The following is a 57,091-nucleotide window of genomic DNA, read 5'->3' on the forward strand; positions in this document are numbered from 1 at the left end:
GGAGACATCACGATCGCGCAGAAATACGGGCTTCCGAACGTCACTTTCGTCGGCGTTCCCGCCGGAACGATTCTGCCGGTGCGGGCTACCCGCGTTCTCGTAACCGGGACGACGGCGACCAACCTGGTGGGGCTGACCTGATGGGGTTCGGTCTTGGTCTCGGCCTCGGCCTTTCCGGTCTCTCCCATGGCCGGGGTGGGGTGCCTGCAAACGCCATCGCAGTCGATAGCGAGCCGCTGATGCTCGACGGCGAATATCTCGTGCTGGAGGACTTGGCGTGACCATCAACATCAAGAACCCCGGCTCAAAGGCGAGAGCGCTCCGCAACGCCATGCTGCGGCGTCTCCGACTACATATCCCGCAGAAGGTGGCGACGCGACCGATCTACTCGGGCGTGACCGTGACGCAGGGGTCGTCATCGACGCTTGCGCGTCTTTGGCCGACAGCGTGGGGTAATGCCGGTGCGCCGACAGCCGGTCCAACGGCTTATTTCGCATGGGCTGGGGCTCGACCTACAGAGCAGAAGAACGGCATGGTTCCGGTCGACAACCACATCTCGACGGCGACGGCTGGAACCTACACGGCAAAGGGTCAGCAGCGGGCGATCTTCCGACATACCGGGTCCGCACTTGAACTCCGCTTTATCGGGGGCGGCGGCCTGTTCTACGTTAAGGTCGACGACCAGTATGTGCAGGCAACGCCATACAACGTGAGCGACGGCGCAGTTCTCAAGCTTGATTTCGGGTCGATGGGGTCGCGACGTATCGACATCATCATGGACAACACGGCGCGCTTCGTCGGTGCCCATGGAGCGGCGACAGATACTGTCGCACCCGCCCCTATTCGCGGGCCGAAGGTGATGATCTTCGGCGACAGTTTTTCTTCGCCGCTTGGTTATGCGCTCTGGCTGAGTGACGTATTCGGCTGGGATGACATCTCCACCTCTAACATCGGCGGCACCAGCTATTCCGTCACGAATTCCAGCCTTTCCTTCAGCCAGCGAGCATCGTCGGACATCGTACCATTCGCGCCCGACATCCTGTTCGTGCTGGGTGGTACGAATGCCTTCTCGGCCACACCAGCGACGGAAGCGGCTGCCGCAACAAGCTTCTGGCAGGCGGTCGCGGCCTCCCTCCCGGACACGATCCTGCTGTCGGCGATCAATGCGCAGCACGGCTGGAGCCACAGTTCGATGACCGCCAACGCGATAGCGGTGATGAAGGCGACGCGCTCGGCGATCAAGGCAGCAGGGGTGATCTTCTGCGACCTCCTCGAAATGCCGGAACCCTATCCGTCGCTCTACGTCTCCGGGTCGGTTGGCTTAGCCGCTTCTGTCGGCGGCACGTCCATCTTCGTGAACGGCATTCGTCCGCGCCCCTATGATGTGCTGGAGATTAATCCTGGCGGGGCCAACTGCGAGCGGGTCGTCATCGCGTCCGATGCGGTCAACACCCATCCCATCATAGGGGCGCTCAAATACGCACATTCGGTTGGAGAGACTGTGCAACAGGTTGGCCCCAGCTGGCTGGTCGGGTCTGGCGTTATCGGTGCAACCACGGGCGTCGGCAACTGTGATGTTCTGATCGACAACACCAATCACCCGGTCGTGCCCGATGGGACTCGGGCACTCGGCTATACCTTGGCCGACATGATCTATCGGCAGGTGTGGGAGCGCGACACGCCGCTCGCCTGACCCCGCCCATCTCGCGGGCGGGACCACAACCCTCGCCCCATCCGCACCACCGCGCCGCTGCCACCTCACGGGGTGGCAGCGCTTTCGTCGTTTCAGACTTCGGCGGACGCCTGTCGCGCGACATCCCGGATCTGTCCCATTGTCAAATCGCGTCCGACCCCTCGCACGTCGAAGAGGCCAGGAACACCGCCATCCGCCGGCGTCACGATGTAGCCTGCGCCAGCTAGGAACGAGACCGGATCCGGCTCGGTTGGCTGCGTCCGCGGCAGTGTGAAGGTCTTTTCGTTCATAGCGTGGTTTCCTATTCAATCCTCACCGCCCCGGCAGCGCATACCCATCCGGCACCGGCTGAACGATCATCGTCGTCCGCCTGTCACTGCAGCGCGAGCATTCGAAGCCCGGCAGTTGCCAGTTGATATAGCGCTGGCCTGATCCGAACCGCTCGATCGCCTCGGCCAGCGTCAGCGCGATCCGGCCGCTGCAGCCGGCGCAATACCAGGTCAGCGACATGCCGTAGTCGCGCAGGTCGCCGAGGGTTTCGATGGTGGCGCTGGTCATCGGGTCTTATCAGCCAATAAATCTTCTGCACTCAGGATTGAGCGTCTGCCAGCGAGAAGAGCTTCGGCGTCTGCGATCATATCCCAAAGTGCGTGTTGCGGCCCGACAGGCGAAGCAACCTTTCGCCATTCATGGATCTTGACCTGCAGCGCAGCCCGTTGCTCGTCGTTGATAATTTCGGTTCTGGACATGGTTCCAGCTTTCATCCGATTGGCGATGAAGGACAGAGTGTAGCGGTGGACCGCCGGTTTGCAAGAACGCGTGGTGAACACGCTCCGGGACAATTCCGGGATATAGTCCGGACAATCCTGTTCCGTTCTGTTGCGCTTTGACCGGTTCGTCGGCCTTGACTCGGCGGGCAAAGCCCGGCAGATCGCTGATGGCGAACGGGTCACCCCGTGCGGAGCGTAGCGCAGCCTGGTAGCGCATCTGGTTTGGGACCAGAGGGTCGCAGGTTCGAATCCTGCCGCTCCGACCAGGGGTCCTTCGCGATGGGCAGCGACGGAGAGGCCGGACATGGTTGCACGCATCTTTCAGCCGTCTCGAACCGCGATGCAGTCGGGAAAGGCGAAGACGCGGCTTTGGATGCTCGAATACGAGCCCGCCGCGCCGAAGCAGGTCGAGCCGCTGATGGGCTACACCTCCTCCCGCGACATGCGCTCGCAGGTGCGTCTGACCTTCGACACCAAGGAGCAGGCGATCGAATATGCCGAGCGCAACGGCATCGATTTCCGCCTGGAAGAGCCGCATCCGCCCAAGCGGGTGCGGGTCGCCTATGCCGACAATTTCAAATATGATCGCCGTCAGCCTTGGACCCATTGAGGTCCGTCGTCCCTGGCTCTGCTAGGAACTCGCGACACGAATGCCACCGCTGCGGCGCGTCGCTTCCAGAGACTCCGCCCGGCCGGCGCATCAAGGGCCGGGCGCGAACGGCCCCGTAGCTCAGTGGATAGAGCACCGGCCTTCTAAGCCGATGGTCGCAGGTTCGAATCCTGCCGGGGTCGCCAATTATTTCAGTCACTTATTTCTGTTTTAATCCACGTCCATGTCGCATGTAATTTGCAGAGAGTTCCCTTTATTTACTGAGGCTTCCGGGTAGGCTCGGCAGTTCCATGCAACATGGACTATTATGTTAGAGGTTCGCACTCTTGACGATCGGCTCCAGTCTATAGGAAGGAAGGGTGTGGCTCCGAAGAAATCCTTGCTCGAACAGATGGGTGCAAACCCTGCAGGCGACTGGACCATTTCAGACGTTAGGACGCTATGCGCCCAAGTTGGCATGTCCCTTGAGGAACCCGCTCATGGGAGCCATTTCAAAGTCTACAGCCCTGAGCTAGCCGGACCACTTACCATTCCGGCTAAGCGTCCGATCAAGCCTGTGTACATCCGTCAGCTGGTCAGCAAGAGTAAAGCGCATGTCCGAGCTGCAACAAAAGGAAGGAGCGATTGATGGATTATCCGATCGTTATCCGCCCTCTGTCCGACGAGGAGGGAGGCGGCTATCTAGCGACGTTTCCCGACTTGGCGGGATGCGTGTCCGACGGCGAGACCGCGGAAGAGGCTCTCGCGAATGCGAAGGAGGCATTCGCTGAGTGGATGGAAACAAACAAGCGCCACGCGCGGCAAGTACCCGCACCCGGCAGCGCCTTCAAGGCGGCGGCGAAACAAAAGCGCGCTGCCATTAAGGCGATCAAGGATCTTGCCGAATCTTTTCAGGACGTCGATGGGCGAATGGAGAAAGTCGAAGGAGACCTTGCCGATCTTAGAGAGCAAGTAGAGCACGCGGCGGCGTGGCTTCGCTTTTCCGAGATCACCGGGGCGGGTTCTGATGATACGCGCGATGATGCTCCCAGCGTCAACGTTTGCTGAGAGAATCTCAATACCCTAAGCGGATTACGCCCACGCTTCTTCCACATTGATGATTTGATCAAAGGCCGAGGCGTCAGGACGATAGCCTCGGCCGAGGGCAGGGGCAGGTCTCGCGTTCAGCGGCTTTCCGCTGTCGGTGGCCCGATTCGTCATCCGCGCCGCAGCATTAGACTAGCCATTCCTCGCGCGACAGCCGTCGCATTGTGAATGCGGAAAGGGGCCTGCGCCCTCTCAGCCTCCCCAGGGCCTTGGCCTGACGTCCTTCCACGCCGCCACGCGGCGGAACACCAGCCGATGGTCGCAGGTTTGAATCCTGCCGGGGTCGCCATCTTTCGCTTTTTCCGGCCCGGGGATATCGATCCGGCCCGGAGACATCGGGTGCCGGATCGTCCGCAAACATGGCGGCGCCGCCATACTGGCCGGCCGGCCCGATCAGAAGCCGAGCGCCATGCCGTCCTTGCGGCTTTCGGAGCCGCCTTCGAGGCATGAGGCGTGAAGCCGGATCGCCTGGCTGCCGCCGATCGGGCTCGTTGCGACCGACAGGGCGTGGCCCTTGGCGGCGAGGGTGGCGCGGGTCGCTTCGGCGAAGCCGGGCTCGATCTGCAGTTCGCCGCCGAAGGCGAAGCTTCGCGGCTCGTCCATCGCCTCTTGCAGCGACAGGCCCCGGTCGAGGACGTTGACGAGAAGATTGGCGTGCCCGGCTGCCTGATAGTGGCCGCCCATGACGCCGAAGGGCATGATCGCGCGGCCGTCCTTCGCCACCATGCCCGGGATGATCGTGTGCATCGGCCGCTTGTTCGGGCCGATCGCGTTGGGATGGCCGGGGATCAAGCGGAATGAGGCGCCGCGGCTCTGGAACAGGATGCCGGTGCGCGGATCGAGACGGGTCGAGCCGAAGCCGTGAAACAGCGAGTTGATCAGCGACAGGGCATTGCCCGCCTCGTCCACCACGCAGAGATAGATCGTGTCCTGATGCGCCGGCTCGTCCCAAAGGGCCGGCCGTCCGGCGCGGGCCGGGTCGATCCGCGCCCGCATCGCGGCGATCGCCGCTTCGCTGAGAAGCGTGTCGGCAAGGCCGGGGCAGACCTCGGGGTCGGCGATCAGGGCGTCGCGGTGGCGATAGGCGATCTTGGTCGCCTCGGCGTGGATGTGGCAGCGCTCGGCCTCGTCCATGGCCGCGAGATCGAAGCCTTCGAGGATCTTCAGGATGATCAGGGCGGCGAGGCCCTGGCCGTTGGGCGGGCATTCGTAGACGTCGAAGCCGCGATAGTTGGCGGAAATCGGCGAGACCCAGTGCGCCGCGTCCTTGCCGGCGGCGAAGTCCTCCGCCGTGTGCAGGCCGCCGAGGCTCTTCAGATGGGCGGCCATGCTCTCGCCGGTCGCGCCCTCGTAGAAGCCGGCCGAGCCGCTCTCGGCGATCTCCGCCAGACGGTCGGCGAGGAGCGGCTGGGCGTGGCGGCTGCCGGGCAGGGGCGCCGCGCCATCCGCCATGAACACCGCGCGGGCATGTTCGTCGCCCGAGATCAGGGCGGCGTTGTTCGCCCAGTCCATGGCGACGCGCGGCGTCACCACATAGCCGTCGCGGGCATAGCCGATCGCCCGTTCGAAGACTTTCGAAAGCGGCATCGAGCCGTGATCGTCCGAGAGCCGGCACCAGGCCGAGACGGCCCCGGGGATGGTCACCGCATGCGGGCTCGTCTGGGGAATCTCGCTTGAAAGGCCGGCCTCGCGCAGGGCTTCGATCGAGGCCGCGGCCGGTGCACGGCCCGAGCCGTTGAGCGCCTTCGGCAGCTCGCCTGCGGGCGCATAGAGCGCGAAGCAGTCGCCGCCGATGCCGGTCATCAGCGGGTCGACGACGCATTGGACGGCAAGGGCTGCCAGCCCCGCATCGACGGCGTTGCCGCCGGCCTGGAGCACTTCGAGCCCGGCTGCCGTCGACAGCGGGTGGGAGGTGGCGATCATCGCGCGGCCGGCATAGGTGGACGGGCGGCGGCCGGAAAAGAAGTCGAACATGGCGTCTCTGGTCGTTCAGTTGCAGGAAGCCGGCGCGGGGCCGGGACTGTTTCGTCGTTTCGGTGCGGCGAAGGATCGGATCGGTCGCGGCGATCGGCGGCCTTGCGCGTGAATTTTCCGGCATCCCGATAGCCGCCGCCCCGTTGCTGCGACGCTCAGGCGGAGACTCCGGCGCCTCCGGCCGGCGATCCGGCGGCGGGGGCCGAAGCCGTGATCTGAGGCAAGGCGGGATGGTCCTCCGCGTCAAGGGGATGGCGGCAGGCGACGGTCCGGCCGGGCGCGATCGGCGCGAGGATCGGCTCGGCGGTGAGGCAGTCCTCCTCGACGCGGGGGCAGCGGCTGGCGAAGCGGCAGCCCGTCGGCAGATCGAGAGGGCTCGGGATCTCGCCCTCCAGCGGATCGGTGATCGGTGCGAAGAATTCCGGGGCGGCGTGACGGAGGGCGCGGGAATAGGGGTGGGCCGGCGCCGACAGCACGGCGTCCGTCGGCCCGGTCTCGACGATGCGGCCGAGATACATGATGGCGATCTCCTCGCACAGATAGCTCGCGACGCCGAGATCGTGAGTGATGAACAGGAGGGTCAGGCCCATCTCGCGCTTCAGGCGTCGCAGCAGGTTGAGAAGCTGCGCCTGGGTGGAGACGTCGAGGCCGGACACCGCCTCGTCGGCGATCAGCACCGTCGGCTCGGCGGCGAGCGCCCGGGCGATGGCGACGCGGCGCACCTGGCCGCCGGAGAGAGCGGCGGGATAGCGCTCGGCGATCTCGGCGGGCAGGCCGACCCGGGAAAGCAGCGCGGCGACGCGCTCGCCCACCGCCTCCCGGCCGCAGAGGCCGAAATGCAGGAGCGGCTCGGCGATCAGCGCGGTCACCGTCATGCGCGGATCGAGCGAGGCGCGGGCGTCCTGATAGATCATCGCCACCGAGCGGGCGAAATCCCGGCTCTGCGCCCGCACCTCGTTCACCGGCTGGCCGAAATACAGCGCCTTGCCGTCGCTCGGCTCGGCAAGCCCGAGGAGGACGCGCAAGAGCGTCGACTTGCCGGAGCCGCTTTCGCCGACGAGCGCGATCGAGGCGCCGCGTCGGACGGTCAGACGCACGCCGTCGAGGGCGGCGAGCGAGCGCTTCTCGCGCTTCAGGAATCCCGCCGGCCGGCTGACGGCGAAGCGCTTTTCCACGTCGAGGAGTTCGAAGACGGGGCGGTCGGACGCCGCGATGCCGTTCGATCCGGCGCCCGGCGCGGCGGCCGGGACTGCGTCGCCAAGGAGGGGCTCGGTCATGGTCGCGGTTCCGGGTTGAAGCAGGCGATCAGCCTGTCGCCGTCGGCCGCAAGGGCCGGGCGTTCGGCAAGGCAGCGGGAGAGGGCGTTGGGACAGCGGGTGGCGAAGCGGCAGCCCTTCGGCATGTCCCCGTAGCTCGGAACGCCGCCTTCCGGCGGGTCGAGCGTCTCGGTGCCGATTTCGAGGACGCAGGACTTGAGCAGCCGCGTATAGGGGTGGCGGGGACGTTCGAGGATGCCGCGCGAGGGACCGGCCTCCATGACCTGGCCGGCATAGAGGACGACGATTTTGTCGCAGGACTGGCTGGCGAGAGCGAGATCGTGGAGCACGAAGACGCAGCTCGCGCCGCGCGCCCGGATCTCGGTCAGGATCAGGCGGATGATCTGCGCCTGGATGGTGACGTCGAGCGCCGAAGTCGGCTCGTCGGCGAGGAGAAGCTCGGGATTGCAGGCAAGCGCGATCGCCACCATCACCCGTTGCTGCATGCCGCCGGAGAGTTCGTGGGGATAGGCGGACAGCCGCGCCTCGGCGTCGTTGATGCCGACGCCTTCGAGCAGTTCCAGCGCCCTTTCGCGGGCCTTTGCCCGTCCCAATCCCAACTGACGGCGGAGAACGGAGACGAGCTGGCCGCCGACCGTGTAGCAGGGGTCGAGCGCTGCGCCGGCATCCTGGAACACCATGGCGATGCGCCGGCCGCGCAGCCTGCCCCAGCCGCGTTCGTCGAGAGAGGCGAGGTCGTCCACCTCGTCGAAGCGCATGCGCCCGGCGATCTTCGCCTCGCTCTTTCCGATCAGGCCCATCAGGGCGAAGGCGATGGTGGATTTGCCGGCGCCGCTCTCCCCGACGAGGGCCAGCGTCTCGCCGCGGCCGAGCGTCAGGGAAACGCCGTCGAGAATGCGGCTCCGGCCGCGTTCGAGGGTGAGCCCCTCGATGGCGAGAAGCGGAGCGGCATCGCCCGCCGCGACGAGATCGGGAGCGTTCATTGGGCGCGCTTCAGCTTGGGATCGAACTCTTCCCGGACGGCGTCGCCGACGATGGCCAGCGCCACCAGGAGGATGGCCAGCGCCATGCCGGGCATGCCCGACATCCAGGGCGCGAAGCTGACGAAGCCGCGCCCCTCCGCGATCATCAGGCCCCAGTCGGGCGTCGGCGGGGTGACGCCGATGCCGAGGAAGGAGAGCGAGGAGGACACGAGGATCGCCTCGGAAATCCGGACGGTGATCTGGACGAGCAGCGGGAAGAAGACGTTGGGCAGGATGTGACGGCGGATCACCGTCAGGCGCGGGATGCTCATCAGATGAGCCGCCTCGATGAAGAGCTGCGTCTTGACCTGCAGGACGTCGGAGCGGACGGTGCGCGAGAACGGCCCGACGAGCGAGATGCCGACGGCGAGGATCACCTTGTCGACCCCTTGGCCGAGAATGGCGATGATGGCGATGGCGAGGATCAGCGAGGGAAGTGCCAGGATGGAATCGATGAGGCGCATCAGCGCCCATTCGAGCCAGCCGGTGGAAAGCCCCGCCGCGAGGCCGAGAACCAGCCCGCCGCCGGCGCCGATCAGCACGGCGACGATGCCGATGGTGAGGGCATAGCGCGCGCCGAAGATGATGCGGCTCAAAATGTCCTTGCCGAAGCTGTCGGTGCCGAGGAGATGGTCGGGGCCGGGCGGCGCCATCATCGCCTCGATCGACTGCGCGGTCGGATCGTAGGGTGCGATGAACGGCGCGAAGACGGCGCAGAGCACGAAGCCCAGCGCGACGAGAAGGGCGAGGCTGAAGAACGGACGGCGCAGGAAGAGGCTTTTCCGCCGCGGCTTCTTCGCTCTCGCCGCGGCCTTTCCGGCCGGAACGGTGGAGGGATCGAGGGACGCTTCGCCCACGGCCATCAGCGCGGCCTCAGTCTCGGATCGAGGATCGGATAGGAGAGATCGACGAGCAGATTGACGAGGATGAACAGCACCGCCGTCAGCATCACGCCGGCCTGGACGAGCATGTACTCCCGCCCGAGCACGGCATTCGTCAGCATCTGGCCGATGCCCGGCATCGAGAACACCGTCTCTGTCAGGACGGCGCCCTGCAGGATGCCGCCGAGCTGCAGTCCTATGACGGTGACGACGGGCATCATGATGTTGCGCACGCCATGCACCCAGACGACGCGCCAGCCCGGCTCGCCCCGCGCCTTCGCGGCGGTGATGTAGGGCTGATCGAGAACCTCCACGAGAGCGGCCCGCGTCACCCGCACGATCATGCCGATGAAGAAGGTCGAGAGCGTGATCGAGGGAAGGACGAGGTGGTAGAGCCCGGTCCAGAAATCCTCCCAGGGCGGCACGAAGCCCATCACCGGGAAGGCGCCGAACTTCACCCCCAGGAACCAGATCAGCAGGATGCCGAGGAAGAAGGAGGGAAAGGCGGTCCCGGTCAGGGCGAAGACGGCGGCGCCGGCATCCCAGGCCGTATCCTTCTTCACCGCCGACAGGACCCCGACCGGCACGCCGACCAGGATGGCGAGGCCGAGCGAGCAGGCCGTCAGCGTCAGGGTGACGGGCAGCGCCTCCCGGACGACGAGGTTGAAGATGTCGGCGCGGGCGACGTAGGACGTGCCCCAGTCGCCGGTGACGAAATTGCCGAGCCATTCGGCATATTGAACGATCATCGGCTGATCGAGGCCGAGGGCGTGGTTGAGCGAATCGTAGCTCGCCTGATCGAACTCGGAGCCGAGCATCAGCAGGACGGGATCGCCCGGCGCGAGCTTCAGAAGAGAGAAGCTCGCGATCGAGACGATCAGGAGAACGACCAGGGTCTGGGCGATCTTGCCTGCGGCCCGGGAGAGCATCAGCCGATGCTCACCGTATGCAGGTTGACGAGGTCGCAGGGGACGTACTGGAAGCCCTCGACCTTCTTGGCGAAGGCCTTGTAGACCGGGATGTGGGCGAGCATGGCGACCGGCGCTTCGTCCATCAGATGGTCTTCGGCCTCACGATAGAGTTCGGCGCGCTTGGCCTGGTCGATTGTCGCGCCGGCCTCGATGCAGAGGCGGTCGAACTCGGCGTTCTCCCAACCCCAGTAGTTCCACGACCCACCCGACTTGAACTCCGGATAGAGCGTCTCTTCCGGGTCGAGATCGGCCCACCAGCGGAAATCCAGAATCTCGAAGTCGCCGTCCTTCATGCGCTTCACCCAGGCGGCCGGCTCGAGCAGTTCGAGCTTCACCTTGATGCCGATCTCGGCCAGCATCGGGGCGAGGGTCTGGGCGACGCGGGTGCCGCCGGGGCCGTCCTCGGTCATGATGTACGTGACCTCGATGTCGCCTTGCGTCTTCGCCTTGGCGCGGAATTCCTTGGCCTTGGCGAGGTCGAAGCGCTGGCCGCGGTCGCTCTCGGCGATGTTTGGATCGTAGAAGCCGGTCATCGGGGGCGAGATCGGCGTGAAGGCCTGCTGGGCGAGGCCGAAATAGCCCTGCTTGACCACGGCGTCGCGGTCGATGGCGAAGGCGACGGCACGGCGCAGATCGACGTCGTCGAAGGGCGCCTTGCGGGTGTTCATGCCGACATAGGTGTAGTTGCCTTCCACCCCGCCATAGAGATTGACCGTCGGCACCTGCTTGACCTGGTTGACGAGCTGCAGCGGGCAGTCGTTCATGCCCTCGATCTGGCCGGAGACGAGGGCGGCGACGGCCGTGCTCGGCTCGTTGATCAGCATGAAGGACGCCTTGGCGAGCTTCGGCATGCCGGCCTCGAAATAGTCCGGATTGGCTTCGAGCTCGATCGCGTCGTTGTCTTTCCAGCTGACGAATTTGAACGGGCCGGTGCCGACCGGATTGCGGCCGTAGTCCATGCCGTATTTCTCCACGGCCGCCGGGCTGACGATGGTGCCCGCGCGGCCGGTGGAGCCGGTGAGCGCGACGGGCAGGAAGGCGTAGGGCTTGGAGAATTTCAGGCGAAGGGTGAGGGGATCGACGATCTCGATCTCGTCGAGCAGTTCGAGCTTCCAGGCATGGGGCGACTTCGGCTCCCCGGACTTCACCCGCATCAGCGAGAATTTCACCGCCTCGGCGTCGCAGGCCGTGCCGTCGTGGAATTTCACCCCCTCATGGAGTTTGAAGAGGTGGGTCGTGTCGTCTTCCATGTCCCATGTCGCGGCGAGATCGGGTTCGAACTTCACCGCCTCGCCGTCGAAGGTCACTTTCAGAAGGCCGTTGTGGATGTTGTTGATCACCTGCACGGCCGAGAGAAAGAAGGTGAAATGCGGGTCGAGCGTGTCGATGTGCGACAGCGAGGCGATACGGATGTGGCCGGCCTGATCGGCCCGGGCGAGGTCCGGGGTGAGGCCGAGCCCGGCGGCGGCCAGTGCGCCCGCGCCGACGCCGACACCCTTCAGGAAGCTTCGCCGTCCGATCCGGCTGGACAAACGCGCCGCCAGAACGGCCTTGTGGTCGATCTTTTCACCGGTGTCACGGGTCATGCAAATACTCCAGGATGAAGAGGTGCCGCGCGTCGAAGGACCGGGAGGCCGACGAATTCTCGCCGCCCGCTCACGAATACAAGCGATGCTTCGGAAGTGCCGTTGAATCTTCCTTGTCGACTTTGCCGGTGCTATGTGTACAAATGCAAGCCTAAATTTTTAGCATGAGTGGAAATTATGCAGGCAGGTGGACGTTGCGCCGATGACATCCATGCGGCCATCATCGAACGGATCATCGCCGGAGAGCTGGGGCCGGGCGATGCACTGAACGAATTGCCGCTCGCAGAGGAATTCGGCGTCTCGCGCACGCCGGTCCGGGAGGCCCTGCAGCGCCTGAGCGCCGTCGGCCTGGTCGAGCGTGGCCCCCGCCGCGCCTTCGTGGTGAAGCGTCTGGATCCGATCGCGATGCAGGATCTCTTCGAGGCGGTGGGCGAGCTTGCCGCGCTGGTGGCGGGTATGGCGGCGCTGCGCATGAACGAGGTCGAGCGGCAGGCTCTCGCCGCCGTCACCGCCGCCGGAGAGACGGAGGGCGTCGACTATGCCGAAGCCAATGCGCGGTTTCACGAGCTGATCCAGCAGGGGGCTCACAATCGCGTGCTCGCGTCGACGATCGGCGATCTGAGCCTGCGGACCTTGCCCTGGCGCGGCGCGCAGTTCCGGGCCCGTGCCTCGAGGATCGTGGAATCGCAGCGCGAGCACCGGGCAATCCTCGACGCCATCCTCTCCCGCGACGCCGCCGAGGCGGCTTCCCTGATGCGGGCGCATATCGGGGCGTCATTCGTCGGCATCGTCGACATGGTCCGCCGGCGCGTCGAGACGTCCTCGCCATGGAGCGAATCGGCGTCGAGCCTGCCGGCGACGGGTCGACGAAAAGGATCGGCGCGCGAGAGCGGACACCACCCGCCGCTACCGTTCGTGCCGCGCCGCGATGTCTCCTGAGGCAAATCCGGGTAGGACGGGAAGGTGACGTCCCCGCTTCGTCTCGCGCGCGATCACCGGGGTCTTCGCAGGATCTTGGCGGCGATGGAGACGCGAAGGCCTGCCGATCACTCGGGATCGAGTTCGGAATCCCAGTAGAGATAGTCGAGCCAGCTCTCGTGGAGATAGTTCGGCGGGAACAGCCGGCCGTTGTTGTGCAGGTCGTGTACCGTCGGCTGATAGGGCGTCTGGTGCGGGATCATGCCCGCGGCCTTCGGCATCAGCCCGCCCTTCTTCAGATTGCAGGGAGAGCAAGCGGCGACGACGTTTTCCCAAGTGGTCAGGCCGCCCTTCGAGCGGGGCACGACGTGGTCGAAGGTCAGTTCGTGCGGCGAGCCGCAATACTGGCACTGGAAACGGTCGCGGAGAAAGACGTTGAAGCGGGTGAAGGCGGGGTGGCGGGCGGGCTTGACGTAACTCTTCAGGCACACGACGGAGGGCAGGCGCATCGAGAAGGTGGGACTTCGGACCGCCCGGTCGTATTCGGCGAGGATGGTCACTCGATCCAGGAACACCGCCTTGATGGCGTCCTGCCAGGACCAGAGGGAAAGCGGATAGTAGCTCAGCGGCCGAAAATCGGCGTTGAGGACGAGGGCTGGGGATAAGTCCGGACTTACCGCAATCGTCACCGCATTCTCCTTAGGCACATGCCGTCATCGGTTACCTGCGTCGTGCCGACTATCGTGCTCCATCATGTCGCCTTTGTGAAGCCTGAGACCAGTCATGACAGGGGCTTGGGGGAATTTTGGCCAGAGCGTGACGGCTTGCGGTCCGCTTTTGCGTTCTGTTGCAGGGGCGTCGCCGCTCTTGCCGCCTCCTGCGCGGGCACGACGTCGCGCCTGTGGATGACGGCGTAATAGGCCCAGAACAGTCGGGCGGCGACCGAGCGGTGCGGTCGCCAGGCCTCGGCGATCGCGCCGAGTCGTTTTGTCGTCGGCCGGCTCTCGTGGTCGAGCGCGTGGGCGACGGCCACCTGCAGGGCGAGGTCGCCGGCGGGAAAGACGTCCGGGTGGCCGGTGCAGAACAGCAGCCAGCATTCGGCCGTCCACGGACCGATGCCGCGCACGGCGACGAGTTCGGCGATCGCCTCGGGCGCGTCCGTCGTCTCCAGGCGGGCGAGATCGAGCCGTCCCTGGGCGATGGCCGCCGCGACGGCCTCGACCGTCTGCTGCTTGGGGCGCGACAGGCCGGCGGCGCGCAGCGTCGTCTCGCCCGCGGCGAGGATCGCGTGGGGATCCGCGAGATCGACGGCGGCGTCGAGCCGGCCGAAGATCGCATCGGCGCTCGCCTTCGACACCTGCTGGGCGACGACGATGGCGAGAAGGCCCTTCAGACCCGAGCGGACCCGGCGCAGGGGAACCGGACCGGCCGTCTCGGCGATTCGAACGAGCCTCTCGTCGGCTGCCGTCAGCGCGGCGAGCGCTTCGGCGATATCGGCTTCGGTGCGGATCACGACTTTCCGGCTTTCGTCATCTTCCCCTCGCATTCCGATTCTAGCACGTCGCTCGCCAGCCATCGCAACGCGCTGCGGCAGGATCCGCTCTTCCGTCCGAACATTCTTGAAAAGCAAAAGCATCGATGGGCGAATCGCGCGCCGGCGACGTCGGCGGCTCCCGTCCGTGGAAGGGATTTGGCGACCATGTTTCCCAGTGATTCGGTCCTGCGCTTCGCCCCCAGTCCGAACGGCGAACTGCATCTCGGCCATGCCTATTCGGCGCTTCTCAATCGCGGGATGGCCCGCGCCATCGGGGGCAAATTCCTCCTGCGCCACGAGGACATCGACACGGCCCGCTGCACCCCGGCCTACGAGCGGCAGGTGGAGGAGGACCTCGCCTTTCTCGGCGTCGACTGGGACGAACGACCGCGCCGCCAGTCCGAGCACATGCACGACTATGCCGCCGCCCTGGAGGCGCTGGCGGCGGAGGACCTCGTCTACCCGGCCTTCATGTCGCGGGGCGAGATCAAGGCCCATGTCGAACGCTTCGAGGAAGAGGAGGGCCGGCCCTGGCCGCGCGATCCCGACGGCGCGCCGCTCTATCCGGGGCTCGACCGCCACGCCTCGACCAAGGAGCGCGAACGGCGGATGAGCGAGGGCGCGCGCTTCGCCTGGCGGCTCGACGTCGAGCGGGCGATCGAGATGATCCCGGCACTGACCTGGGACGAGCACGGCGCCTCGCCGATCGGCGAAAGCGGCACCATCGTCGCCCGGCCGCTCGAATGGGGCGACGTCGTCCTCGGGCGGATGGACATCCCGACCAGCTACCACCTCTCGGTGGTCGTCGACGACGCGATCCAGGGCGTCACCGACGTGGTGCGGGGGCGCGACCTGTTCTACGCGACCAGCGTCCAGCGGCTCCTGCAGGCGCTGCTCGGCCTTCCCCAGCCGCGCTACCACCACCACGAGCTGATTCTGGGAACCGACGGCCGGAAGCTATCCAAAAGCGCGCGCGACACCTCGCTGCGCTCGCTGCGGGAGGCGGGAATGACCGCCGAGGACGTCCGCCGGATGGTCGGGCTGCCGGGACGGCCGGCGGACCCGAGCGAAACGGCCCTCAGGTCCCGAGGATCTTGAGCCAGACGCTGAGCGTGACCACCGACGCGACGGTGGAGATCAGGATGGTCGTCGCCGCCAGCTTTTCGCCGGACTTGAAATAGGTGGCGAAGAGATAGGCGTTGATGCCGGCGGGGGCCGCCGCAGTCAGCACCGCCCCCTTCAGCCACAGCGGCGGCAGGCCGGCCTCGCGGGCGATGAGCCAGACGACGAGCGGCATGACGATCAGCGACAGCCCCGTCATGAGCGAGGCGGCGAGGAGATCGCCCCGAAGCCCGTAGCGCGTCAGCGACATGCCGAGCGAAAACAGCGCCAGGCCGCCCGCCGTGCCGCCGAGAAGCCGCGTCACCTCGTCGATCGACCCTTCGAGGGGCAGGCCCGAGACGCGCCAGACGAGGCCGACGGCGATGCCGACGACGATCGGGTTGGTGACGAGGTTCACCGCCATCCGCCGCGCCATCCGGCCGAGCGGCACGGGCACCCGGACGAGTTCGGCGCCGTCCCGGGCGTCGAGGGCGGCGGCTCGTTCGACGAGCAGGGTCGAGGCGATCATCATCACCGGCAGATGGATCGAGATGATGAGCAACAGCGGCTCGAGGCCCGCGTCGCCATAGGCTCGCTGCAGCATCGGGATGGCGACGAAGACGGTGTTGGCGAAGCTCGCCGTGATGCCGGCGATCACCCCCGTCCGATGGTCGGCCCTGAGGAATTTGCGCATCACGACGGTACCGACCGTCCAGACGAGGGCGACGCCGCCGAAATAGCTGATCCAGAGAAGCATCGGATTGGCGCTGCCGACGCTCATCGTCGCGAGGGTTCTGAACAGAAGGACCGGTACGGCGACGACGAAGACGAAGCGGGCCAGGCTCTCGCCGACGGCTTCCGACAACAGCCCGAAACGCGCCGCGGCATAGCCGAGGGCGATCAGGCTGAAGATCGGGACGATGACGTCGAAGATGGTCTGCATGGCGGGCGGTGAGGGCGGCAGGCGCCCGTCGAGACCTTTATGGGCAAGCGGTGAGGGAGGCGGCGAAGCCGGGCAATCGTGCTGCCGGACCGCGCCCTGGACGAGAGTTTGGCGTGAGGCCTCCTGCTACGATGCGCGGTCGCGGCGGGCAAGGGGTTTGCACGTCCGCCCGCGCAACGGTGTGTGCGGTGATCGCCCGGCCGAGGACGATGCCTCTCCTGCTCCGATCTCTCAGCCAGTTGGTTCCTCGATCAGCACGAAGACCGATCGGGGCCCGACCGCCAGCGGCTTGTCGGGGACGACGTGTCCACCGGGCGAGGCCGGCTCGTCGGAGCGCAGGACCAGCGCGAAGCGATGGCCGGGACGCGGCTGCGGGAGCATTACGTCCCTGGTCAGATGGCCGGCATTGAGATAGACGATCGCCCGCTCGCTTTCCTCGTCCCCCGTGCGCCGGGGGGCGTAGACGCCCATGCCGAGGAAGTCCCGGTCGCGGTCGTGCCAGTCGGCCTCCGTCATCGCCGCGCCCGTCTCGGTCAGCCAGACGACGTCTTCCACCGCACCATCCTCGACGATGCCGCCGGTGAGGAACCGGTCGGCGGACAACGCCGGATGGGCGCGCCGCAGCTTCGCCAGCGCCGCGACGAAGGCGGCAAGATCGGTGTCGGCGTTCTGCCAGTCGAGCCAGAGGATCTCGTTGTCCTGGCAATAGGCGTTGTTGTTGCCGCGCTGGCTGCGGCCGATCTCGTCGCCGGCGACGATCATCAGGCTGCCGCGCGAGACGAACAGCGTCGCCAGCAGCGCCCGGACGTCGCGGCGGCGGGCCTCGACGACCTGCGGGTCGTCGCTCGGGCCCTCGACGCCGTGGTTCCAGCTGAAATTCTCGCCATGGCCGTCGCGGTTGGCCTCGCCATTGGCCTCGTTGTGCTTGCCGGCATAGGCGGTGAGGTCGGCAAGGGCGAAGCCGTCATGCGGGGCGAGCATGTTGACGCCGATCGAGGGGCGCCGGCCGTTGCCGCCGAAGACGTCCTGCGATCCCGCGAGCCGCGTCGCGAGGTCGCCGACGGTCTCCGCGTCGCCGCGCCAGAATCGGCGGACGTCGTCGCGGAACCGGTCCTGCCACTCGAAGAAGGGCGGCGGGAAGTTCCCGACCTGATAGCCGCCGGGGCCGATGTCCCAGGATTCGGCGACATGGATGCGGTCCTTCAGCACCGGATCCGCCGCGATCGCCTTCAGAAGCGGCGCGTCCGGCGAAAAGCCGGCGTCGCTCCGCCCGAGCACCGGGGCGAGATCGTAGCGGAAACCGTCGATCCCGACGGTCTCGACGAAATGGCGAAGCGTGTCGACGAAGAGCCTCGCCACCGCCGGCCGGTCGCAGGCGAAGGTGTTGCCGGTGCCGGTGTCGTTGACCAGCGCGCCGTCGGGCGCGTGTCGGTAGTAGAGAGCGTTGTCGAGGCCCCGGTAGCAAATCGTCGGCCCTTCCACCGGTCCCTCGCCGGAGTGGTTGAGGACGACGTCGAGAAGAACGCGGATGCCGCGCCGGTGGAACGCATCGACGACACGGCGAAGGTCGGAAAGGCCGCCCGGCGCGAGCCGCGGATCGAGCGCCATGTGGGTGACCGGATTGTAGCCCCAGGCATTGGTCAGGCCGAGTTCGGTCAGATGCCGCTCGTCGATCCAGGCGGCAGAGGGCATCAGCTCGACGGTGTCGACGCCGAGGCTTTGGACGTGGTCGAGCAGCGCCGGCTCGGCGAGGGCGGCCAGCGTCCCGCGAAGCGTATCCGGCACGTCCGGATGGCGTTGGGAAAAGCCGCGGACGTGCAGCTCGTAGACGAAACCCGGCGCCGCAAAGGGCAGGGGGTCGGCATCGCGCGAAACATCGGTGACGACGGCGCGCGGCACCCACGGTGCACTGTCGAGCCGCTGCGCCGGCGGCGCGACCAGCGCGGGATGGTAGACGAACGGCCGGTCGAGCCGGACGGCGTAGGGATCGACGAGGAGCTTCGACGCGTCGAAGCGATGATGCCGCGCCGGATCGAACGGCCCATGGGCGCGAAAGCCGTAGCGCGCGCCGGGCTTGAGATCGGGCACGAAGCCGAAGCGCACGCCGTCCGCCTCACCGGGCAGCGGAAGGCGCTGGATTTCCTGTGTCCCGGCATCGTCGAACAGGCACAGCTCGACGGTGTCCGCATTGTGCGACGTAACGGCAAAGTCGACGCCGCGCTTCTTCGGCGCCGCGCCGAGACGCTTCGGCAGCCCGCGTTCGGAGGTGATCTGAAAGGTCATGGTGGGAGGTTAGCGACTTCGCCGACGCGGCGCCATTGGGGCGGCGGTCGTTCCGCATATGACACGGCTTGCCGCTTCCCATGCGAGACGGCCGCGATTTTGAACAGAATACAGCGAAAGTGTTTCAGAAACGAGTGTCATCACTGTGCGATTTGCGTACTGTCCGATTGGGCGTAACGTTAGGCGAAACGGGCATAACCGTCTCTCATGAAGCGCTTTCCGCGCATTACACTTTAAAGAATGTCCAAATGATACGGAAGACCGTCAATTTTTTCGCCGCCATGAGCTGCTTGGTTCTACCGTTAGCCACTAGCGCGCAAGAAAATCACCACAAGAAAAGCAACCCTCCCTCATACACAGTTCGGTTCGGCGCGATCTTCGGTGACATGGAGCCAATCGCAGGGGAGATACAATGTATCGTCGGCAAGAAATGCATTGTACCACTAACGACTTTACCGAAAGTCGAGATCTGGTTGATTCGCTTTACCACTGTACCAAATACAGGACTCATAACGCTTTTTTGCCCGGACATTGAATGCGGATTTATAAATGGGCTTAGGTCAACCGCATATAACGGCCGCCTCAAACACCTAAACATCTACGAGGAAAATATTTCGCAGCATGGTCTTGAGACACACCTGATTTTCCGGCCTGGGAGATATCTTGGTCGTTTCTCATTCGCGGTTATCGATTGATTCCGAACACTATATGGAACGGCTGATTTAGCGCAATAATTGCCGTCAGAATCTTGATCTACAAACCCTAAATCTGAAACAGAATTCGCAATTCTGTTCCGCCGGCCGGCGGCCGGTCTGCGTGGCGGAATATCCCGGCGGCCACTTGATGTATCTGCGGCCGGATCCGCGCCGCTTGCCGATGCAGGAGGTGCGAGCGCTCTATGGCGCGGTGGTGAACGTTGCCGATCGATCGGCGAGCGGTCCTGCCGGGCTTCGGCGTTCCCCTATCGCGGCCGGGTTGCAGGAAACCTCCCTGTGACGTGCGGCACAGCAGCCCCGCGGGGCAATCGGTAACGTCTGGGCATCGGCGGTCAGACGGGCCGCCGGCAATCAGAGGGAAGCCAACCCGTGGTCACCAACCTGCCGACCATCGCCTTCATCACGGCCGCTGCGATCACCGCCACCGGCGCCTCGGCCGCCATGACCACCGATCTGCCCACGATCTCGGCCGCGGCCGCTGCCGGCGAGCCGTCGATCGACAGCCGCGGTTTCAACAATGGCGACCGGCAGCAGAACCGGCGCGTCGAGATCGTCATCGTCAAGCCGTAGAGGTCTATGATTGGACCCTCGAGGGGTTGGATATCTTCCATCGCCTCGCCTGGTTCACCGGCAGCCTTCCGGCAACGGCGCCAGACAACCCAAGGAAACGAGGCCGGAGCCGCTTCACGTCCCCACGTCCGGCTCGATTCGCCCGGTGCGCTTCTTCTTCGGGACGGGCGAACCGATTCGCCAGCCGGCGCTCGAGGTGATCTCAAAGGCATGGGAAGGTCGGCCCGTGTCGGGGGAGTGTTTCATCTACGCGCCTCGGTCTTCCCGGCCATGCCACACCCGGACGACGACGAGCGTCTCGCTCTCCTCGTCGATCCTGTAGCGCAGCACATAGGCGCTTTTGCCGAACCGGACGAAAAGCTGCCTATAGTCCGGACGAACATCCATGCCAATTCCGGCGCGTGGATTTTCGAGAAGCCGGCGGATTCCATCATCGATTGCCAGCATCGCCTTCTCGGCAGCGAGAGGAGATCGAGCCAGCAGGAAGTCATGAAGGCGTTCGATATCCTCCACGGCTTCCGGGAGGAAAACGAATTTCATCGCCGCGCCGACTTGGCCCTCGCCTCATCGCGCAGCATGCCAAGCCGCTGGCGGACCGCCTCGAAGGGCACCGCGTGGCGGGATTGCAAATAGGCCTGCCAGCGCTTTTCGTCGTCTACCGCTTCGACGTCGGTCCGCTCCGCCTCGTCAGCATATGCCCGCAAAACACGTTCGGCGAACTCCGCTAGCGAAGTTCCTTCCCGCGCTGCCAGTTCGGCAAGTCTGGAACCCAGATCGGGATCGAGTTCGAGTGAGTCTGCTTTGACGGTCGACATCGGACGACACTACCGCAAACATCGACGCATTTGAACTGGCCATCACCGCGTGCGGATCAGAACACCTTTCAGGTGGGGTGGGCACGGTGGAAAACCCGGGAGCGCTTTTGCTCTGGCGGCTCGTCGGCGATGTCTTCGCCCATGCGCTTTACCAGATTAAGCTCGGCTCATATCCCGCGGTACACTCCGCCGACCGAAGATACGCCACCAGAGGATCGTCACGTCACCACGTCCGGCGCGCTCCGGCCGGTGCGCTTCTTGATCTCGCCGATCACGTCGGCCGTGTCGATCAGCTCCTTCAGCGCCTCTTCCGGCGCGAGCGCGTGCTTGGCCGGATCGGATTCGAAGCGCTCGATGTAGACGCGCAGGGTGGCGCCGCTCGTGCCGGTGCCGGACAGACGGTAGACGATGCGCGAGCCGCCCGAGAAGATGATGCGCACGCCCTGGCTGGTCGCCACCGAGCCGTCGATCGGGTCCTTGTAGGAGAAGTCGTCGGCCTCCGAGACGACGAGGGTGCCGAAGCGCTGGCCGGCCATCGAGGCGAGGCGGTCCCGCAGCGACTCCATCAGCCCGTTGGCGGCCTTGGCGTCGATTTCCTCGTAGTCGTGGCGCTGATAGAAGTTGCGGCCGAATTCGGCCCAGTGCTTCTCTAGAATTCCAGCGACGCTCTCGCGCCGCTCGGCGAGAATGTTGAGCCACAGGAGAACCGCCCAGACGCCGTCCTTCTCGCGCACGTGGTCCGAGCCCGTGCCGGCGGACTCTTCACCGCAGATCGTCACCTTGCCGGCGTCGAGGAGATTGCCGAAGAACTTCCAGCCGGTCGGGGTCTCGTAGATGCCGATCTTGCGCTTCTGGGCGACCCGGTCCGCCGCCTGGCTGGTCGGCATGGACCGGGCGATGCCGGCGATCCCCTTGGCATAGGCCGGGGCGAGATGGGCGTTGGCGGCCAGGACGGCGAGGGAATCGGACGGCGAGACGACGACCCCCTTGCCGACGATGAGGTTGCGGTCGCCGTCGCCGTCGGAGGCGGCGCCGAAGTCCGGGCCGTCCTCGGCCATCAGATGGGCGATGAGATCGGCGGCATGGACGGCGTTGGGGTCCGGATGGCCGCCGCCGAAGTCCTCCATCGGAACGTTGTTGACGACGCTGCCCGTCGGAGCGCCGAGCCGGTTCTCCAGGATCTCGGTGGCATAGGGGCCGGTCACGGCATGCATCGCGTCGAAGCGGATGCCGAAGCCCGAGGCGATCAGGTCGCGGATCTTGGAAAAATCGAAGAGCTCTTCCATCAGTTCGGCATAGTCGGCGACGGGATCGACCACCTCGACCACCATGTCGCCGAGCCTGGCCTCGCCGAGCTTCGAAATATCCGGTGCCGTCGAGGTGAAGACCCGGTAGCGGCCGATCGTCTTCGTCTTCTCGAAGATCTTCGCCGTGACGCTTTCCGGCGCCGGGCCGCCGTTGGAGCCGTTGTATTTGATGCCGAAATCGCCGCCCGGGCCGCCCGGATTGTGGCTGGCCGACAGGATGATGCCGCCGGAGGCGCCCCGCTTGCGGATGAGGTTCGAGGCGGCCGGGGTGGACAGGATGCCGTTCTGGCCCACGACCACCCGGCCGTAGCCGTTGCCGGCCGCCATGCGGATCGCCATCAGGATCACTTCGCGATTGTAGAACCGCCCGTCGCCGCCGATGACGAGCGTCTCGCCGCCGTCGAGCGGCAGCGCGTCGAAGATCGACTGGATGAAGTTGGCCGCATAGTTCGGCTGCTGGAAATGCGGGACCTTCTTGCGAAGCCCCGAGGTGCCCGGCTTCTGATCGTCGTATGGCGTCGTGGCGATCGTCTCGATCATCGTCTACTCTTTCATCAGATCGCGGTAGAGGCCCGCATAGATCTTCGCGCTCTTTTCCCAGGAAACGTCGGACTTCATAGCCGCCGCCTGCATGTTTCGCCAGACGCGGGCGTCCTCGTAGAGTTCGAGCGTCCGGTCGACGGCCGCAAGCAGGGAGGCCTCGTCCGGCGGCGAGAAGATGACGCCGGTCGCCGCCCCCGCGGCGACGGCCGCATGGTTGGCGTCCACCACCGTGTCGGCGAGGCCGCCGACCTTGGCGACGACCGGGATGCAGCCATAGCGCAGCCCGTAGAGCTGGGTCAGGCCGCAGGGCTCGAAGCGCGAGGGAACGAGGATCGCGTCGGCGCCGGCCTGCACCCGGTGCGACAGCGGCTCGTCATAGCCGATCCGCACGCCCACCCGGTCGGGATGTTTCGAATGGGCGGCCTGGAAGGCGCCCTCGATCATCGCCTCGCCCGAGCCGACGACGACGAGGCGAATGCCGCGCTCGACGATCTCGGTGCAGATGCCGGCGACGAGGTCGAGGCCCTTCTGCCAGGTCAGCCGGCTGACGACGGCGAAGATCGGGCCGTCCTCGCGCCGGAGGCCGAACTCGCCTTCGATCGCCCGCTTGTCGTGGATCCGCGGGCGGATGTCGGCCGCCGAATAGCCGGCGGCGATCGCCGGGTCCGTCTCGGGATTCCAGAAGGTCGTGTCGATCCCGTTGACGATGCCGACGAGGCGCGAGCCGCGCCCCCGCAACAGACCGTCGAGCCCCATGCCGCCGCCCTCGGTGACGATTTCCTTGGCATAGGTCGGGCTGACGGTGGTGACGACGTCGCAGGCGTGCAGGCCGCCTTTCAGGAAGCCGACATTGCCGTAATATTCGACCCCCTCGATCGACCAAGTGGCGGCCGGAAGATCGAGCTCGGGGAAGACCTGCGAGGGATAGTTGCCCTGGAAGGCGAGGTTGTGGATCGTCAGTACCGTCCGCGGGCGGGGGCGGTTCGAAGCGGCGAGATAGACCGGCGTCAGCGCCGCCTGCCAGTCGTGCGCATGGACGATGTCGGGCCGGTAGCCGGGGATCGCGCCTTGGGCGATCCGCGCGCCTGCCTTCGAAAGCGCCCCGAAACGCTTCCAGTTGTCGGAAAAGTCGTGGCCGCCGGCGTCGGAATAGGGGCCGCCGAGGCGATCGTACAGTTCCGGACTGTCGAGGACGAAGAGCTTCAGGCCGGCGAGTTCGCAGGCGAGGATGCGCGCCTCGCAGCCGAGCACCGGGTCGAGGAGAAACGTTTCGACCCCGGCCTTTGCGCGCGCGATTTCCCGCATCACCACGGGATAGCCCGGCAGCATGGTGACGACGTCGCATCCATGGGTAGCGAGGGCGCCGGGCAAGGCACCGGCGACGTCGGCCAGGCCGCCGGTCTTGATCAGCGGAAAGACTTCCGAGGCAATCGACAGGATGCGCATCGGCCGTCAGTAGCTCAGCCGGTCGATCATCGGCTTGGTGACGAGGCAGATGCCGGATTCGGTGCGCCGGAAGCGCTTGGCGTCGAGCTCGGGATCTTCGCCGATCACCAGTCCGTCGGGAATGACGACGCCCCGGTCGATGACGGCGTTCTTGATCCGGGCGCTGCGGCCGATGTGGCTGTGCGGCAGAGCCACGGCGTGGTCGAGATAGGAATAGGAGTGCACCCGGACACCGGTGAAGACCAGCGAGCGATTGAGCGCGCCGCCGGAGATGATGCAGTCGCCGGAGACGAGGGAGGAGATCGCCGTGCCGCGCCGCCCGTCCTCGTCATGGACGAACTTCGCCGGCGGGTTGATCTCGGCATAGGTCCAGATAGGCCAGTCGCGGTCGTAGATGTCGAGCGGCGGGACGATGTCGGTGAGGTCGATGTTGGCCTGCCAGTAGGCGTCGACGGTCCCGACGTCTCGCCAGTAGGCCTCGTGGTCCGGCTCCATCGCCGAGCGCACCACCGATCGGTTGAAGCGGTGGGCGACCGCCTTTCCGTGCCGCACGATGTGGGGGATGATGTCCTTGCCGAAGTCACGCTGCGAGTTGGGATCGGAGGCGTCCCGGCGAAGCTGGTCCATCAGGAAGTTCGTCTCGAAGACGTAGATGCCCATCGAGGCGAGTGCCACGTCGGGACGGCCGGGGATCGCCGGCGGATCCTTCGGCTTTTCGACGAACTCGGTGATCTCGTAGTCTTCGTCGACATGCATGACGCCGAAGCCGACCGCCTCCATGCGCGGCACTTCGAGGCAGCCCACCGTCACGTCCGCACCCGAGTCGACATGCTGCTGGAGCATGATCTCGTAGTCCATCTTGTAAATGTGGTCGCCAGCGAGGACGACGATGTGCTTCGGCGCGTAGGACTCGATGATGTCGATGTTCTGGTAGACCGCGTCGGCCGTGCCGGCATACCACTGATCCTCCGAGACGCGCTGGCTGGCGGGGAGGATGTCGAAACTCTCGTTGCGACCGGGCCGCAGGAAGTTCCAGCCGTTCTGGAGATGCCGGATCAGGCTGTGAGCCTTGTACTGGGTGGCGACGCCGATGCGGCGGATGCCCGAATTGATCGCATTCGACAGCGCGAAGTCGATGATCCGGGTCTTGCCGCCGAAATAGACGGCGGGCTTGGCGCGGCTGTCGGTCAGTTCGAGCAGCCGGCTGCCGCGCCCCCCTGCCAGGACGTAAGCCATGGCATCGCGCGCCAGCGGTGCGAACGGTCGTGAATCTGCCATTGTCCCTCCCTCGATGGCGAATCGCGCGCTCTCGGCGCGCTTCCTTTGCTGATCCCGGCCGCCAACGAGGGCGGCGGGAGGTTCGCCACGTCAACTCAGAGTGAAGATAGGGCGGCGAGAGTCAAGAAGCATAGGCCCCGGACGAAGGACTGCCGCCGCGCGCTTGTCGGGCCAAGGGTCCGTTCCCGTGCGTCGCGCCGCACCCGCCGACGGTCCGTGACGGGAAGGCCACCGAGGCACCGGCCCGCGCGGCGAGGTCCCGGGTCGCATCCCGCGGGCCGCTCGCCGCCGGCATCCGTCAGAACGGGTTCGGACCACCACTCGAATGCCTTCGGCGCGTCGCCCGCAAGGTTCTTCGTCCCTGCGGGCGGTTTGCCGGGAAACGGGTCGGTGACGTCGCAATCAGACCTTGCCGGGTCCTGCCTGCCAGATGTCCCTGGCATATTCGCGGATCGAGCGGTCGGACGAGAACCATCCCATCCGGGCCGTATTGTGGATGGCCTTCGACTGCCACTCATTCTGGGTCAGGAACAAGCCGTCGAGGTTCCGCTGGGTGTTCCAGTAGGCCTCGAAATCGGCGCAGATCATCCACCAGTCGTTGTTGTAGAGATTGGAGACGAGGCTGTGATAGCGGGCCGGGCTTTCCGGCGCGAAGACGCCCGCGGAGATCGCATCGAGAGCTTCGCGCAAGAGCGGCGTCCGGTCGATGATCGAGCGGCCGCTGTGGGTCTCGCGCCGCCTCTGCGCGACCTCGTCTGCCGTCAGGCCGAAGATGAAGATGTTGTCCTCGCCGACATGATCGAGCATCTCGACATTGGCGCCGTCGAGCGTGCCGATGGTCAGGGCACCGTTCAGCGCGAACTTCATGTTGCCGGTGCCGGAGGCTTCGAGCCCCGCCGTCGAGATCTGCTCGGACAGGTCGGCCGCCGGCATGATGATCTCGGCGAGGCTGACATTGTAGTTCGGGATGAACACGATCTTCAGGAGATCGCGCACCGAAGGATCCGAATTGACGACCCGTGCGACGTCGTTGGCGAGATGGATGATCTCCTTTGCCTGCACGTAGCTCGGCGCCGCCTTGCCGGCGAAGATCTTGACCCGCGGCGTCCAGTCCTTCTCGGGATGGGCGCGGATCTGGTTGTAGAGGGCGATCGCCTCGATGATGTTGAGGAACTGGCGCTTGTATTCGTGGATGCGCTTGACCTGGATGTCGAAGATCGCGTCCGGGTCGATGGTGATGGCGAGCCGGTCGGAGATGAGATCGGCGAGCCTCGCCTTGTTCGCCCGCTTCATGGCGGCGAACCTCTCCCGGAAGGCCGCATCGCCCGCGAGCGTATCGGCATCTCCGAGCTTTTCGATGTCGTCGAGAAAGCCGGGCCCGATCGCTTCGGTCAAAAGGCCCGTCAGACCGGGATTGCATTCCATCAGCCAGCGCCGCGGGGTGACGCCGTTGGTCTTGTTCTGGATGCGGTCGGGATAGAGTTCGTGAAGGTTGCGGAACACCGTCTCCTTCATCAGTTCGGTGTGCAGCGCCGACACGCCGTTGACCGCGTGGCTGCCGACGAAGGCGAGCTGGCCCATGCGCACGCGCCGGCCGTTGCCTTCGTCGATCAGCGAGATCGCGGAGATCTGGCCACCGTCGAAGCCGGTCTGGGAAGCCTCGCGAATGATGTCGGCGTTGATCTGGTAGATGATCTGCATCTGGCGCGGCAGCAGCCGCTCGAAGAGGTTGATCGGCCAGTGCTCGAGCGCCTCGGGCAGCAGCGTATGGTTGGTGTAGCCGAAGGTCGCCCGGGTGATCTCCCAGGCCTTGCCCCATTCGTAGCCGTGGACGTCGACGAGGAGACGCATGAGCTCGGCCACCGACACGGCCGGGTGGGTGTCGTTGAGCTGGATCGCCACCTTGTCGGCGAGATTGTCGAGGCTTGCGTTCTCGCCGAGATGCCGGCGGATGATGTCCTGCAGCGAGGCGGCGGAGAAGAAGTATTCCTGCCTGAGGCGCAGTTCCTGGCCGGCCTGATGGGAATCGGCCGGATAGAGAACGCGGGTGATCGCCTCGGCCTTGTTGGATTCCACCAGGGCGCCGATGTGGTCACCGGAATTGAAGGCGTCGAGCAGGATCGGGTCGACGGCCTGGGCGCTCCACAGGCGCAGCGTGTTCACCTGTTCGCCGCGCCAGCCGACGATCGGCGTGTCGAAGGCGACGGCGAGGACGCGCTCGGCCGGCCGCCAGACGTGGCGGGGCGGCTTGCCCGGCTCCTGTTGGGTGACGACCTTGCCGCCGAAACCGATCTCGTAGGTCGAATCGCGCCGCTCGAACTCCCATGGATTGCCGTGCACGAGCCATGTCTCGGGCAGCTCGACTTGGGCGCCTTCGGCGATCTCCTGACGGAAGAAGCCGTGGACGTAGCGGATGCCGTAGCCGACGCCTGGCACGCCGGTCGAGGCCATCGATTCCATGAAGCAGGCGGCAAGCCGGCCGAGACCGCCATTGCCGAGCGCGGCGTCCGGCTCGAGCAGCTCGACCATGTCGAGTTCGACGTTGTAGCGCTTCAGCGCCTCGCGGATCGGGCCCGTGAGCTGGAGATTGTTGATCGCGTCGCGCAGCAGCCGCCCGATCAGGAATTCCATCGACAGATAGTAGACCCGCTTGTCCTTGCTCTCGCGAATCTTGTCGGTCGAGCGGAACCAGTGATCGATGATCCGATCCCTCACGACCAGCGTCGTTGCCCGCAGCCAGTCGTATTTCCGCGCCTGCTCGGGGTGCTTGCAGATGGAATAGGTGAGCTTCTCGACGATCTGCCGGGCGAGCGTATCGGGGTCGTTCTGGCGCGGCTCGGGAACCTTCGCGCCGATCGGCTCGATCTTCGGTGTGGCTGACATCAATGGTTCCTCATCGACTGGATTGCTGCGACGAGCCCGCGGGTGGAGCCGTCCCGACCTTCGGCCGAGGCTTGCCCGGTGACGACCGGGACGAGATTGTTCGCCAATTCCTTGCCGAGTTCCACGCCCCATTGGTCGAAGGCGTTGATGCCGAACAGCTGTGCCTCGACGAAGACCCGGTGCTCGTAGAGCGCGATCAGCGCGCCGAGCGTCGCCGGATCGAGCTTGGAATAGAGGATGGTGACCGACGGACGATTGCCCGGAAACACCCGGTGGGGGGCGATGCGCTCGGCATCGGCGGGGGTGCGGCCGGCATCGAGAAGCTGGCGGCGCGCCTCCTCCAGCGTCCGGCCTTTCATCAGCGCCTCGCTCTGGGCGAGACAGTTGGCGAGGAGAAGGTCCTGGTGGACCGACATGTCGGTGCCCTCGTCGGCATTGGCGCCGAGCAGAAACTCGACCGGGATGACGTCCGTCCCCTGATGGATCAGCTGGAAGAAGGCGTGCTGGCCGTTGGTGCCGGGTTCGCCCCAGACCACCGGCCCGCTGATCGGAACCTCCTCGCCGTCGAGGCCGACGCGCTTGCCGTTCGATTCCATGTCGAGCTGCTGGAGATAGGCGGGGAAGCGGGCGAGCCGCTGGTCGTAGGGAATGATCGCCCGGGTCGGATGGCCCATCAGCGCCCGGTGCCAGTAGCCGACGAGGCCGAGGAGGACGGGAAGGTTCTCTTCGAGCGGCGCGGTCTTGAAGTGCTGGTCGATCTCGCGGGCGCCGGCGAGGAACTCCCGGAAGTTCTCCGGGCCGATCGCCAGCATCAGCGGCAGGCCGATCGCCGACCAGATCGAATAGCGGCCGCCGACCCATTCCCAGAAGCCGAAGGTCCGCTCCGAACCGATGCCGAAGGCGTCGACCTTGTCGAGGGCGGTCGAGACGGCGGCGAAGTGATCGCCCACCGCCGCTTCGCCGAGGGTCGCGACGATCCACCGCCGGGCCGTCGCGGCGTTGGTCATGGTCTCGATCGTGGTGAAGGTCTTCGAGGCGATGACGAACAGCGTCGTCTTCGGCTCCAGCCCCTTCAGCGTGTCGGCCATGTGGGCGCCGTCGACATTCGACACGAAATGGGTGCGCGGGCCGTCGTGATAGGGGGCGAGGGCAAGCGTCGCCATCACCGGGCCGAGATCGGAGCCGCCGATGCCGATATTGACGACGTCGGTGATCAGGTCGCCATCGGAACCGAGAATCTCGCCGTTGCGGACCTTGGTCGCAAAGTTCGACATCGCGGTCAGGACGCCCATCACCTCGGCGCTGACCGGATCGCCGTCGGCGCGGTAGGCATCCGCAGGCTGGGCCCGGAGCGCCATGTGAAGCACCGAGCGATTCTCGGTGACGTTGATGCGGGCGCCGGAAAACATCGCGTCGCGTTTCTGTTCGACCTGGCGGTCGCGCGCCAGATCGAACAGCGCCGATCGCGTTTCCGCGTCGATGGCGGTCTTGGAATAGTCGAGCAGCAGGCCGCCGGCTCCGGCGGAGAACTCGGCGAAACGATCGGGACTTTGGACGAACAGCTCCCGGATGCCGACCGTGCGCGCGGCGTCGGCTCGCCGGGTCAATGCGGCGAGGTTCGCGGAAGGCTGGGGGGGGCGGGTCGAGCTCATGCGACGTTCCATTTGCTTGTCGATCGGTCCGGCCGAGACCTCGGCGGACACCGGATGCGGCATTTCCCGACGTCGACCTTGGGTTTATGCCGTGAGAATAGGCAGCCGGCAAGTCTGCCAAAGAACTAGACGAGGCTTACCATCTGCTCGCCTTGCGGTTGCCGCGGATCGAACGCTCTGGCGGACGTGCGTGTGGTGCCGGCTGATATGCCGTGGCGACCAACCGACGACGACGACGACGCAGGCAGACCCCCGAACTCCGAGGCCGCGGCATCCGATCCGTTCGCCATTCAGTCTATCGTCACGGTCTTGGCGTTCATGAAGGCGTGGATGCCCTCTCTCGACAACTCCCGCCCGTAGCCCGAGCGCTTGACGCCGCCGAAGGGAAGCCGCGGATCCGAGGCGGTCATCCGGTTGACATGGGTGCCCCCGGTGTCGAGGTCGCGGACGAAGCGTTCGATCTCGCCCGCCTCGTTCGTCCAGACGGACCCGCCGAGGCCGAAGTCGGAGTCGTTGGAAAGTTCGATCGCTTCGTCGATCGAGGCGACCTTGAAAAAGATCGCACACGGGCCGAACAGCTCCTCGCGATAGGCCGGGGCCTCCTTGCCGACGTTTTCGAGCATCGAAGGTTTGAAGTAGAAGCCCTTGCCCTCGATCGCGCCGCCCGTCGTCAACGCCGCGCCCGCCTCGACCGACCGCTCGATCTGGTCGGTCAGATCGTCGACGCCGGACTTCATCGCGACGGGGCCGAGATCCGTCGTCTCGTCCATCGGGTCGCCGATGGTCATCGCCTCGAGCTTTTCCCGGTAGCGGGCGGTATAGTCGTCATAGACGTCGGCGTGGACGATGAAGCGCTTGGCGGCGATGCAGCTCTGGCCGTTGTTCTGCATCCTCGCCGTGACGCCGACGTCGACTGCCTTGCCGATGTCGGCCGAGGGCATGACGATGAACGGGTCGGAGCCGCCGAGTTCGAGCACCGTCGTCTTGATCTCGGACCCCGCCGTCGCTGCGACGGACGCGCCGGCCGCCTCGCTACCGGTCAGGGTCGCGGCGCGCACCCGGCGATCGCGCAGGATCGGCTCGACCCTCTTCGACGAGATCAGCAGCGTCTGGAAGACGCCTTGCGGCGCGTCGGCTTCGAGCAGCACGTTCTCGATCTCGAGCGCGCACTGGCTGACGTTCGAGGCGTGCTTCAAAAGGCCGACATTGCCGGCCATCAGAGCCGGCGCGATGAAGCGGAAGCACTGCCAATACGGAAAATTCCAGGGCATCACCGCCAGCACCGGGCCGATCGGCAGATAGGCGACGTAGTTCTTCGAGCCGGGACCTGAGCGTTCGTCGTCGGCGATCATCGCCTCGCCGTGCTCGGCGTAGTAGCGGCAGGCAGCCGCGCATTTCTCCACCTCGGCGACGGCCTCTTTCAGGCGCTTGCCCATTTCCAGCGTGGCGATCCGGCCAAGGTCGTGCTTGCGCCTTTCGAGGACGTCGGCGGTCCGGCTCAGAAGCTCGGCGCGCCGGCTGAAGGGCGTCCGCCGCCAATCCCGAAAGGCGATCTCGGCATTTTCCAGCGCTCTTTCGACGACGTCCTCGCCGTGCTCCGCGAAATCCTCGATGACGTCGCCCGTCGCGGGGTTGATGCTTTTCGGCATGATTGCTGTCCCGTCGCCATTTCCGAGCGGCCCTTTGCGGCCGCACGTCCGGCAAGTTAGGGTGCATCGACCGGTGAGAAAGACGGAGCCCTGCGAGAAAGGCGAGAAGGCGGAACGGCAACCGCCGTTTCAATCACGGGTTCCGGGGAGAAATCAGTGCCGTCCGGAGGCGAGCCTGTCGGCGGCGCCCTTCAGCGATTTGACTGCAGCTTCGAGTGCAGCCGGGTCGGCTTCTTCGGAGATCCCGCGCTCGAGCTGAGAGAGCCATGCCTCGATCGCCATCTGCTTCTGGGTTTCAGACAGCCTGTCGTCCGCCAGCAATTCGTCCGCAGATCGGTATGTGCCGTGCTGGGGGTGATCGTAGTAGGCTGCGGGCGGAAGCGAAGTCGGCATGGTCTGTCTTTCTAACCCCACGGTCCTTCACTATGTCCGCCCGCTGCCCAGGAGACGTTTCGGCGCAACTCGGCGCGGCTTACCAGTCTATGGATTTCATCTAGGCAGCAACGTATGACGAAACCTTGTGCCAAATTGCCGCATCACTTCGTCGTTCGGTCTTGACCGCCGTCTGCGACACAGTCCTTCGAGCGAAAACATCTGCTCGAATCCGACACGCCGATTCCCAACTGTTTTGTCTGATCTGTCGGGAACGAAATTGTCGGCGATCGCCATGGCTGCGACCATGGGATGACCGAGTCAGATCTTGCCGGCGGCAAGTTTGGCTGCGGCGTCGTCGAGCGACTGGTTGGTGTTCTCTGCCTGAGGCGCGTCCGGGTCGTTCCGCAAGATATGCTTCAGAGACGAGCGCCACTCGTCCAGTACCGTGCGCTTTTCGTTGTCCGTGAGGCGATCATCGTTCAAGACCGCTTCGGGATTGTCGTAGTCTCCATGCGTCGGATGCGTGAAGCGCGCGTGTTTCATCGCCTCGGTTGCCATGGGTGTCCTCCTTCGTTCTTGCCGATGCTTGTGCGTGCCCGATCACTTGGGCGGCAAAACATTGAACGCACAAGCTTATAGGCCTATAACGAACGAACGGGGCGATGGTTTCGGCTTTCTGCCACGGGGGTGCGAAGCGACGCGGCGCGCGGTCAGATCTCCACCCGCACGGGGGTTTCGAGCCGGAATTCCTCCAGATTGTCGTCGCCGGCGCGGTCGACCACCAGAAAATCCGACATTTCCTCCAGCGCCAGCAACGGATGATGCCAGACGGATCGGGCATAGTTCACGCCTTGGTCTCCACTGGCCAGAAACGCGTGGATCTCGCCCGGGCGGCCGGCATCGTCGCTGGCCACCACGACCAGCCATGGCCGGCCGGAGAGCGGATGGAAAGCCTGGCTGGCGAGAGGATGGCGCTCGAACATCGTGACGTCGAGCGGCAGGCTCCGCGGCTTCGCCCGGAAGATCGCTATTCCCGGACGGCCCGTATCGGGCGCGACGTCGACCCTGGCGAGGTCGTTATAGCGCGTCGCCATGCCGGCGTTGATGACCAGTTCCTCGGCGCCTGCAGTCTCCAGCACCTCTCCGAACGGAGCGAAGGCGGCCTTGGTCAATGGCTGGGGGCGAACGACCCGCATCAGGCCTTCTTCCCGTAGAGCCGCAGCCGCGAGACGCCGCCGTCCGGGAAGATGTCGAGCCGCACATGGGTGGCCGGCCGATCGAGCGGCGCGGCAGTGAACTTTTCGACGTGGTGGGCCTTCAGCTTTGCCTCCTCGACGATCGCCGGCCAGGAGCGGCTCGCCGCATCGATCGCTTCGAGCGTCGTCTCGTCGCCGAGCCGGCCGGCGCGCAAGGAAAAGCGGTCCGGAAAATTGCCCTTGAAGTGGTTGGTGTCGATGGCGATGCGTTCGATCCGGCCGGCGGTCCCGAGCTTCAGAACGCACCAGTCGTTGCCGGGAACCCGGCGGCGCGCCGTCTCCCAGCCGTCGGCCATCACCGGCGCCCGGCCCGGTGCCAGCATGTTGGCGGGATGGCCGTAATGGGCGTCGTTCCAGGCGACGGCGGTGCCGCCGTTTTCCATCGCCGCGAGATCGACGGTCTCGTCCGGCGAAACGAGGCCCCAGTCCTTTTCGATGGTGCCGTAGACGCGCAGGCGCGCAACGCCGCCATCGGGGAAGATGTGCAGCTTCAGCCAGCGGACCGGCCGGTCGTCCTCGATGGCGAAGAGGTTGTGGCCGTCGCCGTTGAGAGCGGAGCGAGGCACGAAGGCGTACCAGTCGGCGTCGCCCGGCTCACCCGCCGTGTCGGCGGCCTCGATCATCGCTTCCGGCGGATAGTTGCCGGTGAAGAACGAGGTGTCGACGTCGACCGCCACGATCCGGCCGCGCTGGCCGAGGCGGATGACGGCATGATCGTGGCCGGTGGTTCGCTTGCGGCGGGACTCCCATCCGTCCATCCACTTGCCATGGTCGTCGAACCGGTCGGGATAGAAGACCGGCGGCGCCGGATCGATCATCCGGGACTTGTCGGCGAAGAAGTCGTCGGTGGCGAAGGTGACCTCGGTGCCGAGCCGCGGCTGGGCGAGGTCGATGGCGCGGCGCGTGAGCTCCTCGGCCTCGGGGAGGGGCCTGGCGGTCAGAAAGCGTTCGGAACTCATGAATGGCTGCCTTCGAAGATGGAGTGGATGCGCAGCCGTGCAATCTTTTCCACCTCGCGGCAAGCGGTGGCGAATTCTTCGGCCGGGTCGTTGCCTACCCGCCGCTCGAAAGCGGCGAGGATCGCGGTCTTGTCGAGGCCCTTCACGGCGACGATGAAGGGAAAGCCGAAGCGCGCGACATAGCGTTCGTTGAGTGCGGTGAAGCGGGAAAGCTCTTCCGCCGTCAGCCTGTCGAGGCCGGCGCCGGCCTGTTCGGCCTTCGACTGCTCGGTGAGGTCGCCGGCCAGCGCCAGTCTTCCGGCGAGGTCGGGATGGGCCGCGAGGACGCCGAGGCGCTCGGCCTCGCTCGCCCCGCGAAACGCGGCGTTCATGGCGCCGGAGAGGCCGAGAGGCGTGTCGTGGGCGTCGTGGAGGCCGTCCGCGACCGTGCGCTCGGCGACGAAGGGCGAATGTTCGAACACGCCGCCGAAGTTTTCGACGAACGCATCGGCGCTCATCCGGCTCGGTCTGAGGCGTGGAGCATGGGGGAAGCGCTCGCGCCAGTGCCGGGCGATGTCGATCCGCCTTGCCACCCAGACGTCGGGCTTCGATTTTACGTAGTCGAGGAAGCGGGCGAGGGCGGCGGCGCGGCCCGGCCGCCCGACGAGCCGGCAGTGCAGGCCGACATTCAGCATCTTCGCCCGGCCCGCCTCGCCCTCGGCATAGAGTGCGTCGAAGGCGTCCTTCAGATAGGTGAAGAACTGATCGCCCGAATTGAACCCCTGCGGCGTCGCAAAGCGCATGTCGTTGGTGTCGAGGGTGTAGGGGATGATCAGATGCGGCCCGTTCGGGCCCTCGATCCAGTAGGGCAGATCGTCGGCATAGCTGTCGGAGGAATAGGCAAAGCCGCCTTCTTCCATCACCAGCTTCAGCGTGTTGGCCGACGGCTTGCCCTGATAGATGCCGAGCGGGCGCGAGCCGGTGACGGTCGTGTGGATGCGGACGGCGTCCGTGATGTGCCGGCGCTCTTCCTCCTCCGGAAAATCCTTGTATTCCAGCCATCTGAGGCCGTGGCTGGCGATCTCCCAGTCGGCCTCCAGCATCGCGTCGACGGCTTCCGGATTGCGCTGGAGGGCGAGGGCGACGCCGTAGACGGTGACCGGCATGTCCCATTCGGTGAACATTCGCCACAACCGCCAGAAGCCGGCGCGCGCGCCGTATTCGTAAAGTGATTCCATGTTGAGGTTGCGCTGCCCCGGCCAGGGCTGCGCCCCGACGATCTCGGACAGGAGCGACTCGGAGGCCGGATCGCCGTCGAGGATCGAACTCTCGCCGCCCTCCTCGTAATTGACGACGAACTGGACGCAGATCTTCGCATGGCCTTCGCCGGAGGGATTCGGCCATTGCGGATCGGGCGGCGTCCGGCCGTAGCCGAGGAGATCGCGGGGGTAGCATTCGGTCATGGGGATCGCTTCGTGGACTGTCGATCGGCAAGGGGTAACGGCAGACGCGGGGCGGATCAATCGGGGAGGGGCGACTGTCCGCTTGATGTGTAGGAGATGCCGCGCCTTCCTCTGCGACCGCCCGGATTGCATCCGCCGTTCCGGGCGCAGCCGGCGAGCGGGATGGGGCGAGATCACCGTTGCCGGAAGGGCGCTGGCATCGACGCTGGAAGGCCTGCGGCCTCATCGGCTACGACGATATTCCGGGCAAAGGAAGTCGATCCGGACCCGGCGGGGCCTGCTTCACTCCACCGGCTCGACCTGAAGCACCGCGCCGTCGGCGCCGATGACACGCACCCGCGCGCCCTCGGGCAGTTCCGGGCCGGAGACCGTCCACCATGAATCCTCGATCGCGACGCGGCCCCTGCCGGAGACGATCGCCTCGGTCAGCCGGGCTTCGCGCCCGACCAGCCGGCCGGTGCGGCGGTTGAGCGGCGCGCCTTCGTCCTTGACGGGATCGCGCCCGTACCAGCGCCGGCCGAGATAGATGCAGACCGCCGAGACGACGATGAAGGCGACGACCTGCTGCGGCCAGTCGAACCAGTCGCCGACGAGGAACGCGTTGGTGCCGACGACGAGGGCGGCGATGCCGAAGAAGACGAGATAGGCGCCGGGGACCACGACCTCCAGGATCAGGAGGACGAGGCCGGCGATCCACCAGCCGTAGTCGGCGAGTGTCTGGAACAGCGCTTCCATGGGGTCACCCGGCTGCGGATGGGCCGGCATTCCCGCTGTCGGGAACGCGGAAGCCCGGCCGCTGCGGCCGGCCGCGGGGCGGCGATGGCGGGACGGTCGGGCCGGCCTCGTCGCCGAAAGCGGCTCTGGCGATCTCGGCGATGCCGGAGACCGATCCGATCAGCGAGGAGGCTTCCAGCGGCATCAGCACGACGCGCTGATTGGGCGCCGAAGCGAGCTTGGCGATGGCCTCGGTGTATTTCTGCGCGACGAAGTAGTTGATCGCCTGGACGTCGCCGGCGGCAATGGCTTCCGAGACGAGCCGCGTCGCGGTCGCTTCCGCCTCGGCCAGCCGCTCGCGCGCCTCGGCCTCGCGGTAGGCCGCCTCGCGCTTGCCTTCCGCCTGCAGGATCTGGCTCTGCTTCTCGCCCTCGGCCCGAAGGATCGCGGCATTGCGCGATCCCTCCGCCTCGAGGATCTCGGCGCGCTTCTCGCGCTCGGCCATCATCTGCCGCGCCATGGCATCGACGAGGTTCTTCGGCGGATTGATGTCCTTGATCTCGATGCGGGTGATCTTGATGCCCCAGGAATGCGAGGCTTGGTCGACGACGCGCAGGATCTTTTCCGAGATGGTGTCGCGGTTCGACAAAAGGTCGTCGAGGTCCATCGAGCCCATGACCGATCTGAGATTGGTCATGACGAGATTGAGGATGGCGTTGTCGAGGCCGGAGACCTCGTAGGCCGCCGCCTTGGCGTCGAGGATCTGGTAGAAGGCGACGCCGTCCGCCGCCACCGAGGCGTTGTCGCGGGTGATCACCTCCTGGGTCGGAACGTCGAGCACCTGCTCCATCATGTTCATCTTGCGCCCGACGCGCTCGATGAAGGGCACGAGGATCGAGAGCCCCGGCTCCAGCGTGCGGGTATAGCGACCGAAGTTCTCGACCGTGTAGTTGTAGCCCTGGGGGACGATCTTGATCGTCGACGTCAGCACGACGACGGCGACGACGAGCACGACGATGAGAAGGATTGTGCCGGGTGTGAGCATGCCGATCTCCCGAGCCGGCAGGTTCCGGCGGTTTTGCTTCGAGCCCCGGTCGACTATCGCCTGATCAGGGGAGAACGCAAGCCGCCCCGAAAGAAGGCGGCGGCCGATGGCGAGATGTCGACCGGTCGAGCGCGGCGGCCGCCGCCGCGCCGATCCTCGAGAGAACGGCTCGCAGCATCACGAAGCCGAGGGGGGAAAGGGCCGCCGCGACGGGCAGCGCACCTGGTTGTCGCAGTCCGGTCTGTCCTGCGTGCCGCCCGCCTCAGTCGAGCCAGCCGCGCAACTCCCGGCGCACCATCGCCTCGATGACGTCCATCCCGGCTTCGGAATCGTTGAGGCACGGGATGTGGGAGAAGTTCTCGCCGCCGGCCTCGTGGAAGATCTCGCCCGCCTCGCCGGCGATTTCCTCCAGCGTTTCCAGGCAGTCCGAGACGAAGCCGGGATTGAGGACGGCGATCGACTTCACCCCCTCCTTCGCCAGCTTTTCCACGGTCTTGTCGGTGTAGGGCTGCAGCCACTCTTCCGGCCCGAAGCGGGACTGGAAGGTGGTGATCAGCCGGCCCTTCGGCCAGCCGAGCCGCTCGTCGAGCAGCCGCGAGGTCTTCTGGCAGTGGCAGTGATAGGGGTCGCCCTTGCGGAAATAGCTCTGCGGGATGCCGTGATAGGAGGCGATGACGTGTTCGGGCTCGAAGTCGAGGGTCGCGAGATGGCTTTCGATCGAGCGGGCGAGGGCGTCGATATAGACCGGCTCGTCGTGATAGGGCGGAACGGTCCGGACCGCCGGCATCCATCGCTTGCCCATCATGTGCTCGAAGAACTTGTCGTTCACCGTGGCGGTCGTTGACGCGGAATATTGCGGATAGAGCGGGTAGACGAGAATGCGCTCGCAGCCCTGGCTCATCAGATAGTCCGTCCGCTCGGCGATCGACGGATTGCCGTAGCGCATCGCCCAGTCGACGACGATCTCGCCATGGCCGGCGAGGCGGACGGCGAGCTTTTCGCCCTGTGCGCGGGTGAAGGTGCGCAGCGGCGACTCGTTGCGCTCCGTATTCCAGATCTCGGCATAGGCGGCGCCGGACTTCTTCGGCCGGGTGTTGAGGACGATGCCGTAAAGGATCGGATACCAGGCGATGCGCGGCCATTCGATGACCCGCTTGTCGGAGAGAAACTCTTTCAGATAGCGGCGCATCGGCTTGAAGTCGGTGCCGTCGGGCGTGCCGAGATTGACTAGGAGAACGCCGATCTTCGCCGTCTCGACCGGCGGGTGGCCGGCTGGAAGAGGGCCGGTCGCCCGTTCGGCGACCGTCTGTGTGAGAGCGTTCATCCTGCGATTCCGATCGATTGCGTTGTTCTCGCTCCGCAGCGGATCGATCGGCGGACGCCCGCCGCGACGAAGCGGGCCGTCACGGGGAAAGCAGCCGAACAAGCGCGGAGCCTGCCCTGGGCCCGCGAAATATAGAGGGGACGGGACGGAATTTGAACGAGAAGAATCGAAAAGACCGTCGCCTCGCAGCGAGCGGTCCTTTCAGGGTCGGCGAAGGCGAAGCTCCGAAGGGAGCCCCGGACCGGCTCAGGCCCGCGCGAACTCGAAGCGCGTTCCGGTGGAGGAAGCGCAGGCGAGGCGATTGGCCTGGACGAGATTGCAGTTCGCCGACTGCTGCTGATTCGTCGTCCGCGAGGTGTAGAGGATGTTGATCTGGCCGGGGCCCAGATTGGAATAGGTCCCCGTGGCGAGAACGCCGCCGGTTCCCTGTTCGACGGAGGCGAAGCGGCCGTTGTTGAAGGTCGCCGCGTAGGCGACGGGCCCGCCGATGGCGTTCCACCGGCCCTCGACGCCCTGGGGCTTGGGGGCGACCGAGGCCCGCTCGCTGGTCGTGCAGGCACCGAGCGCCAGAGCGACGACGGTGATGGCGACTGCCGTCTTGCGTGTCCGCATCAAAAAACCTCGTTCAGGACGGTCGGCGGCGATACGGACGTCGCATCGCCGCACTGGGGCAGGGCGGGGCCTCGACGTTCCCGAGACCTCCGGCAAGTGTTTCAGAACGAGACGCGGCGACGGTCAAGATGAAATCGACCACGGTCGCGCGCTTTTTCCCGCCGCCGGGCGAACCCTCGCCGCTCGGATGCCGGTTTCGCGGCGTCAGCGGACGAGGATGTTCCGGAACTGCCAGGGATCCTTCTCGTCGATGTCCTCCGGGAAGAGCCCCGGCCGGTCGACCAGCGGATTCCAGTTGGTGTAATAGCCTTTGACGGGCCCGAGATACGGCGTCTGGATTTCCAGGCAGCGCTTGTAGTCCATCTCGTCGGCCTCGACGATGCCGGCCTCCGGATTCTCCAGCGCCCAGACCATGCCGGCGAGCACCGCCGACGTCACCTGCAGTCCGGTGGCGTTCTGGTAGGGCGCGAGTTCGCGTGTCTCCTCGATCGAAAGCTGCGAACCGTACCAGTAGGCGTTCTTCTCGTGGCCGTAGAGGAGGACGCCGAGCTCGTCGATGCCGTCGACGATCTCGGTCTCGTCGAGGACGTGCAGCTCCGGCTGGATCTTGCCGGCGGCGCCGAAGAGTTCATGCAGCGACAGGACGGCGTCGTTGGCCGGATGGTAGGCGTAATGGGAGGTCGGCCGGAAGGTGACCTCGCCGTCCTTGTTGGTGTGGGTGAAGTAGTCGGCGATCGAGATCGACTCGTTGTGCGTCACCAGGAAGCCGTACTGCGCCCCCGGCGTCGGGCACCAGGTCCTGACGCGGGTGTTGGCGCCCGGCTGTTCCAGGAAGATCGCCGCCTGGCAGCCCTTCTTGTGTCGGCTGGCGTTCTTCGGCATCCATTTCTCGTGGGTGCCCCAGCCGAGTTCCGACGGCTGCATGCCCTCCGACAGGAAGCCCTCGACCGACCAGGTGTTCCAGAACACGTTCATCGGCTTGGGGGTCTTCGCCCGCTGGGTGTCGCGTTCGGCGATGTGGACGCCCTTGACGCCGGCCTTCTTCATCAGCTTCGCCCAGCCCTCGCGGTCGTCCCAGGCGGGTTCGCTGAAGTCCATGCCGGTGTCCCGGGCGATGTCGACCAGCGCCTGCTTGACGAACCAGGAGACCATGCCGGGATTGGCGCCGCAGCAGGAGACGGCGGTGGTGCCGCCGGGGTTCTTCCGCTTCTCCTTGCGGACGGTCTCACGCAGGGCATAGTTCGTGCGCTCGGCATTCGACATGTTCTTGTCGAAGTAGAAGCCGAGCCAGGGCTCGACGACGGTGTCGATGTAGAGGACGCCGAGCTGGCGGCAGAGCTTGATCAGGTCGAGCGAGCCGGTGTCGACCGAAAGGTTGACGCAGAAGCCCTGGCCTTCGCCCTCGGTCAGGAGCGGGGTCAGGAGGTCCTCGTAGTTCTTGCGCGTCACCGCCTCGTTGACGAAGCGGATGCCCTTTTCGTCCAGCAGGCCGCGCACGCTTTCGTCGGGATCGATCACGACGAGGCGGCTGCGATCGAAATCGAAATGCCGCTCGATCAGCGGCAGGGTGCCCCTGCCGATCGAGCCGAAGCCGATCATCACGACGGGGCCGCTGATCTTGGCGTGGACCGGATGCTGGTTGTCGGCCATGTTCGCTTCAACTCCTTTGGCGCGGGTCGGGGCGCCGGGCAGTGGGCCGGGCGCTCGCGTCGGGGACGGGTGGCGCCGCGCTAGACGGTTTCGCCGTCAAATAAAAGCGAATTGTCGGCTTCAACCCGAAAAAGCGGATCGGCCCGCCAACAGGGTCGGGCGATCACGGGGAACGTCTTCCGGCTCCGGCACTCGGCGTCGGGGCGATGCCGGCAGGGGGGCGCGATCGGCTGCGAGACGTCGGCAATCGTCATCAAGACGAAGCATTCGATCCTTTTGTTGGACCCGCCGGGAATTTAATCGATTGGGGTCGGTCGCGCCGTCTGGACGTCAAACGGATATACCTCCAAAAGAAACGGCAAGCATCGCGAGCGATGCGCAATCCCTGTCGTTTGCCGAAGGACATCGATACCATGCTGAGAACTGAGGTCGTCCGGAATATCCTCTCCTGGTACGAAGGAGAGACCCCGGGCCTGAAGAGCAATCTGTCGCGTCTCCTCATGCACGGCAGGCTCGGCGGCACCGGCCGGTTGGTGATCCTGCCGGTCGATCAGGGCTTCGAGCACGGCCCGGCGCGGTCGTTCGCGCCGAATCCCGTCGGCTACGATCCGCATTATCTCTACGAGCTGGCGATCGAGTCGGGCGTTTCCGGCTATGCGGCGCCGCTCGGTCTTCTGGAACAGGGCGCCGACACCTTCGCCGGCGAGGTGCCCTTGATCCTCAAGCTGAACAGCGGCAACTCGCTGGTCTCCAACCAGGATCAGGCGATCACCGGAACGGTCGACGACGCGATGCGGCTCGGCTGCGTCGGCGTCGGCTTCACCATCTATCCCGGCGCCGACTCCTCCTACGACATGATCGAGGAGCTGCGCGAGATCAGCCATCAGGCGAAGTCCCGCGGCCTGATCTCCGTCGTGTGGTCCTATCCGCGCGGCGGCAAGGTGACCAAGGACGGCGAGACCGGCCTCGACATCATCGCCTATGCCGCGCACATGGCGGCGCTGATGGGCGCGACGATCATCAAGGTGAAGCTACCCACGGCCCACGTCGATCTCGAAGCGGCGAAGTCGGTCTACACGAAGCACGGGATCGACGGGAACACGGCCGCCGCCCGGGTGCGCCACATCATGCAGGCGGCCTTCAACGGCAAGCGCATCGTCGTCTTCTCCGGCGGCGCGGCGAAGAACACCGACGAACTGCTCGACGAGGTCCGTGGCATCCGCGAAGGCGGCGGCAACGGCTCGATCATCGGCCGCAACTCCTTCCAGCGCTCGAAGGAAGACGCCATCGCCCTTCTCAACGAGGTGATGGACGTCTACGCCTGATCCTCGGCGAAGCCGGGCCGGAGCGACGGCTGCTGCCGGCCAAATCGTCGCGGCGGGTGACCTTTCGTCGGCCGCGGCGCTATGATCGGGCCATGACGAAAGCCCGAAGCATTTATGGACATTGCCGCGGGACGAAGGGTCCAGCGCATATCGGGCGGCGGCTGGTTTGGCTTGCCGCCCTTTTTCTGGTCGCCGGCCAGCCGTTCTTTTTCGCGTCGGCCGGCTCGGCCATGGCGGCCGAACTCCTGATGTTCGAGCAGGACGGCTGTCCGTTCTGCCGCAAGTTCGACGCGGAGATCGCGCCGGACTATCCGCAGAGCCGCATCGGCCAGATCGCGCCTCTGAGACGGGTGAACATCTTCGAGGATCGCACCGGAGGCATCGCAGGCCTGACGCCTGCCGTGTTTACCCCGACCTTCGTCCTGGTCGGCGACGATGGCCACGAAGTCGGCCGGCTGGAGGGGTATCCCGGGCAGAAGTGGTTCTATCCCGAGATCGAAGCGATCCTCGACGGCGTGACGTCCGAACCGGATGCCGGCGACGGTCCGACCGGTGCCGCGGGCAAGACACCGGCGGCGCGGGCGAAATGACGCTTGCCGTCGTGCGTCGCCGGCCTCTCGGACTTGCTCGGCCGGCGCACGGGAGACATGCGCGGATTTCCGTCTTCGCCCGAAAGTCTCAGATTGCGGCCCACCCCAAAGCTCCATAAGGTCCGGGGTTTCAAGCGAAGACCACTCCACTTTCGCCGGAGAATCCCATGCCTGCCAGAGCTCGCTCAACCGCAACGGCCGACGCCGGACGGTTCTCTCCGCCGTTCTCCGCGCCCTTCGCACTCGACGACCAGGCGGCGGTCTCGGCGCTCCTGAAGGCGTCCGAGCGCTGGTCCCATGACGAGGACAAGGTCGACGAGCGGGCGCGCGGCCTGATCGTCGGCATCCGCAAGGCGGCCGGGGGCATCGGCGGCGTCGAGGACTTCCTGCGGGAGTTCGGGCTTTCGAGCCGCGAGGGTCTCGCTCTGATGATTCTGGCGGAAGCGCTGTTGCGGGTTCCGGATGCGGCCACCCAGGACCGGCTCATCGAGGAGAAGATCGGCGCCGGCGACTGGGCCCATCACGAGGGCGGCGAAGACCGGCTGATGACGGCCGCCTCGGCCTGGGCGCTCGGCATCTCCGCCCGCATCATCCGCCCCGGCGAGACGCCGCAGGGCGTCATGTCCGGGCTGGTCAAGCGGATCGGCGGCCCCGCCGTGCGTCAGGCGACGCGTCAGGCGATGCGCTTCCTCGGCCGGCACTTCGTTCTCGGCGAGACCATCGAGGATGCGCTGGAGCGGGCCCGGGGATTCGAATCCAAAGGCTACCGCCACTCATACGACATGCTGGGCGAGGGCGCCCGGACGATGGAGGACGCCGAGCGCTACTACCGCTCCTATGCCAATGCGATCGAGAGGATCGGCCGCAAGGCCGGCAACAAGAAGCTGCCCGACCGGCCGGGGATCTCGGTGAAGCTTTCGGCGCTGCACCCGCGCTACCACCCGCTGCACCGCGAGCGCGTCCTCGAGGAACTGTTGCCGAAGGTGATCGCGCTCGCCGAAATGGCCCGCAGCTTCGATCTCAACCTGACCATCGACGCCGAGGAAGCCGAGCGGCTGGAACTCTCGCTCGACGTGATCGACGCGCTGGTCGAGCGCTTCGACTTCAAGGGATGGGAAGGCTTCGGCCTCGCCATCCAGGCCTATCAGAAGCGCGCGCTCGCCGTCATCGAACACGTCGACGACCTCTGCGAGGCCGCGGGCATCCGCATGATGGTGCGCCTCGTCAAGGGCGCCTATTGGGACACGGAGGTCAAGCACGCGCAGGAGAAGGGGCTCGACGGCTATCCGGTCTACACCCGCAAACCGGCGACCGACCTGTCCTATCTCGTCTGCTCCAGGGCGCTGCTGGAGCGCCGGGCGCGGATCTATCCGCAATTTGCCACGCACAATGCGCTGACCGTCGCGACCATCCTCGAAATGGCCGGCAGCGACGCCACCGGCTTCGAGTTCCAGCGTCTTCACGGCATGGGCGAGGCGCTCTACGAGACGCTGCGCCGCTCCGGGCCGAAGCCGGTCGCCTGCCGGATTTATGCGCCGGTCGGAGGCTACCGCGACCTTCTCGCCTATCTCGTCCGCCGGCTTCTGGAAAACGGCGCCAACTCCTCCTTCGTCGCCATGGTCGGCGACGAGGACATTCCGGTCGACGATCTTCTGGAACGGCCCCGTTCGATGCTGGAGGGCGGTCCCGCGCGGCACCCGAAGATCGGCCTGCCGAAGGATCTCTTCTCGCCGCGGCGCAATTCTGCCGGCATCGAGGTGGGCGACCGCCGGGCGCTCGGCAGTCTGATCGCCGAACGACGCCGCACCAGGGTCGAACGGCTGGAGGCACGGTGCGAGGCCGCGGCCGCGAAGACGGGCGGCGAGCCGGTCGAGATCGTCTCGCCAGTCGATGGCGGCCTCTTGGGGACGAGCTATCACCTGTCTTCCGAGGCCGCGACGGCGCTCGTCCGTGAGGCGGCGGCCCACTGCCGGACGGCCGAGGCCGTTCCTGGGCCGAGGCGGGCGGAGATGCTGCGGAAGGCGGCGAGCCTCATGGAGGAACGCCAGGCCGAACTCCTGGCGATCCTCGCTGCAGAGGGCGGCAAGACTCTCGACGACGGCATCGCCGAGGTGCGCGAGGCGGTCGACTTCCTGCGCTTTTACGCCGACGAGGCGATGCGGCTGTTCGGCGCCCCTGTCGAGCTGCCCGGCCCGACCGGCGAGGAGAACCGGCTGACCTATCGCCCGCGCGGCGTCGCGGTGGCGATCTCGCCCTGGAACTTCCCGCTGGCGATCTTCACCGGCCAGGTCGCGGCGGCGCTTGCCGCCGGCAACGTCGTCATCGCCAAGCCGGCCGAGCAGACCCCGCTGATCGCGGCCAAGGCCGTCGAGCTTCTCCACCAGGCCGGCTTTGCGAAAGAGCATCTGTATCTCGCCCCCGGCGACGGCAGGACCGGTGCGGCGCTGACGTCGCACGACCTCACCGCCGTCGTCGCCTTCACCGGCTCGACCGAGACGGCCTTCGCGATCAACCGGGCGCTCGCGTCCCGCAATGCGCCGATCGCGCCGCTGATCGCCGAGACCGGCGGCATCAACGCGCTGATCGCCGACGCGACCGCACTGCCCGAACAGGTTGCCGACGACGTCGTCATGTCGGCGTTCCGCTCGGCCGGCCAGCGCTGCTCGGCGCTGAGGCTCCTGTTCCTGCAGGAGGACGTCGCCGACAAGATCCTCGACATGATCGCCGGCGCGGCGAAGGAGCTGACCGTCGGCGACCCGCGCGAGCTTTCGACCGACATCGGCCCGGTGATCGACGGCGAGCAGCTCGCCATGCTGCGCGACCACGTTTCCCGCATGGAGCGCGAGCAGAAGCTGCGCTATCGCGGCGAGGTGCCCGCCGACCTCGCGGCCAAGGGGCACTATTTCGCCCCTCACATCGTCGAGATCGATCGGCCCGAGGCGCTCGACCGCGAGATCTTCGGCCCCGTCCTCCACGTGGTTCGCTGGAAGGCCAGGGACTTCGACAAGATCCTCGATGCGATCGAGGCGACGGGATATGGGCTGACGCTCGGCGTGCACAGCCGGATCAACGAAACGGCCCACAAGGTCATTGCACGCCTGTCAGTCGGTAACGTCTATGTGAATCGAAACATCATCGGTGCGATCGTCGGATCTCAACCCTTTGGTGGATCAGGGCTTTCCGGAACGGGGCCGAAGGCGGGCGGTCCGAATTACCTTGTCCGCTTCGCCCGCGAACAGGTCATTTCGGTCAATACTGCCGCCGCTGGAGGTAACGCCAGCCTGATTGCGATGGAATCGTAGCAACCCCGCCACAGCAGAGCCGTGAAACCTGTGCTAGGTTGACTGCGTTAGGGCAATGCGTGAGCAGCGGCCGCCCCATTCCTCCCATTGGGCACGGCCGCACATGCCCGAGTAGCAGACGGCCGCATCGGTGTTGTCTCCCAGCGCCGCGGCCGGGATTTCGAGTAGAAGACGAGCCCGGTGGTCTCCTCCCACACCGGGCTCGTCTTTTTTCGGCTCCTCGCCAAAGCCAGCCCTCGCCTCCCGCGATCTTCCGGCGCTTGCCGACGCTCCGGGTTTTCCGCCACGGCAGGCTGTGGCAATGGGCATCCACCTTGCGTATGCTGTCGCCAAAACGATCGAGCAGAGGGAGAAAGCCTTGAGCGACTACAATTCCGACATCGCCCTTGCGCGCGCCGCGAAGAAGAAGCCGATCAAGGAAATTGCCGGGCGCCTCGGCATGTCGGAAGAGGACATCGTTCCCTACGGCCACGACAAGGCGAAGATCGCCGCACCCTTCCTGAAATCGCTGGAGGGCCGTCCCGACGGCAAGCTGATCCTCGTCACCGCCGTCAACCCGACGCCGGCCGGCGAGGGCAAGACGACGACCACCGTCGGCCTCGGCGACGGGCTGAACCGCATCGGCAAGAATGCGCTGATCTGCATCCGCGAGGCCTCGCTCGGCCCCTGCTTCGGCGTCAAGGGCGGGGCGGCGGGCGGCGGTTATGCCCAGGTCGTGCCGATGGAGGAGATGAACCTCCACTTCACCGGCGACTTCCACGCGATCACCACGGCGCACAACCTGCTCTCGGCGATGATCGACAACCACATCTACTGGGGCAACGAGCTGCAGATCGATTCCCGCCGCGTCACCTGGCGGCGGGTGCTCGACATGAACGACCGGGCGCTGCGCCAGATCACCACCTCGCTCGGCGGCGTCGCCAACGGCTTTCCGCGGGAGACCGGTTTCGACATCACCGTCGCCTCCGAGGTGATGGCGATCCTCTGCCTTTCGGAGGACCTCGAGGACCTGGAACGCCGCCTCGGCGACATCATCGTCGCCTACCGCCGCGACAAGACGGCGATCACCGCCCGTGACCTCAAGGCCGACGGCGCGATGGCCGTTCTATTGAAGGACGCGATCCAGCCGAACCTCGTCCAGACGCTGGAGAACAATCCGGCCTTCGTCCATGGCGGCCCCTTCGCCAACATCGCCCATGGCTGCAATTCCGTCGTCGCCACCAAGGCGGCGCTGAAGCTGGCCGACTACGTCGTCACCGAGGCCGGCTTCGGCGCCGATCTCGGGGCCGAAAAGTTCTTCGACATCAAATGCCGCAAGGCCGGCCTCAAGCCCGCGGCGGCCGTCGTCGTGGCGACGGTCAGGGCGATGAAGATGAATGGCGGCGTCGCCAAGGCCGATCTCGGGGCGGAGAACGTCGAGGCGGTGAAGGCCGGTTGCGCCAATCTCGGCCGCCATGTCGAGAACGTCAAAGGCTTCGGAGTCCCCGTCGTCGTCGCGGTCAACCATTTCTCCGCCGATACCGAGGCGGAGATCCAGGCGGTGAAGGACTATGTCGCGACCCTCGGCACCGAGGCGATCGTCTGCCGCCACTGGGCGGAAGGCTCGGCCGGGATCACCGGGCTCGCCGAAAAGGTCGCGGAGCTCGCCGATGGCGGCACTGCCGACTTCCAGCCGATCTATCCCGACGAGATGGGCCTGTTCGAAAAGATCGAGACCGTCGTCAAGAAGATCTACCGCGGCTCGGAGGTGACGGCCGACCAATCCGTCCTCGACCAGCTCTCCGCCTGGGAGGAGGCCGGCTACGGCAATCTGCCGGTCTGCATGGCGAAGACCCAATATTCCTTCTCCACCGATCCGACGAAGCGCGGCGCGCCGACGGATTTTTCCGTCCATGTGCGCGAAGTGCGGCTGTCGGCCGGCGCCGGTTTCGTCGTCGCCATTTGCGGGCAGATCATGACCATGCCGGGACTGCCCTCGCAGCCGGCGGCCGAATCGATCTATCTGAACGACAACGGCGAGATCGAAGGCCTGTTCTGATCGTTCCGGAGCGCGGATGACTGCCATTACCATCGCCGGCGCGCTGAAGCGCTTCGGCAGCGGCGTCGCGGTGAGCGACGTCTCTCTCGACATCGCCGAGGGCGAGTTCGTCGCGCTGCTCGGGCCTTCCGGCTGCGGCAAGACGACGTTGCTCCGCCTGATCGCCGGTTTCGAAACGCTGAGCGCCGGGGCGATCCGCTTCGGCGACCGGCTCGTGGCGGGGGAGGGCATCCACGTTCCGCCCGAAAGGCGCAACGTCGCGATCGTCTTCCAGTCCTATGCGCTGTGGCCGCACATGACGGTGGCCGAGAACGTCGGCTACGCGCTGCGGGTGCGGGGTCTTTCCAAGGCGGAACGCCGGGTCAGGATCGGCGAGGCGCTCGACGCGGTCGAACTCGCCGGCTTCGAGGGGCGGCGCTCGGCCGATCTTTCCGGCGGCCAGCGCCAGCGGGTGGCGCTCGCCCGCTGCCTCGCCATGGACCCGGACGTCATCCTGCTCGACGAGCCGCTCGCCAATCTCGACGTGCATCTGAGGGCCTCGATGGAGGAGACCTTCCGCGCCTTCCACGAGCGCACCGGCGCAACCATGGTCTACGTCACCCACGATCAGGCCGAGGCGATGGCCATGGCCGATCGCATCGCCGTCATGGAGAAGGGCCGGATCCTGCAGGTCGCCGGCCCGGCGACGCTCTACGACCGGCCGGCCAGCGAAGGCGTCGCGCGCTTCGTCGGCAATGGCCGGGTGGTGGATTGCATGGTCCTCGGGCCGGCGGACGCGGGGCAAAGCCGCGTCCGGCTGTTCGGTGGCGAGGCCGTGGTACGGGGCGGAGATGGAGATGGCGCCCTGACGGCCGGTCCCGCCCGGCTGGCGCTGAAGCCGGAGAACCTCGCGATCGGCGAGACGGGCTTCGCGGCGCGGGTTCGCAAGGCGGTCTTCAAGGGGTCGCACACCCTCTACGAAATCGAGCCGGATGCGGCGCCGGGCCTGCTCCTGCCGCTCCCGTCGAGCGAGCGGCTGGCGATCGGCGAAATCGTCCGCGTCTCGGTTCGCGGCGGCTGGCTGTTGTCGGCGGCTGCGGGCGAGACGGCCTTCGCGGCGGCGGCCTGAGCGTCCCGCCGTTCCACACAGAAGGCATTTTCGGCCGATCGTTCAATCGGCCCAGGGCAGGACGCCGCGCGGCAGCCGCCTTGCCAGCAGCGCCGTGACGCCCATGATCGCGACGATGACGAGAACCGTCACCACCGCCACGGCCGAGGCGAGCACCGTGTAGCCGCCGTCGTCGAGATTGAAGACCACCACTCCCAGCGTCTCGTTGCCGGCAGACCAGAGCAGCGCCGAGACCGTCAGCTCGTTGAAGCTGGTCATGAAGGTCAGCACCGCGCCGGCCGCCGCCGCCGGGGCGAGCAGCGGGAACAGCACCGTGCGCAGCCGGAAGACATAGCCGGCGCCTGTCATCCGCGCTGCCTCGTCGAGCCCCCGGTCGAGCTGCTGCACCGCGCCGACGACGGGCCTCAGCGACAGGGTCAGGAAGCGGGCGAGATAGGCGAGGAAGATGATCCAGATGGTGTTGTAAAGGCTGATGCCGAGGATCGGCAGGGGGCGGATGAAGATCAGGATGGCGGCGATGCCGAGGACGATGCCGGGTAGGGCATAGGGCACTTCGGCCAGCATCGAGAGGCTCTTCAAGAGCCGTCCGCCGCGCCAGACGATCAGTGCGGCGAAGGGGACGGCGAGAATCATCAGGACGAGCGAGGCGCCGGCGGCGAGGAGGAAGGAGTTGCGGAAGGCCCTTATCGTCGCGTCTTGGCGCAGCAGCACCTCGGCGTAGTTGCCGAGCGTCATGGTCGTGCCCGACAAAGGAACGCCATAGGCGCTGACCAGCGAGGTCGCGAGAAGGGCCAGGAGGGGGACGACGAGGATCAGGACGATGACCCCCCAGGCGCCGGATTCCACCACCGGCCGCACCCTCCCGAGCCGGTAGCGCAGCGCCTGCGACGGCGCGCCGACCGTCCGGAAGTCGCGCCTGCCGATGAAGAGCGCCTGCGCCGCGAAGCCGAGGCAGGCGAGGGCGCCGACGAGGATCGACAGGACGGCGACGTCGGAGATGATCGACGGGCCGAAGCTCGCCAACCGCTGATAGATGAGCGTCGGCAGGACCGTGTAGCCGGCCGGGATGCCGAGCAGCGCCGGGATGCCGAAATTGCCGATGGCCGAGACGAAGGCCAGCGCCGAGCCGGCGACGAGGGCCGGGGTCATCATCGGCAAGACGATGGTGCGCAGTACGAAGAGCCGGCCGGCGCCGCAGGCCCTCGCCGCCTCGATCATCTCGCGCGGCAGGCCGCGCAGGCCCGCCCGCACCGCGAGAAAGACCAGCGGCGCATGCTGGATGCCGAGGAGGAGGATGATTCCCTCGGCGCTGTAGAGCGGGTTCGGCGCGCCGAGCGGCGGGGCGAGGCCGAAGGTGATGAGCAGCGGGCTCGACGGGCCGGCAAGCTGCGCCCAGGAGAGCGCCGTCACCTGCGGCGGGATCATCAGCGGCAGGAGGAACGCGAAGACGAGGGCCGCCTTCGCCCGGATGTCGGTGAGCGCGACGGCGAGGGCGAAGGCCGTGCCGAGGACGAGCGAGATGGCCGTTCCGAAGATCGCCGTGACCAGCGAGTGCCAGGTCGCCCGCCAGGTCGAGCCGGCGGACAGAACCGAGGAGAGGTTCGAAAGGTCGAGATTTCCGCCCGGCGCGAAGGCTTCGAGAGCCAGCCGCATGACGGGCAGGACCGAGACGAGGAGGATGAAGACGACGAGGACGGCGAGTGCGATGCCCTCGCCGCCCAGTCCCGGTTTCGACGATGCCGCCAAGGCGTCAGCCGCCGAAGATCTCGGCGAAGCGCTTCTTGTTCGCCTCCTCGTCGGCGAGCGCCTGATCGGCGTCGAAGGGCATCAGCTTGATCTCGTCGCGCGACGGAAAGCCTTCGGGCGGGGCGACGCCGTCTCGGGCCGGCAGATAGCCCTGCTTCGCGGCGAGCTTCTGGCCGTCCTCGGAGAGCAGGAAGTCGACGAAGGCCTTGGCGGCTTCCGGGTTCTTCGCGGTCTTCAGGATCGCCACCGGCTCGGTCACCGCCGAGACGCCCTCGGTCGGGAAGACGAAGTTGACCGGCGAGCCCTTGGCCGCCTCGCGGATCGGCAGATAGTCGACGATGACGCCATAGGCGTTCTGGCCGCCGGCGACGGCTTTCAGGATGCCGCCATTGCCGCCGGCCGCCGTCGCACCGTTCTTCGCAAGCGCCTCCACATAGGCCCAGCCGAGATCCGGGTTCTGGGTGATCGTCGCGAGATGAACGAGGGCGGCGCCGGAGGTCAGCGGGCTCGGCATGGTCACCTGGCCCCTGGCCTCTTCCTTGGTGAGGTCCTTCCAGGAGGTCGGCGTCATAGCGGCACGGGTGTTGTTGACGATGCCCGTGGTGATCAGCTTGGTCGAGAAATAGGTCTCGTCCTCGTCGTAGAGGCCGTCCTCGAAGCCGGTGGTGTCGGCGCCCTCATAGGCCATCAGTCGGTCGTCGCGCTTCAGGCCCGCCATGGTGACGCTGTCGGCGATGAGGAGGACGTCCGGCTGCGGGTTGCCGGCGGCGAATTCGGCCTGCAGCTTCGCCATTACCTTGGTGGTGCCGTCGCGCACCCACTCGACGTCGACGTCCGGGTTCTTCGCCTCGAAGGCGTCGACGGTGGCCTGGGCGTCTTCGTTCGGCTGGCTGGTATAGAGAACCAGCTTGCCGGAGGCTGCGAGGGCGGGGGCTGCCGCGACGAGGGCTGCGAGCGAGATGGCGACGAGGCCGGCTTTGCGGATCATGGGGACGATTCTCCGGGTCGGTTCAGGATCGGCGCGTGGGGCATAGCACCGTTCGAACCTGCGGAGTAACCGCTGCGTCATGACAGGCGCATGACACAGTCGTGACCGATGGCGGGCCGTCGGGCGACACGACCGCCGAGCGGAGATGCGTGGCTCGGCCTCAGGCAGCCTCCCTCGCCTTGCCACTTCGCCGTCCCATCAGTCTGCGCGTCTTTTTGAGATCGGCGATGGCTCGATCGGTCGACGACGGCGGGCAGACATGGGCGGCGACCTCGTCCATCCGCTTCAGCGTGCGGCAATGGACGTCTTCCATGAGGATATGGGCGAACTCGCCGTTCCGGCCGATGCTCCAGAGCCCGTCGATGCCGGTCGAGCGGGCGAAGCGCCGGCGATCTTCCTCGTAGTCGAGCCGGTAGACCGGATAGGAGACCGGCGTTCTCATGATCCCGCCGGCGCCGAGATGTTTCCGGCGCAGATGCGGGTAGATCGCGCAGATGCCGTCGAGGCAGAGCGAGGCGAGCTTTTCGTTCGGCATGGTCCAGTACTCGTCGCCAACCTCGCAGCCGATGTCGGCGGTGATCAGCGTCTTTCCTTCGGGGGCCAGCCAGGGCATCGAGATCGGCGTCTCGGTGAGACGGAAGAACGGCATGGTCCGGTCGGGCACCCAGAGCATCGTGTCGGGCAGGTAGTGGCGGCCCTCGAAGTGCAGATTGACGAAGATCATCGGCCGGTAGCGGAAACGCGTGAGATGATCGAGCGCGGCCGAACCTTCGACGAGCTTCGGCAGGACGTTGACCGGTGCAGTCGAGATCACGGCCGAGGCCTCGATCGTCTCGCCGCGCACGCGCAGGCCGCGCACCCGTCCGTCCTCGACGAGGATCTTCTCGACCGGCGATTCGAGCCTCACCAGATGACGGACCTGATCGAGCGTCGGTTCCAAAAGCCGCGCGATGCCGCCCTCGGGATAGACGTGGTAGATGCCGGCATTCTCGGGGCGTTCGTGGGAATAGCCGATGCAGACGGCGCGTCCGGTGATGCGTGCGGCCGCCTTGAGGTAGAGCGTCTTGAGGGCGCCGTTGGCCATCTTCTCGCCGACCGACGGGGCGAGGTCGCTCGCGGCCGTGCCCGACCAGGCTTCGGCGATCGGGATCGCCACCGCCTCGGCCAGGGCATCGCCGTAGTGATGGCGGAACCAGTCCTCGGCCGTCGTGATCTCGTGATGCCGGAAGCGGCTCGCCATCGCGCCGCGCACGAAGCGCGGCGAGCGCATCAGGCCGAAGGGATAGCCGTAGGAGGTGCCGCCGAGATGCACCGCTTCGCCATAGTGCCGGACCGGCCGGCAGATCCCGGCCGCACCGAGCGCGGCGGCCAGGCGGTTGTTCACGAAATGCGCGCCGAAATCGTAGGTGAAGCCGGCCGGATCCTTGAACGAGGCCATCATCCCGCCGATCGTCTTGCCCGCCTCGTAGACGGTGACCGGAAGGCCGCGGCGCTGCAGTTCGGCGGCGGCCGTCAGTCCGGCGATGCCGGCGCCCAGAATGGCGATCGGATGCATCATGCGCTCCCTCCTGAACGACGAGAGCGACCCCGAGCCCGAGGTTCGACGGCCTTTCCCGGTCGTGCAAGGCGGCGCTGCGGCTTCGTCGTCGCAGCAATGATAAGTGAAGCGTGATTAATCAGTCGTTGCCATTTGAGGCTGTGCCGTCCGTGCGACGGAAACGATCCGCGAAAGCGTCAACGAAGGGTTTACGGCCACCGCGACGCGCGAAAGGTCGATCCTCTGCCCCGCGTCAGAGCCAAGCCGGATAGCGGCGCGACGAAACGCACGCCGCGACGCCATGACATCGTCAGGCGGCGGAATCGGGATCGGAGAGAAACTGGTAGAGCCAGGTCTCCGTCAGCGTCTGATCGCCGCGCTTGAGATAGGCGCGAAGATCCACCGGATCGGCATCTTCGGCCTTCAGGTCGAAGGTCATGCGCCAGGCCGTGCCGACCTTCACCGAATAGCAGTCGATGTTCGAGAGTTCGCCGCGCGACGTCGACACGACGGCCTCGACGCCCTCGGTCTCGCGGTCGAGCCTTGCGACGAAGCCGCCGTCGAAATCGACCGCGAATTTGACCACGCCCTTCGGCCGCGGCTGACCGGCGATGCCGCCCCGGCCGATGCGCGTCGCGGTGACGGCGCTGACCTCGCTCGGATGCGGCTCGTCCCTGGCCCAGGTAAGGCGGTAGGAGAGGGGGATCTCGTCGCCCTTTTTCACGGGCTTTTCGGAAAGCCAATAGGCGACGATGTTGTCGTGGATCTCGTCGTCGGTGGGAATTTCGACGAGTTGCACCTCGCCCTGGCCCCAGTCGCCCTTCGGCTCGATCCAGACGCTCGGTCGCTTCTCGTAGAAGACGCCGTCGTCCTCGTAGTTGGAAAAGGCGCGATCGCGCTGCAGGAGCCCGAAGCCCTTAGGGTTCTTGTCGGAGAAGCTCGATGTGCGGACCACGGAGGGATTGTTCAGCGGCCGCCAGATCCGCTCGTTGCCGCCGCTGTGAATCGCCAGACCGTCACTGTCGTGGATCTCGGGCCGCCAGTCGACGCGGTCCGGCCTGTCGGTTTCGGAGAACCAGAACATCGAGGTCAGGGGCGCGAGCCCGAGGCGCGCGATGTCGTCGCGGGCGAAGAACCGGCTGTCGATGTCCATGACGACCGGGCCGTGCTTGCCGACGTCCATGCGGAAGACGCCGGTCATGCGCGGCGAATCGATCAGGCAGGTGATGACGAGCTCGTGGCCGGGGGTAGCGGAGCGTTCGAGGAAGTAGTCGGTGAAACGCGGAAACTCCTCCGGCGTCGGCATGGCGACGTCGATGGCGAGTGCGCGCGCCGAAAGGCCGAACTGGTCGAGTTCGCCGGACGACCGGAAATAGGCGGCGCCGAGGAAGGCCAGCCAGTCGTTCTTCTGATCGGGCGCCATCACCCGCAGGCCGGCATAGCCGATGTCCTTCGGCAGCTTGCGGGCCGGGCTGTCGGCTGGCATGTCGAAAACGGCCGGGTCGTAGCGCAACTCCCGCGACTCTCCTCCATCGACCACATGGATTCCGACCGGGAGCTGGAAGTAGCGGCCGAGGTGGAAAAGCCGGACCGGCGCCTCGCCGTCGGCGACCTTCAACGTCGCCTCCGGCCTGTACTTGATCTTCCAGTGAGCGTCGAAGTCGATCTGGTCCAGCACCTCGGGATCGCGCGGCCGCGGCGGGATGTAGGGCTGCATCGCCATGCGCCGGGCATGCTCGGCGAGGAGTTCGAAGGAGAAGGGCCTGGCGTTCTCGAACGAGAGCAGGCCCTCCTCGGCGAAGGCCCGGCCGCCGGCAGGCAACAGGCCGAGCGCCGCCGCCGCGGTCAGGAAGGTGCGGCGACTCAAGCCCGGCCGGTCGGCCGGGATCGCAAAATCTGCAGAGCCCGTGCGCCCTGCACGATGAGCCGTCCCGTCCGGTCGTTCGCTACGCTCATGCATGAATCTCGTCCCCATATCCAAAGCTCGCGACAATGAAGCGCTCGTTCGTGCCGCGAAGTTGGGGCCGATTTTGTCACCGGTAAGGCGATATCTGCATAACAGATATGCATTCACTGAACATGATGATGGAATCGGCATGGTCGATCGTCGTCGCGCGGCACCACGAGGATCACGCATATTTCCAACGGAACAATGGGTTGTCCCCTCGCGGGAGACATACGCGGCTGCCTTTGAGGCCGATCGAAACTACAGTTGCCGCCCGGAGAATTTCCCGGTGTCCGAAGCCGGCATCCGATCTCGTCTTGTCGCCCGAACTCGTCGGTGGAAGCGGCGTCGCCGATGGGTATGCATGGACCCCCCATCGAGCGACTTGCCGGTTCGCCTCGGGAGTATTGTCGAACTCGCGACGATCCTCGCAGACGCCCCATCGATCGGGCATCCGTCTCGATCCGTGTAGTGAAATAATACTTTCATGGACTGAAACCCGATCGCCGGCGACATTTCAGCCGAGTTTTAATTCACCGTTGACGGTTCGATGCTTGAGTTGTGCAGGGGCAAGGGCATCGTAATGGCAAAGTTCATCGTCAGTCTGGTTTCTGCAAGGCAACAGCAAACGGCGGCGCTTCTTGCGGGAGCGGTCGCCTTCCTGCTGCTCTGCCTCTTGGTCGCCGGTGTCGCCAAGGAGGTTGCGGCCATCGCGATCGAGCGGGAGAGCCGTGAGATCCTGCAGCCGATGATCGATCGCAAGTATCTGGTCCAAAAGGCCTTTGCTCTGTTGGAGAGGGACGCGACGGCAGAGCCCTGCAGTCCCTTGTTTCTCGACCAGATGCGACGCATCTCGTTGCTGCCGGACGGGTTGCATGAATTCGTCTATGTCGGCGAGGCGGGTATCGCCTGTTCGGTGACGCAGGGTCGGCTGGCGAGCCCCGTGCCGCTGCGTGAAGCCGATGCGACCTTGTCGGGACCATCCGGGCCGATCGAATTCTGGGCGGAGCGGGAGATGACGGACCTCGGATTCGCGGGCGTCGTCAGCTCGATCGTGAAAGGCGGCCCCTTCGCGGTGCTCTATCCAAAGCCGAAAGACGATCTGCCGCTGGTGAGTTGGCTTCAATACGAATGGGGGATCGAGGACGACCGCCGCTCGTTCTTGCCGCGCGGGGGCGTCGCAGGGATCTACGATAGCAACGTCGGCTCCAATGTCCTCGACCTCTTTTCGCTGTCGCCGGCCGTCCGGGGCATCTATTGCGACACGCCGAATGGTGGCATCTGCGTCGCGACCGTCGTCCCGATCCTGCCGCTCCTGGCCAAGGGCTGGCCGATCCTCCTCGCGGCGTTGTTCCTGACCGCGCTCGCGGCCATGGGTGTCGCGAGCCAGGTGCGGGCTGCCGTGGCGCGGCGGTGGTCGCTGAAGTCGCGCTTCCTCAGAACGCTCGGGCCGGACACGATCCAGTGTCTCTATCAGCCGATCGTCAACTTGAAGACAGGTGAGATCGAGGCCTGCGAAGTTCTTGCGCGCTGGCGTGACGTCGACGGCAGCACGGTCTTTCCCGACTGCTTCATCCCGATTGTCGAAGGAAGCCATCGGACGTTCGAGTTCACGCGTCTGGTCGTC

49 protein-coding genes and 2 tRNA genes (2 of these 51 running past the window's edge) are annotated in these 57,091 nt (G+C 66.2%); 16 read left to right on the top strand and 35 right to left on the bottom strand.

Annotated features, from left to right (window positions below; translation table 11 throughout):
* The 3 genes in view from LZD57_RS10875 to LZD57_RS10885 are tightly spaced (each overlapping or abutting the next) and all read left to right on the top strand, a layout consistent with a single transcriptional unit that may run on beyond the window.
* Positions 1-141 carry the 3' portion of a spike base protein, RCAP_Rcc01079 family gene (locus LZD57_RS10875; protein ID WP_233719648.1) on the top strand. 126 nt of this gene lie to the left of the window's left edge, so 141 of the gene's 267 nt are visible here — the last part of the coding sequence; its start codon lies beyond the left edge, outside the window; it ends in the stop codon at positions 139-141.
* On the top strand, positions 141-281 hold the full coding sequence (locus LZD57_RS10880; RefSeq protein ID WP_233719649.1) for a hypothetical protein: 141 nt from the start codon (positions 141-143) through the stop codon (positions 279-281). Before LZD57_RS10875 ends, LZD57_RS10880 begins: the two co-directional genes overlap by 1 nt.
* Entirely contained in the window at positions 278-1,693 is a 1,416-nt protein-coding gene (locus LZD57_RS10885) for an SGNH/GDSL hydrolase family protein (protein ID WP_233719650.1), read from the top strand. Before LZD57_RS10880 ends, LZD57_RS10885 begins: the two co-directional genes overlap by 4 nt.
* Before the next feature lie 92 nt (positions 1,694-1,785).
* Here LZD57_RS10885 and LZD57_RS10890 read toward each other — a convergent pair whose 3' ends face one another.
* Genes LZD57_RS10890 through LZD57_RS10900 form a run of 3 tightly spaced genes read right to left on the bottom strand, consistent with a single transcriptional unit; the run spans position 1,786 to position 2,523 of the window.
* Complete coding sequence (locus LZD57_RS10890; RefSeq protein WP_233719651.1) at positions 1,786-1,983, bottom strand: hypothetical protein; 198 nt, start codon at positions 1,981-1,983, stop codon at positions 1,786-1,788.
* 22 nt (positions 1,984-2,005) lie between these two features.
* Positions 2,006-2,251 carry a hypothetical protein gene (locus LZD57_RS10895; protein WP_233719652.1) on the bottom strand — a complete coding sequence of 82 codons (246 nt, stop codon included), beginning with the start codon at positions 2,249-2,251 and terminating at the stop codon, positions 2,006-2,008.
* A complete protein-coding gene (locus LZD57_RS10900; RefSeq protein ID WP_233719653.1) occupies positions 2,248-2,523 on the bottom strand; it encodes a hypothetical protein in 276 nt (91 codons plus the stop codon). Before LZD57_RS10900 ends, LZD57_RS10895 begins: the two co-directional genes overlap by 4 nt.
* A gap of 129 nt (positions 2,524-2,652) precedes the next feature.
* Between LZD57_RS10900 and LZD57_RS10905 the strand changes: the two genes are divergently transcribed.
* The 4 genes from LZD57_RS10905 to LZD57_RS10920 all read left to right on the top strand — a co-directional run bounded on the left by LZD57_RS10905 (position 2,653) and on the right by LZD57_RS10920 (position 4,120).
* Positions 2,653-2,729, top strand: a tRNA-Pro gene (locus LZD57_RS10905).
* Between the two features lie 38 nt (positions 2,730-2,767).
* Positions 2,768-3,073 (top strand): ETC complex I subunit, encoded by a 306-nt coding sequence (locus LZD57_RS10910; protein ID WP_233719654.1) that lies wholly within the window; start codon positions 2,768-2,770, stop codon positions 3,071-3,073.
* A 109-nt stretch (positions 3,074-3,182) separates the two neighbouring features.
* A tRNA-Arg gene (locus tag LZD57_RS10915) sits at positions 3,183-3,258 on the top strand.
* Positions 3,259-3,700: 442 nt separating this feature from the next.
* Positions 3,701-4,120, top strand: coding sequence for a type II toxin-antitoxin system HicB family antitoxin (locus LZD57_RS10920; protein WP_233719655.1), 420 nt, complete (start codon positions 3,701-3,703; stop codon positions 4,118-4,120).
* Between the two features lie 432 nt (positions 4,121-4,552).
* Here LZD57_RS10920 and LZD57_RS10925 read toward each other — a convergent pair whose 3' ends face one another.
* The 6 genes from LZD57_RS10925 to LZD57_RS10950 all read right to left on the bottom strand — a co-directional run bounded on the left by LZD57_RS10925 (position 4,553) and on the right by LZD57_RS10950 (position 11,870).
* Entirely contained in the window at positions 4,553-6,133 is a 1,581-nt protein-coding gene (locus LZD57_RS10925) for a gamma-glutamyltransferase family protein (protein ID WP_233719656.1), read from the bottom strand.
* A gap of 155 nt (positions 6,134-6,288) precedes the next feature.
* Positions 6,289-7,410, bottom strand: a complete 1,122-nt coding sequence (locus tag LZD57_RS10930) for an oligopeptide/dipeptide ABC transporter ATP-binding protein (RefSeq protein ID WP_233719657.1) — start codon at positions 7,408-7,410, stop codon at positions 6,289-6,291.
* The gene (locus tag LZD57_RS10935) at positions 7,407-8,393 is read right to left on the bottom strand and encodes an ABC transporter ATP-binding protein (protein WP_233719658.1); all 987 of its coding nucleotides are present in this window, start codon (positions 8,391-8,393) and stop codon (positions 7,407-7,409) included. The genes LZD57_RS10930 and LZD57_RS10935 overlap by 4 nt, the downstream gene beginning before the upstream one ends.
* Positions 8,390-9,295, bottom strand: a complete 906-nt coding sequence (locus tag LZD57_RS10940) for an ABC transporter permease (protein ID WP_233719659.1) — start codon at positions 9,293-9,295, stop codon at positions 8,390-8,392. The genes LZD57_RS10935 and LZD57_RS10940 overlap by 4 nt, the downstream gene beginning before the upstream one ends.
* A complete protein-coding gene (locus tag LZD57_RS10945; RefSeq protein ID WP_233719660.1) occupies positions 9,295-10,242 on the bottom strand; it encodes an ABC transporter permease in 948 nt (315 codons plus the stop codon). The genes LZD57_RS10940 and LZD57_RS10945 overlap by 1 nt, the downstream gene beginning before the upstream one ends.
* Positions 10,242-11,870, bottom strand: a complete 1,629-nt coding sequence (locus tag LZD57_RS10950) for an ABC transporter substrate-binding protein (protein ID WP_233719661.1) — start codon at positions 11,868-11,870, stop codon at positions 10,242-10,244. The genes LZD57_RS10945 and LZD57_RS10950 overlap by 1 nt, the downstream gene beginning before the upstream one ends.
* 177 nt (positions 11,871-12,047) lie before the next feature.
* Between LZD57_RS10950 and LZD57_RS24000 the strand changes: the two genes are divergently transcribed.
* Positions 12,048-12,809 carry a GntR family transcriptional regulator gene (locus LZD57_RS24000; protein ID WP_255699901.1) on the top strand — a complete coding sequence of 254 codons (762 nt, stop codon included), beginning with the start codon at positions 12,048-12,050 and terminating at the stop codon, positions 12,807-12,809.
* A 107-nt stretch (positions 12,810-12,916) separates the two neighbouring features.
* Here LZD57_RS24000 and LZD57_RS10965 read toward each other — a convergent pair whose 3' ends face one another.
* Both LZD57_RS10965 and LZD57_RS10970 read right to left on the bottom strand, forming a co-directional pair.
* On the bottom strand, positions 12,917-13,477 hold the full coding sequence (locus LZD57_RS10965; RefSeq protein WP_233719662.1) for an HNH endonuclease: 561 nt from the start codon (positions 13,475-13,477) through the stop codon (positions 12,917-12,919).
* A 92-nt stretch (positions 13,478-13,569) separates the two neighbouring features.
* Positions 13,570-14,334: a DNA-3-methyladenine glycosylase family protein gene (locus LZD57_RS10970; protein ID WP_233719663.1), complete on the bottom strand. Its 765-nt coding sequence runs from the start codon at positions 14,332-14,334 to the stop codon at positions 13,570-13,572.
* A 153-nt stretch (positions 14,335-14,487) separates the two neighbouring features.
* Between LZD57_RS10970 and gluQRS the strand changes: the two genes are divergently transcribed.
* A complete protein-coding gene (gene gluQRS, locus LZD57_RS10975) occupies positions 14,488-15,420 on the top strand; it encodes a tRNA glutamyl-Q(34) synthetase GluQRS (RefSeq protein ID WP_233719664.1) in 933 nt (310 codons plus the stop codon).
* Here the strand turns inward: gluQRS and LZD57_RS10980 are convergent.
* Positions 15,401-16,366 (bottom strand): AEC family transporter, encoded by a 966-nt coding sequence (locus LZD57_RS10980; protein ID WP_233719665.1) that lies wholly within the window; start codon positions 16,364-16,366, stop codon positions 15,401-15,403. The genes gluQRS and LZD57_RS10980 overlap by 20 nt on opposite strands.
* A 231-nt stretch (positions 16,367-16,597) precedes the next feature.
* A complete protein-coding gene (gene glgX, locus LZD57_RS10985) occupies positions 16,598-18,649 on the bottom strand; it encodes a glycogen debranching protein GlgX (RefSeq protein WP_233719666.1) in 2,052 nt (683 codons plus the stop codon).
* 1,085 nt (positions 18,650-19,734) lie between these two features.
* On the opposite strand from glgX, the gene LZD57_RS10990 reads away from it, so the two are divergent.
* Positions 19,735-19,935, top strand: coding sequence for a hypothetical protein (locus LZD57_RS10990; RefSeq protein ID WP_233719667.1), 201 nt, complete (start codon positions 19,735-19,737; stop codon positions 19,933-19,935).
* A 246-nt stretch (positions 19,936-20,181) separates the two neighbouring features.
* Here the strand turns inward: LZD57_RS10990 and LZD57_RS10995 are convergent, their stop codons facing one another.
* The 18 genes from LZD57_RS10995 to LZD57_RS11080 all read right to left on the bottom strand — a co-directional run bounded on the left by LZD57_RS10995 (position 20,182) and on the right by LZD57_RS11080 (position 40,885).
* Positions 20,182-20,475, bottom strand: a complete 294-nt coding sequence (locus tag LZD57_RS10995; RefSeq protein WP_233719668.1) for a type II toxin-antitoxin system RelE/ParE family toxin — start codon at positions 20,473-20,475, stop codon at positions 20,182-20,184.
* Entirely contained in the window at positions 20,472-20,750 is a 279-nt protein-coding gene (locus tag LZD57_RS11000) for a hypothetical protein (protein WP_233719669.1), read from the bottom strand. Before LZD57_RS11000 ends, LZD57_RS10995 begins: the two co-directional genes overlap by 4 nt.
* Positions 20,751-20,968: 218 nt before the next feature.
* Positions 20,969-22,597, bottom strand: coding sequence for an alpha-D-glucose phosphate-specific phosphoglucomutase (locus LZD57_RS11005; protein WP_233719670.1), 1,629 nt, complete (start codon positions 22,595-22,597; stop codon positions 20,969-20,971).
* Between the two features lie 3 nt (positions 22,598-22,600).
* Entirely contained in the window at positions 22,601-24,046 is a 1,446-nt protein-coding gene (glgA, locus tag LZD57_RS11010; RefSeq protein WP_233719671.1) for a glycogen synthase GlgA, read from the bottom strand.
* 6 nt (positions 24,047-24,052) lie between these two features.
* Positions 24,053-25,324 (bottom strand): glucose-1-phosphate adenylyltransferase, encoded by a 1,272-nt coding sequence (gene glgC / locus LZD57_RS11015; protein ID WP_233719672.1) that lies wholly within the window; start codon positions 25,322-25,324, stop codon positions 24,053-24,055.
* Positions 25,325-25,726: 402 nt separating this feature from the next.
* Positions 25,727-28,207 (bottom strand): glycogen/starch/alpha-glucan phosphorylase, encoded by a 2,481-nt coding sequence (locus LZD57_RS11020; protein WP_233719673.1) that lies wholly within the window; start codon positions 28,205-28,207, stop codon positions 25,727-25,729.
* A complete protein-coding gene (gene pgi, locus LZD57_RS11025; protein WP_233719674.1) occupies positions 28,207-29,859 on the bottom strand; it encodes a glucose-6-phosphate isomerase in 1,653 nt (550 codons plus the stop codon). The genes LZD57_RS11020 and pgi overlap by 1 nt, the downstream gene beginning before the upstream one ends.
* Before the next feature lie 290 nt (positions 29,860-30,149).
* On the bottom strand, positions 30,150-31,508 hold the full coding sequence (locus LZD57_RS11030) for an NAD-dependent succinate-semialdehyde dehydrogenase (RefSeq protein WP_233719675.1): 1,359 nt from the start codon (positions 31,506-31,508) through the stop codon (positions 30,150-30,152).
* A 153-nt stretch (positions 31,509-31,661) separates the two neighbouring features.
* Entirely contained in the window at positions 31,662-31,901 is a 240-nt protein-coding gene (locus LZD57_RS11035; RefSeq protein WP_233719676.1) for a hypothetical protein, read from the bottom strand.
* A 300-nt stretch (positions 31,902-32,201) separates the two neighbouring features.
* The gene (locus LZD57_RS11040) at positions 32,202-32,441 is read right to left on the bottom strand and encodes a hypothetical protein (protein WP_233719677.1); all 240 of its coding nucleotides are present in this window, start codon (positions 32,439-32,441) and stop codon (positions 32,202-32,204) included.
* A gap of 152 nt (positions 32,442-32,593) precedes the next feature.
* Positions 32,594-33,079: an ureidoglycolate lyase gene (locus LZD57_RS11045; protein ID WP_233719678.1), complete on the bottom strand. Its 486-nt coding sequence runs from the start codon at positions 33,077-33,079 to the stop codon at positions 32,594-32,596.
* On the bottom strand, positions 33,079-34,098 hold the full coding sequence (gene alc, locus LZD57_RS11050; protein WP_233719679.1) for an allantoicase: 1,020 nt from the start codon (positions 34,096-34,098) through the stop codon (positions 33,079-33,081). Before alc ends, LZD57_RS11045 begins: the two co-directional genes overlap by 1 nt.
* Positions 34,095-35,540: an allantoinase PuuE gene (gene puuE, locus LZD57_RS11055; RefSeq protein ID WP_233719680.1), complete on the bottom strand. Its 1,446-nt coding sequence runs from the start codon at positions 35,538-35,540 to the stop codon at positions 34,095-34,097. Before puuE ends, alc begins: the two co-directional genes overlap by 4 nt.
* Before the next feature lie 282 nt (positions 35,541-35,822).
* Entirely contained in the window at positions 35,823-36,305 is a 483-nt protein-coding gene (locus LZD57_RS11060; protein WP_233719681.1) for an NfeD family protein, read from the bottom strand.
* On the bottom strand, positions 36,280-37,299 hold the full coding sequence (locus LZD57_RS11065) for an SPFH domain-containing protein (RefSeq protein ID WP_233719682.1): 1,020 nt from the start codon (positions 37,297-37,299) through the stop codon (positions 36,280-36,282). The genes LZD57_RS11060 and LZD57_RS11065 overlap by 26 nt, the downstream gene beginning before the upstream one ends.
* Before the next feature lie 262 nt (positions 37,300-37,561).
* Positions 37,562-38,623 carry a ferrochelatase gene (gene hemH / locus LZD57_RS11070; RefSeq protein ID WP_233719683.1) on the bottom strand — a complete coding sequence of 354 codons (1,062 nt, stop codon included), beginning with the start codon at positions 38,621-38,623 and terminating at the stop codon, positions 37,562-37,564.
* Between the two features lie 246 nt (positions 38,624-38,869).
* Positions 38,870-39,235, bottom strand: a complete 366-nt coding sequence (locus LZD57_RS11075) for an Omp10 family outer membrane lipoprotein (protein WP_233719684.1) — start codon at positions 39,233-39,235, stop codon at positions 38,870-38,872.
* A 204-nt stretch (positions 39,236-39,439) separates the two neighbouring features.
* The gene (locus LZD57_RS11080) at positions 39,440-40,885 is read right to left on the bottom strand and encodes a homospermidine synthase (RefSeq protein WP_233719685.1); all 1,446 of its coding nucleotides are present in this window, start codon (positions 40,883-40,885) and stop codon (positions 39,440-39,442) included.
* Between the two features lie 413 nt (positions 40,886-41,298).
* Here LZD57_RS11080 and LZD57_RS11085 point away from each other — a divergent pair, with 413 nt between their 5' ends.
* The 5 genes from LZD57_RS11085 to LZD57_RS11105 all read left to right on the top strand — a co-directional run bounded on the left by LZD57_RS11085 (position 41,299) and on the right by LZD57_RS11105 (position 49,248).
* Positions 41,299-42,210: a class I fructose-bisphosphate aldolase gene (locus tag LZD57_RS11085; RefSeq protein WP_233719686.1), complete on the top strand. Its 912-nt coding sequence runs from the start codon at positions 41,299-41,301 to the stop codon at positions 42,208-42,210.
* A 230-nt stretch (positions 42,211-42,440) separates the two neighbouring features.
* Complete coding sequence (locus LZD57_RS11090; RefSeq protein ID WP_233719687.1) at positions 42,441-42,800, top strand: thioredoxin family protein; 360 nt, start codon at positions 42,441-42,443, stop codon at positions 42,798-42,800.
* 167 nt (positions 42,801-42,967) lie between these two features.
* Complete coding sequence (putA, locus tag LZD57_RS11095; RefSeq protein WP_233719688.1) at positions 42,968-46,102, top strand: bifunctional proline dehydrogenase/L-glutamate gamma-semialdehyde dehydrogenase PutA; 3,135 nt, start codon at positions 42,968-42,970, stop codon at positions 46,100-46,102.
* Positions 46,103-46,460: 358 nt separating this feature from the next.
* Positions 46,461-48,140 carry a formate--tetrahydrofolate ligase gene (locus LZD57_RS11100; RefSeq protein ID WP_233719689.1) on the top strand — a complete coding sequence of 560 codons (1,680 nt, stop codon included), beginning with the start codon at positions 46,461-46,463 and terminating at the stop codon, positions 48,138-48,140.
* A 16-nt stretch (positions 48,141-48,156) separates the two neighbouring features.
* Positions 48,157-49,248: an ABC transporter ATP-binding protein gene (locus tag LZD57_RS11105; RefSeq protein WP_233719690.1), complete on the top strand. Its 1,092-nt coding sequence runs from the start codon at positions 48,157-48,159 to the stop codon at positions 49,246-49,248.
* Positions 49,249-49,290: 42 nt separating this feature from the next.
* Here the strand turns inward: LZD57_RS11105 and LZD57_RS11110 are convergent, their stop codons facing one another.
* From LZD57_RS11110 to LZD57_RS11125, 4 genes are all read right to left on the bottom strand, one after another.
* Positions 49,291-50,994 carry an ABC transporter permease gene (locus LZD57_RS11110; protein WP_420844792.1) on the bottom strand — a complete coding sequence of 568 codons (1,704 nt, stop codon included), beginning with the start codon at positions 50,992-50,994 and terminating at the stop codon, positions 49,291-49,293.
* Between the two features lie 4 nt (positions 50,995-50,998).
* Positions 50,999-51,982 (bottom strand): ABC transporter substrate-binding protein, encoded by a 984-nt coding sequence (locus LZD57_RS11115; RefSeq protein ID WP_233719691.1) that lies wholly within the window; start codon positions 51,980-51,982, stop codon positions 50,999-51,001.
* A 160-nt stretch (positions 51,983-52,142) separates the two neighbouring features.
* A complete protein-coding gene (locus LZD57_RS11120) occupies positions 52,143-53,540 on the bottom strand; it encodes a protoporphyrinogen/coproporphyrinogen oxidase (RefSeq protein WP_233719692.1) in 1,398 nt (465 codons plus the stop codon).
* Between the two features lie 289 nt (positions 53,541-53,829).
* Positions 53,830-55,386 carry an OpgD/OpgG family glucan biosynthesis protein gene (locus LZD57_RS11125; protein ID WP_233719693.1) on the bottom strand — a complete coding sequence of 519 codons (1,557 nt, stop codon included), beginning with the start codon at positions 55,384-55,386 and terminating at the stop codon, positions 53,830-53,832.
* A gap of 661 nt (positions 55,387-56,047) precedes the next feature.
* Between LZD57_RS11125 and LZD57_RS11130 the strand changes: the two genes are divergently transcribed.
* Positions 56,048-57,091, top strand: the 5' portion of a protein-coding gene (locus LZD57_RS11130; RefSeq protein ID WP_233719694.1) for an EAL domain-containing protein. The gene runs 618 nt beyond the window's last position; 1,044 of the gene's 1,662 nt are visible here — the first part of the coding sequence; the start codon lies at positions 56,048-56,050; its stop codon lies beyond the right edge, outside the window.

This window comes from Jiella avicenniae, assembly GCF_021390325.1.
GTDB classification, from domain to species: Bacteria; Pseudomonadota; Alphaproteobacteria; order Rhizobiales; family Rhizobiaceae; genus Jiella; species Jiella avicenniae.

Excerpts from the sequence above, each read along its gene's own strand:
- LZD57_RS11040 (WP_233719677.1), bottom strand. The coding sequence starts at position 32,441 with ATGGCAACCGAGGCGATGAAACACGCGCGCTTCACGCATCCGACGCAT.
- LZD57_RS10980 (WP_233719665.1), bottom strand. The coding sequence starts at position 16,366 with ATGCAGACCATCTTCGACGTCATCGTCCCGATCTTCAGCCTGATCGCC.
- alc (WP_233719679.1), bottom strand. The coding sequence starts at position 34,098 with ATGAGTTCCGAACGCTTTCTGACCGCCAGGCCCCTCCCCGAGGCCGAG.
- LZD57_RS11020 (WP_233719673.1), bottom strand. The coding sequence starts at position 28,207 with ATGTCAGCCACACCGAAGATCGAGCCGATCGGCGCGAAGGTTCCCGAG.
- LZD57_RS10890 (WP_233719651.1), bottom strand. The coding sequence starts at position 1,983 with ATGAACGAAAAGACCTTCACACTGCCGCGGACGCAGCCAACCGAGCCG.
- LZD57_RS10910 (WP_233719654.1), top strand. The coding sequence starts at position 2,768 with ATGGTTGCACGCATCTTTCAGCCGTCTCGAACCGCGATGCAGTCGGGA.
- LZD57_RS11105 (WP_233719690.1), top strand. The coding sequence starts at position 48,157 with ATGACTGCCATTACCATCGCCGGCGCGCTGAAGCGCTTCGGCAGCGGC.
- LZD57_RS11000 (WP_233719669.1), bottom strand. The coding sequence starts at position 20,750 with ATGTCGACCGTCAAAGCAGACTCACTCGAACTCGATCCCGATCTGGGT.
- LZD57_RS10880 (WP_233719649.1), top strand. The coding sequence starts at position 141 with ATGGGGTTCGGTCTTGGTCTCGGCCTCGGCCTTTCCGGTCTCTCCCAT.
- glgX (WP_233719666.1), bottom strand. The coding sequence starts at position 18,649 with ATGACCTTTCAGATCACCTCCGAACGCGGGCTGCCGAAGCGTCTCGGC.
- LZD57_RS10970 (WP_233719663.1), bottom strand. The coding sequence starts at position 14,334 with ATGCGAGGGGAAGATGACGAAAGCCGGAAAGTCGTGATCCGCACCGAA.
- pgi (WP_233719674.1), bottom strand. The coding sequence starts at position 29,859 with ATGAGCTCGACCCGCCCCCCCCAGCCTTCCGCGAACCTCGCCGCATTG.
- LZD57_RS11075 (WP_233719684.1), bottom strand. The coding sequence starts at position 39,235 with ATGCGGACACGCAAGACGGCAGTCGCCATCACCGTCGTCGCTCTGGCG.
- LZD57_RS11045 (WP_233719678.1), bottom strand. The coding sequence starts at position 33,079 with ATGCGGGTCGTTCGCCCCCAGCCATTGACCAAGGCCGCCTTCGCTCCG.
- LZD57_RS10950 (WP_233719661.1), bottom strand. The coding sequence starts at position 11,870 with ATGACCCGTGACACCGGTGAAAAGATCGACCACAAGGCCGTTCTGGCG.
- LZD57_RS11080 (WP_233719685.1), bottom strand. The coding sequence starts at position 40,885 with ATGGCCGACAACCAGCATCCGGTCCACGCCAAGATCAGCGGCCCCGTC.
- LZD57_RS10995 (WP_233719668.1), bottom strand. The coding sequence starts at position 20,475 with ATGAAATTCGTTTTCCTCCCGGAAGCCGTGGAGGATATCGAACGCCTT.
- LZD57_RS11120 (WP_233719692.1), bottom strand. The coding sequence starts at position 53,540 with ATGATGCATCCGATCGCCATTCTGGGCGCCGGCATCGCCGGACTGACG.
- puuE (WP_233719680.1), bottom strand. The coding sequence starts at position 35,540 with ATGACCGAATGCTACCCCCGCGATCTCCTCGGCTACGGCCGGACGCCG.
- LZD57_RS10920 (WP_233719655.1), top strand. The coding sequence starts at position 3,701 with ATGGATTATCCGATCGTTATCCGCCCTCTGTCCGACGAGGAGGGAGGC.
- LZD57_RS10945 (WP_233719660.1), bottom strand. The coding sequence starts at position 10,242 with ATGCTCTCCCGGGCCGCAGGCAAGATCGCCCAGACCCTGGTCGTTCTC.
- LZD57_RS11085 (WP_233719686.1), top strand. The coding sequence starts at position 41,299 with ATGCTGAGAACTGAGGTCGTCCGGAATATCCTCTCCTGGTACGAAGGA.
- LZD57_RS10895 (WP_233719652.1), bottom strand. The coding sequence starts at position 2,251 with ATGACCAGCGCCACCATCGAAACCCTCGGCGACCTGCGCGACTACGGC.
- LZD57_RS10930 (WP_233719657.1), bottom strand. The coding sequence starts at position 7,410 with ATGACCGAGCCCCTCCTTGGCGACGCAGTCCCGGCCGCCGCGCCGGGC.
- LZD57_RS11115 (WP_233719691.1), bottom strand. The coding sequence starts at position 51,982 with ATGATCCGCAAAGCCGGCCTCGTCGCCATCTCGCTCGCAGCCCTCGTC.
- LZD57_RS11030 (WP_233719675.1), bottom strand. The coding sequence starts at position 31,508 with ATGCCGAAAAGCATCAACCCCGCGACGGGCGACGTCATCGAGGATTTC.
- glgC (WP_233719672.1), bottom strand. The coding sequence starts at position 25,324 with ATGGCAGATTCACGACCGTTCGCACCGCTGGCGCGCGATGCCATGGCT.
- LZD57_RS11060 (WP_233719681.1), bottom strand. The coding sequence starts at position 36,305 with ATGCCGGCCCATCCGCAGCCGGGTGACCCCATGGAAGCGCTGTTCCAG.
- LZD57_RS11035 (WP_233719676.1), bottom strand. The coding sequence starts at position 31,901 with ATGCCGACTTCGCTTCCGCCCGCAGCCTACTACGATCACCCCCAGCAC.
- LZD57_RS11065 (WP_233719682.1), bottom strand. The coding sequence starts at position 37,299 with ATGCTCACACCCGGCACAATCCTTCTCATCGTCGTGCTCGTCGTCGCC.
- LZD57_RS10935 (WP_233719658.1), bottom strand. The coding sequence starts at position 8,393 with ATGAACGCTCCCGATCTCGTCGCGGCGGGCGATGCCGCTCCGCTTCTC.
- LZD57_RS11005 (WP_233719670.1), bottom strand. The coding sequence starts at position 22,597 with ATGATCGAGACGATCGCCACGACGCCATACGACGATCAGAAGCCGGGC.
- putA (WP_233719688.1), top strand. The coding sequence starts at position 42,968 with ATGCCTGCCAGAGCTCGCTCAACCGCAACGGCCGACGCCGGACGGTTC.
- glgA (WP_233719671.1), bottom strand. The coding sequence starts at position 24,046 with ATGCGCATCCTGTCGATTGCCTCGGAAGTCTTTCCGCTGATCAAGACC.
- LZD57_RS10940 (WP_233719659.1), bottom strand. The coding sequence starts at position 9,295 with ATGGCCGTGGGCGAAGCGTCCCTCGATCCCTCCACCGTTCCGGCCGGA.
- gluQRS (WP_233719664.1), top strand. The coding sequence starts at position 14,488 with ATGTTTCCCAGTGATTCGGTCCTGCGCTTCGCCCCCAGTCCGAACGGC.
- LZD57_RS11090 (WP_233719687.1), top strand. The coding sequence starts at position 42,441 with ATGGCGGCCGAACTCCTGATGTTCGAGCAGGACGGCTGTCCGTTCTGC.
- LZD57_RS24000 (WP_255699901.1), top strand. The coding sequence starts at position 12,048 with ATGCAGGCAGGTGGACGTTGCGCCGATGACATCCATGCGGCCATCATC.
- hemH (WP_233719683.1), bottom strand. The coding sequence starts at position 38,623 with ATGAACGCTCTCACACAGACGGTCGCCGAACGGGCGACCGGCCCTCTT.
- LZD57_RS10925 (WP_233719656.1), bottom strand. The coding sequence starts at position 6,133 with ATGTTCGACTTCTTTTCCGGCCGCCGCCCGTCCACCTATGCCGGCCGC.